Consider the following 55,875-nt stretch of genomic DNA (forward strand, 5'->3'; position numbering starts at 1 on the left):
GCCCATCAGCACCGCCACATGCTTTTTCCCCATCCGATTCCAAGCCCCAGCCGTTACAGGTTCTGTCTAGCGCTCGAACATGGCTTGAGCCTTGCGGGTGATAGCGCGGGCCAGTTCGGCCAGCACCTTTTGTCAGCCCTTGGGCGCAAATCATGCGTGCTGAGGAACTCAGGAATCAGAGGCAGGAAGAGGTGACAAGCGGCCAAACCCGCTGGAGCGGTTTTGCGCGGTCACTATGGTATTTTAGACTCAGGTGATGGGCCGATGCCGCAGTGGCACCGACCAAATAAAGGTCTAGAGCAACTGCCCCAGAAACTCCTGCACTTCACGACCCGGGCGGAAGTCACCCACGCGCTTGATTTCCCATTCAAGCCTGATGTCGGATGCGGCCAGCACCCGCGCGCGAACAGTTTCGCCAAGCAATTCAAGCTCGTACGACGAAGCGCTGCCAGTATTGATCATGAAGTTGCAATGCATGGGAGACATTTGAGCGCCGCCAATCATCAAGCCTCGGCAGCCCGCCTTGTCGATCTCCTTCCAGGCGGACGTTCCTTCCGGGTTCTTGAAGGTTGAGCCGCCGGTCTTCTCGCGGATGGGCTGGACGCTTTCGCGATGATCGCGCACGGCGTCCATGTTTGCGCGGATCGTGGCGCGATCGTCCGGAAAGCCTTCCAAAACGGCAGACGTGAAGATCAGATCCCTAGGCGCAGAAGAATGACGGTAGGCGTATCCCATGTCCTCGTTGGTGAGAACGAGGCGCTCCCCCTTCCGCGTCAGGGCGCGGACTTCCACCACGCGTTCGCGCGTTTCAAAGCCATTGGCGCCCGCATTCATCCGCAAAGCGCCGCCGATGCTGCCGGGAATCCCGTGGAAGAAGTGGAAGCCGCCGATCCCGGCGTCATACGCGACGCCTGAAACGTGCTTGTCCGGCGTGGCGGCACCGGCTTCGATCTGCGTTTCGGAAAGAGCGTTGGCGGTCCCGAAGCCCTTGGCCGACAAGCGGACCACGAAGCCACGAACCCCATTTTCGCGCACAAGAAGGTTGGAGCCAATGCCCACAACCATCACCGGGACTTCTTCGGGCACCGCCTTGAGGAAGTCTGCAAGATCCTCTTCATCCGCCGGCTGAAACAAGACGTCCGCGGGGCCACCGGCGCGGAACCAGGTGATTTTTTCCATCGCCGAGTCCGGCGTCAGCCGGCCGCGCAGGCCAGACAGTCTGTCACCGAGTTTCGCAAGCAGGTCGCTGCCGGCCGTCATGCAGCCACCGCACCACCGCTGAGGTCGCCGGGCAAGGCATAGGCCCATTGCGTGATGTTGCCGGCGCCGAGGAACACGACATAATCGCCAGGCTTGGCAACCGAGCGCACCACACCCGAAATCAGCTGCGGCCCTTCAATGAAGCGGGCGTCGCGATGGCCGGCGGCGCGCGCGGCAGAGGCTAGCGTTTCCGAGTTGATGCCGTCGATCGGGTCCTCGCCCGCCGCGTAGACCGGCGCGAGCAGCACCGTGTCGGCATCGTTGAAACAGGAAGCGAACTCGTCAAACAGGTCGCGCAGCCGGGTGAAGCGATGCGGTTGCGCAATGGCGATCACACGGCCACTGGTGGACTCGCGCGCAGCCTTGAGAACGGCGCGGATTTCCACGGGATGATGACCGTAATCGTCGAACACCTCGACGCCATTCCAGCTGCCGGTGTGCGTAAAGCGACGCTTGACGCCGCTGAACCCTTCCAATCCGCGGCGCAAGCCCGCTTCGCGGATGCCGAGCTCGTAAGCGACGGCAATGGCGGCGGTCGCGTTGGACACGTTGTGGCGACCCGGCATCGGTAGCCTGAGGTCCGTCATCTCGACTGTGGAGCCCGTTTTGCGATCCCGGATCACCACGTCGAAAACGGACTTCGCTCCTTCAAAGCGGTGATTGGCAAAACGCACATCCGCCTGCGGGTTTTCGCCGTAGGTGACGACACGGCGATCCTCGATGCGGCCAACCAGCGCCTGCACTTCCGGATGATCGATGCACATCACGCCGAAGCCATAAAACGGCACATTCTCGACGAACTGGCGAAACGCCGCGCGCACGCGGTCGAAGCTGCCATAGTGATCGAGATGTTCGGGGTCGATGTTGGTCACCACGGCGATCTCGGCCGGCAGCTTAAGGAACGTGCCGTCGCTTTCGTCGGCTTCCACCACCATCCAGTCGCCTTCGCCCATGCGCGCGTTGGTGCCGAGCGCGTTGATGATTCCGCCGTTGATGACGGTCGGATCAAGGCCGCCGGCCTCCAGAAGGGCCGCAACCATCGAGGTGGTGGTGGTCTTGCCGTGGGTGCCGCCGATGGCCACGGCCTGGCGGAAGCGCATCAGCTCCGCCAACATCTCGGCACGACGCACGATCGGCAGCGACTTTTCGCGCGCCGCCATGAGTTCCGGGTTGGTTTTCTTGATGGCGGTGGACACCACCACCACTTCGGCGTTGCCGAGATTTTCCGCCTTATGGCCAACGAAGCAGGTGATGCCCTTGTCGCGCAGACGCTGCAGGTTTGGGCCATCAGATTGATCCGAGCCCTGGACCTCATAGCCGAGATTCTTCAGCACTTCGGCAATGCCGCTCATGCCGATGCCGCCGATACCGATGAAATGGACGAGGCCGATCGTCTTGGACATCTTCATGGCCGTCCTCCCTGCTTGATGTGTTCAACCGTCTGGCCGGCTGCAATAGCTTCTGCCAAATCGGCAAGCAAGCCGGCGGCGTTTGGCTTGCCGGCCAGGCGCGCCGCAGCCGCCATCTTAGCGAGGCCTTCCGCGTCTTCCATGCGACTTGCAAGGAGATCGGCAATGCGCTGCGGCGTCAGCGTTGCCTGTGGGTGCACTTCCGCTCCGCCGGATGCAGCCAGGGCAGCCGCGTTCGCCGCCTGATCGTGGTCGAGCGCATAGGGATAAGGGACGAACATCGCCGGCCGGCCGATCACCGCGACCTCCGAAACCGTGGAAGCGCCGGAGCGGGAGATCACGAGATGCGCATCAGCGATGCGCTGCGCCATGTCGGTAAAGAAGGGCGAGACCTCGACCGCCAGACCAAGTTCAGCATAGCGGGCGCGGACCTCTGCTTCGTCTTCAGCTCGGGCCTGTTGAACGATGCGAAGCCGCTCCCGAAGTGGGGCAGGCAAAAGCGATACCGCGGCCGGAATGGCTTGCGAGAAGAATTGGGCGCCCTGGCTTCCGCCAAAAACCAGAAGGCGGAAAGGCTCGGCGGCCGATGGCGCGTTGAAAGGGCGTGCTGCGGCTTCGAGCACCGCCGGTCTGACGGGATTTCCTGTCGCAAAGACCTTGGCCGCATGCGGGCCGCCACCTTCGGGAAGAAAGCCGCCCGCGATCGCTGTCACGCGCGGAGCAAGCCCCTTGTTGGCGCGCCCCATCACCGCGTTTTGTTCGTGGATGAGGGTTGGCACGCCGCGGCGAGTGGCCGCGTAGAGCGGCGGAAGCGTGGGATAGCCGCCGAAGCCGATCACGATCTTCGGCTTCAAGCGATTAATCAGGATTGTGGATTCCCGAAAGCCGCGCCAGATCGTCCAAACGGCGCGGCTGAGTGCAAGCGGGTTGCGGGAACCGAAGGTGGACGCCGAAACCTGGTGCACGGCGGCGGCCGGAAAACTGCCGGAAAAACGATTGGCGCGATTGTCGGTCACGAGGTGCACGGTCCAGCCGCGCCCCGTCATCTCGTGCGCCAGCGCTTCCGCCGGGAACAGGTGTCCTCCCGTTCCACCGGCTGAAAGAAGAACGGTGCCCTTCGTGGCGCGTGCGTCCAGCATCGACTACTCCGCCGCCGCCAGCGTCCGCCCACCGGATCGGGAGTAACCGATCTGCGATCTTTTTTCCGGACGCTTGCGGGTGAGCGCCAGCACCATCCCCATCGAAATTGCGATCGCGATGGCCGACGATCCACCGTAGGAGATAAAGGGAAGCGTCATGCCCTTGGCGGGCAGCAGCTGGACGTTGACGCCCATGTTGATGAAGGACTGCAGGCCAAACAGCGTAACCAAGCCGGTCACCGCGTAGCGCGTGAAATCATCATGTTCCTTCAAGGCGGTCGATAAACCACGCAGAACGATAAAGGCGAAGATCGCCATGATAATCAGGCAAAGGATGATGCCGAACTCTTCGCCGGCAACCGCAAACACGAAGTCGGCGTGGCTGTCGGGGATGACGCGCTTCACCGTGCCTTCGCCCGGCCCCTGCCCGAACCATCCGCCATTCACCAGCGCATCGCGCCCCATGTCGACCTGGAAGGTGTCACCTTCACCCGTCAGGAAGCGGTCGATGCGGCCTGCCACGTGCGGAAAGATCGTGTAGGCGGCGAGCCCGCCCACCACGCCGGCGGCGCCAAGCGCGATGATCCAGAACCATGCCATCCCGGCAACAAAAAACATGACGCACCAGGTGGCGAGCGTCAGCATGGTTTGCCCGAGATCCGGCTGCGCCACGAGGAGCGCAATCACCAGACCGAGGAGGATCATGGCAAACAGGTTGCCGGGGATATCCGGCTGCCGTGCATGCTCGGCAAACAGCCAGGCGCAGATGATCACGAAAGCCGGCTTGAGGAATTCGGATGGCTGGACGGAAAGGCCGGCGAAGGAAATCCAGCGCCGGGCACCCTTCACTTCCACACCGACGTAAAGCACCATGACCATCAGGAGCAGCGTCATCATCAGCATGACGAGAGCGAGGCGACGGATCTGGCGGGCGTTCAGGAACGAAACCCCGATCATCACGATCGATGCCGGCACCATGAAGATGATCTGGCGCGTCGCGAAGTGGAAGCTGTCGAGACCGATACGCTCGGCGACGGCCGGGCTGGCAGCAAAGGACAGCACCACGCCCAGGATCATCAGCATCAGAAAGGCGGCGAGGAACCAGCGGTCGATGGTCCACCACCAGTTCGAGACGGGACTGCGATCCAATCTGCTGAGCATTAGCCACCTCTTCCGATCGGTTCGATTCCGGGCAGCGCCAGGACGGCATCCCGGAACGCGTCGCCGCGGACCTCGAAATTCTTGAACTGGTCGAAGCTCGCGCATGCGGGCGAAAGCAGGACCACGACCTCGCCGTCCCCTTCCGCATCGGCGGCGGCATGGTTAACGGCGGATGAAAGGGTCCCTGAAATTTCATAAGAAACCGTTTCACCAAGCGTGGCTGCAAACGCTGGTGCGGCTTCACCGATCAGGTAGGCTTTCACGATGCGCGGAAAGAAGGGCCGCAGCGCCTCGATACCGCCGCTCTTGGGCAAACCGCCGACGATCCAGCGGATGCGTGAGAAACTCGATAAGGCCGGTGCAGCGGCTTCCGCGTTGGTGGCTTTGGAGTCGTTCACGAACAGCACATCGCCGCGCTGGCCCACCTGCTCCATGCGATGAGCCAAACCGGGAAAGCTCTTCAATCCGCTCTGGATTTCCCCGTTCGTCAAACCAACCGCCCGGCAAGCCGCAACGGCAGCCAACGCGTTCTGTGCGTTGTGGCGCCCACGCAAGGAGCCGATGCCCGTAAGCGAGGCCAGTGGCTCCGCCGCGCAACCTGAAGACAGCAGGATCTGGTCATCATCAGCGAACAGACCGCCATCGGGGCGCGACCGAACGGAAATGCGTTGAACGGAACGGCCTTCGCCCTCCAGCCGAGCGGCGATGGCCATGCCGAAGCTGTCATCGACACCTATGATCGCGGTGTGGCTGCCAGCAACAAGGCGGGCCTTGATCTCCGCGTAGTTCTCGATCGTGCCATGCCGATCGAGGTGATCCGGCGTGACGTTGAGCAGGATCCCGGCCGTGGGATCAAGCGACGGCGCAAGATCGATCTGGTAGGAAGAACATTCCACCACATAGAAGCGGTCCGGCTGCGGCGGGTCGAGCGTCAGGATGGCGCGGCCGATGTTGCCGCCCATATGGGTGTCGCGGCCTGCGCTGCGGAGGATGTGGGCGATCAGCGCGGTTGTGGTGGATTTCCCATTGGTGCCGGTGATGGCAATCAGCGGTGCGTCGGGTGCAAGCCGCCGCCGCTCGCGAACGAAGATCTCGATATCGCCGATGATCTCGACATTGGCGGCACGGGCAAGATCCACGGTCCAATGCGGCTTGGGATGTGTCAGGGGCACGCCGGGCGACAAAACAAAGAACGCAACAGCGCTCCAGTCGATCCCGTGCAGATCGGCAACCGGCACGCCGGCTTCATGCGCCGTGGCAACGCTTTCCGGATTGTCGTCCCAGGCCAGCACCTTCGCGCCGCCTTCAATCAACGAAAGCGCGGTGGCGATCCCCGAACCGCCCAGCCCGAAGAGCGCAACATGCTGGCCCGAAAATGTTATGGCCGGGATCATCTGATCACCGCAGCTTGAGCGTTGAAAGGCCGATCAGCGCTAGGATGATGGCGATGATCCAGAAGCGGATCACGACCTGGCTTTCGGTCCAGCCGAGCTTCTCGAAGTGGTGGTGGATCGGCGCCATCAGGAAGACGCGACGCCCGGTCATCTTGAAGAAGCCGACCTGGATGATGACCGACAGCGCTTCCATGACGAAAAGGCCGCCGATAATGGCCAGAACGATCTCGTGCTTGGTGGCGACAGCGATGGTTCCGATCAGGCCACCCAGCGCGAGCGAGCCCGTGTCGCCCATGAAAATGGCGGCAGGCGGCGCGTTGAACCAAAGAAAACCGAGTCCTGCTCCCATCACGGCGCCGAGCAGAACGCAGAGCTCGCCGGTGCCGGGCGTGAAGTGGATCTGCAGGTAATCGGCGAAAACGCCGTTGCCGGACAGGTAGGCGATGATGCCGAAAGAGGCTGCAGCAATCATCACTGGACCGATCGCAAGCCCGTCCAGCCCGTCCGTCAGGTTCACCGCATTGCCCGCGCCCACAATTACAAAGCAGGCCACGGGAACAAAGAACCAGCCGAGGTAAAGCAGCACGTCCTTGAAAAACGGAAAGGTCAGCGAGGAGGAAAAGGGGTGCTGCCCGGCATACATGATGATCACCGCGGCAACGGCGGCAATCACGAACTCGACGAGCAGCCGAATTCGGCCTGAAACGCCGAGATGGCTCTGCTTTGTGACCTTCATGTAGTCGTCGTAGAAGCCGATCGCGCCGAAGCCGGTGGCAACAAACAGAACCGCCCACACATAGGCGCTCGAAAGGTTCGCCCAAAGCAAGGACGAGCCGAGAATGCCCGACATGATCATCAGCCCGCCCATCGTGGGGGTGCCGGCCTTCTTGAAATGGGTTTGCGGCCCATCCGCGCGAATCGGCTGTCCGCGGCCCTGCCGGAGGCGCAGCGAATCGATGATCGCTGGACCGAACATGAAGACGATCAGGGCAGACGTGATCAGCGCACCACCGGTGCGAAAGGTGATGTAGCGGAAGACGTTAAAGATCGAGAGGTCGTCAGCGAACTGAACGAGCAGAACGAACATGGGAATGTGACCTCTCTGGCGGCGCTCGACTAGGCCGCCGTTTCGTCAGCTTTGGCCGACGAAAATTGCGCCAGCATTGCGTCCACGATCTTGGCGAAGCCAATGCCCTTTGAAGACTTCACCATCACGATGTCGCCCGGTCGAACCGCCTCCAGCACAAGCGGCTTCAAGTCTTCGGCCGTTTCGGCATGGGTTTTCGGAAGGTCTGCCGGCAAGGTGTCCAGGAGGCCCCGCATCTGCGCCCCACCCAAAAACACGGCGTCAACGCGGGCAGCGGCAACCGCTGGCGCGAGGCCCGCGTGAAGCTCCGGGGCGCGGTCGCCGAGTTCCAGCATATCTCCCAAAACAGCGATGCGCCTTCCGCCAGCCGGAACCTGCGTGGCGCCAAGAAGCGCCAAGGCTGCTTCCATAGAAGCGGGGTTGGCGTTGAAGCTTTCGTCGATCAGAAGCGCCGGACCGTCCGGCAGTGCCAGGCGGTGCCGCCTGCCCCGCCCTTGCTCGGCCTGGAGCGACGCCAAGGCCTGTGCACCCTTTTCCAGATCGGCACCGACGGCATCCACTGCCCCGAGCACCGCCAGCACGTTCTGCACGATGTGACGCCCCGGAGCGCCAACGGTCGCGAGGACGTCGCGACCGTTCACGGATACGGCAATCTCGGAACGGTCGCCAAACAGTTCTGCGTCGCGGATCCGGATATCGGCCTCCGCTCCTTCTCCGAAGCTCTTGATGTTGCCGTGCCCCTTAGAGCGCGCAAGGTTCGCAAGAAGGGGAAAGCGGGCATCATCCCCGTTGATAAGCGCCACACCCTCGACTTCTAGACCCTCGAAGATCTCGGCCTTTGCTTCTGCAATTTCGTCGAGGTCACGGAAGAAGCCAAGATGGGCGGCACCGATCATGGTGATGATGGCAACATGGGGCCGCACCATCTTCACCAGCGGCCGGATCTCGCCCGGATGGTTCATGCCGATCTCGAAAACGCCGAAATCGACATCGGCAGGCATGCGCGCCAGCGTGAGCGGCACCCCCCAATGATTGTTGAAGCTCTTGTCGGCGGCATGCACCTGGCCAGACGGCGCAAGCACGTGGCGCAGGGCTTCCTTCGTCGAGGTCTTGCCGTTGGATCCGGTCACCGCGATGATCTTGGCGCGGGTTCGGGCACGCGCGGCAATACCGAGCTTGCCCAACGCTTCAAGCACATCGGGCACAACGATCTTCGGCGTCGAGGTCAGGCGGCCGAGCGACGGCAGCTTGCCTTCCGCCACGACCAGTACCGCGGCGCCGGCCTTCACGGCGGCGGTTGCGAAATCATGGCCGTCGAATTGGTCACCGGCGATGGCAAAGAAGGCATCGCCGGGCTGCAATGTGCGGCTGTCGATGGAGATGCCGGAGACTTCTTCCGGCAAGGCGCCGAACGGCCGGCCGTTCATGGCTTCCGCCAGTTCGCTTCCCGTCCAAAGCGGCCTCATGCGGCGCGCTCGGTAAGGGCGGCGCGAACTTCGGCATGATCCGAAAACGGCAGCGTTTCCGTTCCGATCGTTTGTCCTTCCTCGTGCCCCTTGCCCGCGATGATGAGGGTGTCTCCGGCCCCCAGCATCGCCACGGCTTCGTGAATCGCCTGGCGACGGTCGCCGATCTCGATTGCACCGGGAGCAGCTTCAAGAATGGCCCTGCGGATCTCCGCTGGAACTTCAGAGCGCGGGTTGTCGTCCGTGACAATCACCACATCGGCGAGGCGCGTGGCGATCTCGCCCATGATCGGCCGCTTGCCCCGATCCCGATCGCCGCCGCAGCCGAACACCACCACGACCTTGCCGGTCGTGAACGGCCGGACCGAAGTGAGCACATTCTCCAGCGCGTCGGGCTTGTGGGCGTAGTCGACGTAAACTGGCGCTCCGAGCGGCGTGGCGCCAACAAGGTCGAGCCGCCCAGGTGCGCCCTTGAGCCTCTCCAGGGCAGCCAGCGTCAGCTCGATCGGCATGCCCGTGGCAATCGCAAGTCCTGCGGACACAAGTGCGTTGGCGATCTGGAAATCGCCCGCCAGCGGCAAGACAACCTCGAAGATGCGGCCTTCCGCTTCGATTTCGGCCCGCTGGCGGTACCGCTCATGCTCGACCCTTTTCAGGTTGAGCAGCGCCCCACGCCGGCCGACGGTGAGGGTGCGGAGGCCCGCCTGCTGAGTTGCCGCAATGGCTTTGTCGGACCAAGGGTCATCGGCAAAGATCACAGCCGGCGCTTCCTTGGGAAGCAGTTCGCGAAACAAGCGTAGCTTGGCGTCGAGGTAATCTTCCACCGTGGGGTGGTAGTCCATGTGGTCGCGGCCAAGATTGGTGAAGGCGCCCGCGCTCAGCCTCACCCCGTCCAGCCGGCGCTGGTCGAGGCCATGGCTGGACGCTTCCATCGCAGCGTTGGTGACGCCGGCCTTCGCAAGGTCGGCCAGAAGATGATGGAGTGCCACCGGATCAGGCGTCGTCAGCGTGCCATAGTCGGACCGTCCGGGCGCAACAACGCCCGTGGTGCCGATGCTGGCAGCTTGATACCCCCCGAAGTCCCAAATCTGGCGCGTAAAGGACGCAACGGATGTCTTGCCGCTCGTTCCCGTCACGGCAACCATGGTGTCAGGCTGGCGTCCGAAGAAGCGAGCTGCAGCCAGCGCCAGGGCACGGCGTGCGTCTTGAACGCTGATCACGGGAACGCCCAAATCGCACAAGGCGGCGTCGTCCACAGCCACAATCGCTGCTGCACCCTTGGCAACCGCGTCGCGCGCAAAGCTCCTTCCGTCAGCCTTGGTCCCAGGCAGGGCGAAAAACAGCATTCCGGGCGTGACTTGCCGCGAATCCGCGGAAAGCCCGGTGATGTCTGTTGCTGGTCCCGCCGCTCCGTCCAGCGGCAGAATGTCTGCAAAGTCCGAGAGCTTCATCGCTCCCCCATTTCTCGATTTGCAACAGTGATCCGGCCAAATGGCCGGAGAATCACTGTGACGATACCAGCAATGGCTCTTCTTCGAGGCGGAAATCCGGCTGCACGCCCAGAAGAGGTGCGGCGCGACGGATGATGTTGTGAACAACCGGCGCTGCGTTCAAGCCCGACGTTGCAGCCATACCGGGCTTCTCTGGCTTTGGCTCGTCGACGATCGACAACACCACGTATTGCGGGTCATCCATCGGGAAGGCGGCCAAAAAGGCATTAAAGCGGACATCGGACGAATAGCGGCCGTTCACCACCTTTTCCGCCGTGCCGGTCTTGCCGCCGACGCGGTAGCCCGGAACAGCCGCGCGCGCGCCCGAACCGCCAGATCCCTTGGTGGCGTTCAGCTTGTACAGGTAGCGCATGCTTGCACTGGTTTGCGCATGCACGACACGCGTCGCATTCGCCATCGCCTCGGCTTCGGTGCGCGGCAGGAAGGTCGGGTTCATGAGAAACCCGCCATTCACCAGCGCCACGGCGCCCACAGCCGTTTGCAGCGGTGTGGTCGACATTCCGTGGCCGAAGGAAATGGTGATGGAGTGCACCTTCTTCCACGTCTTGGGCTCGGACGGGCGAGCCGTTTCCGGCAGTTCGGTCTTGACGCGATCAAGAAGGCCCATGCGGTGCAGGAATTCACGATGGCCGTCGATGCCGACCACGTCGGCTTCGCGGGCCGAACCGATGTTGGAGGAATAGATGAACACTTCCGGCAGCGTCAGAACACGACCCTTGCCGTGGAAATCGCGGATCGTTTGGCGCCCAATCGTGATCGGCCGCCGTGCGTCGAAGGTGGAGTTCATGTCCACCTTGCCGGAATCCAGCGCCATTGCCGTGGTGAAGCTCTTGATGGTCGAGCCCATCTCGTAGGTACCGGCAGCAATCCGGTTCAGCCTGTCCTTTTCATGTGCATTGAACGGGTTGTTGGGATCGAAATCCGGCACGGAAGCCATGGCGATCACCTCGCCCGTCTTGGCATTGAGGATCACGGCACCGGCGGCGATCGCATGGTAGCGTTCCAGCGCACGCGTGATCTCGTCATGCACGATATGCTGGACGCGCAGGTCGATCGACAAGGCGACCGGCTTGAGATCCCTGGGAATCGCTAGGCCGCTCGCCTGCAGATCGGCAAGCCCCTGATCATCGATGTATTTCTCCATGCCGGAGATGCCCTGGTTGTCTACATTCACCAGGCCGACGATGTGGGCAGCCGTGGAGCCACCGGGATAGAAGCGGCGCTTTTCCGTGCGGAAGCCGAAGCCCGGAATGCCGAGATTCATGATCTCGGCCTGCTGCGCGGGCGTCAGCTGACGACGAAGCCACACAAAGCCCGCCCCGCTTTTCAGCTTGTTGTAGGTTTGCTCGTAGTTGATGTCGGGCAGAACGGTCGCGAGCTTCTCGATCGCTTCGTCGGCGTCGACGATGCGGCGCGGCTCTGCGAAAAGCGACGCGGTCTTGATGTCAGTGGCAAGGACTTCGCCATTGCGGTCGACAAGGTCCGGCCGGGAAGCGGTCACGCGCGACTGCGGCCCCGCCCCTTCCTCCGGCTCCAGAACCGCCAGATGAACCAGTCGGCTCGTCAAGGCAGCATAAAGCCCGAAGAATACGGTCATCGTCATCAACAAGCGGGTCCGGCTGCGGCCGCCCGTTGTTTTGCGCTGTCCATCCACCACGATGCCGCTCGACAGCGCCGTGCTTTGGCTACGTTTGCGCCAGTTGCCGATCATCGCGTGATGCCTCCCGTGACCGTCTTGTCGGTTTTCTCGATCATCTTGGCGATGGCGTCTTCGAGGGGGTCCGGCTCGCCCACGGGCTTGAGCGGCACGGCATCCACCGTGACGATCTGCTGTGGCTCCACCGTCACCAGCTTCAGCTCGGCGTCGTAGTTTTCCACCAGCCGCTGCAATCGGCCGGGCTGGGTCAGGAGGCTCCAGTCTGCCTTGAGGATGGAGATCGTGTCTTCCTCGTAGCGAATCTCGCTTTCCACCTTGCGCAGCTGGTCGAACTGATTTTCGGCATCATGCTTCGTTTTGTAGGTGAAAGCGGCGGCCCCCACCATCAAGCCAATCATCACCACGTCCGTTGCTCGGAACATCATTGGGAGCGGTCCTTCTCGACCTGGATTTCGGGTAGCCGCGGGAGGCCGAACAAGGAAGCATCCGCTGAGCGTGCCGGGGCAAGGGTGCGTCGGGCGCTGCGCAAACGGGCCGAACGCGCGCGTGGATTGATTTCCGCCTCTGCTTCGCTGGGCGAAACGGCCGGCGCGGGCTTGGCAAATGTCGGCGACTGGACCTGTATCATCGGCAGGTGCCGGGACCCTCCGGCCGGACCGGAGCGGTCCGCAAGGAAGCGCTTCACGATGCGATCTTCCAGCGAATGAAAGCTGACCACCGCCAGGACGCCGCCCGGCTTCAACACGCGTTCGGCCGCAAACAGCGCCTTCGCCAGTTCGCCGAGTTCGTCGTTCACGAAGATGCGCAGCCCCTGGAAAACACGCGTCGCGGGGTGGATCTTCACGGCAGGATTGCGACCAACCAGCGTTTCGATGGCATCAGCAAGATCACGCGTCCGCTCAAACGGACGTTGAGCCCGCCGCTTGTCGATCATGCGGGCAATGCGGCTCGCCTGCTTTTCTTCGCCGAGCAATCCGAAGATCCGGATCAGGTCGTTGACCTTGAACGTGTTGACGACATCGGCCGCCGTTGCGCCTTGCTGCGCCATCCGCATGTCGAGAGGACCGTCGCCGCGAAACGAAAAGCCGCGCTCCGCCTGGTCCAGTTGCATGGAGGATACGCCGACGTCGAGCACAACGCCGTCCACCAGCGCCGGCGCATGGGCGTCGAGGTGGGAAAAGTTATCCTGAACGAGCTGCAGCCGCCCTGCAGACCGGCAAACAAGCGCTGTTCCGACCGCAATCGCATCCGGATCGCGATCGATCGCGGTCACCGTTGCTCCGGCGTCCAGCAGCGCCGACGTATAGCCTCCGGCGCCGAAGGTTCCGTCGATGAAGTGCCTGCCGGGTTCCGGCTGAAGCGCTTCCAGCACTTCCGCGAGCAGGACCGGAATGTGGCGAGCCGGTCCGCCACCGTCTCGGTCGCCCGAGCCGTGGCCCGCCATCATTCCGATTCCTTTCGCTGACCGTCCGCAGCCTGCTGCCTGCGCTGAAGCAAACGGTTGCGAACCGCTGCCGCATGCGTCGCGAGTTGCGCCGGTTCCCAGATCTGAAACCACTTGCCGCGCCCCACAAACGCAACGTCCGTGGTGATGCCCGTGTGCTGGCGCATGAAATCGGTCACCGAAATGCGGCCCTCGCTGTCGAAGCGCAGGAAGGCGCCATCTCCGTGGTAAAAGAAGGAAAGGTCGTCCGCAGCTTGGAGAAGCGGGTCTTCCTGCGCAATTCGCGCCTCGAACTGGTCGAGAAGATCCGGCCCACCGACATCCAGCGCGGGAGTATCGAGCGAGCGCAGGGCGTAAAGCTCCGCATATCCCCTCGCCTGAATGATCGAACGGAAATGTGCCGGCACCGAAACACGCCCTTTCGCATCGATCTTGTTGATCGCGCTGGAAAGAAAACGCTGCATGCCGCGCCGAAACCATCCTCTTGAAGCCGCCCTTCGAAGGTGCTTGCGGCACCCGACTGCAGCCTTCGTCCGGCCTCATTTCAGCCGCGCAGCATCCGTCCAGCGACCGCGAGGGCAACCGGATGGTTCTGATTGACTGAAGGGACTGGGACAACGAACGAAACTGCATTTTTGGGATACCATGGGCCCCTATGGGCGTCAATGGGAACAGGTGGTTTTAGCTGGTCTGTGGCTGGGATCGCGCGGTGCCTCAGGATCATCTGCTGATCCCCGATTATTCCGCTTTATGGCTAACAAACCGTTGCCAAATCCTTGAAAGGGGTCGCGCGGAAGCCGCCGCCTTTGCTGAAGCAACGCGGGACAAGCATCATCGTCAAAGGGGAAAAAGTGCCAGCCGGCCTATAAGCCGGGTTCTGTATGGCCCCTGCCCGCAGGCAGAAACGTGGCGGCCATTCTTCTTGGGCGGGCATTGCTGCACGCCTCACGCAACCTACCCGGATGACAAGGCTGGAAACTGCCCCGAAGGTTGCCCTTCGCGCCATCCCTATTCGGTTTTGCTCCCGGCGGGGTTTGCCGTGCCGACCCTGTTACCAGGCTCGCGGTGGGCTCTTACCCCACCCTTTCACCCTTGCCCCGCCAGCCAAGCGGCCGATGGTGCGGTCGCTTGGCAGGCGGGGCGGTTTGCTTTCTGTGGCACTTTCCCTGGGGTTGCCCCCGCCGGCCGTTAGCCGGCGCCGTGTTTCCTGGAGCCCGGACTTTCCTCAATCGCGGCCTTTCGGCACCTGCGACTGCGGCCGCCCAGCCAGCTGGCCGGGCCATAAAGGCCGAGGCCACGGCAAAAGCAAGGGCCGTTTTGTATCAGGCGCCGCTGAGAATGCGCTTCACCTTGGCGCAGTATGCGGCGGAGATCGGGTTCATGCGCTTGGCGCCATGGCCGGCATTGTATTTCAGGATCGTGCCGCAGGTGCTGCCACCACCAAGATCATGAGCCTTGGCGAGATACTTCATGCCCCACTTGATATTGGTATCGGGGTCATAAAGGCCCTTGGCGCTGCCGGTGTAGCCCAGCATGCGAGCTGTGGCCGGCTTGATCTGCATCAGGCCGATTTCCCCAGCGCTGCCACGCGCGTCGGCGCGGTAGTTGCTTTCAACGCTGATCACCGCATGGGCAAGGCTGACGGGCACGCCGTAGCTCGCTGCATAACGCGACACGATGGTGGTATACTTCGCACCACCAGCCACCTTTGCGGTCTTTGTGGGAGCGCTGGCACCTTCGATCTTCACCGGCTTGACGCCTGGCAAGGCGGTGAACTTCTTCTCGCTGGAGCGCTCAATGGCGGTCAACGCAGGCCTGTGCGCAGCCGGCTTTGCTCGTGCCACCACGAGTTCTGGGCGCTGGGCTTCCTTGCCGATCGAGCCGGTTTCGACTGTGTCCACCTTCGCTTCTTTTTTGGCCTGTGCAGCCTTTTCGAAGAAATCCGCGCCTTCAGCCGCAGCTGGGTTGAGCGAGGCAAAAGTTGTCACCCCGGCGGCCACGGCCACCGCTAAAACGGTCCTGATTGTCATCGAAGCCTATTCTGTCTTTGATGCCGATCCCAAGCGGGATTGACCTACACTGCACTGGCCGGCGGGGTCACAGCTCAAGCCGCCGACGTCGAACGAGGCGTGCAATGCCGGGGAAAGTTGCACCAAAAATGGTCGCGCCAATCACGTTGGCGCATCTTTTGTAACATTGCGTGATTTCAGGAGACTTGTGTCGGCGGGCGGCTGCCCAGCAAGTTCTGAATGACGGCAAGAACAGCAGGGTCGACCCGGCCATCAATGCGCGCTGGCATGAAATGGCGCTGGAACGCTTCCACCACGACGCGTGTCTGCTCGTCTTCCACTCCGGTGGGTTCGATCCCGTAGCCCCAGAAAGCCAGCGCCTGCTGCGTTTGAAGCACCAGATCAGGCCCGCACGGTTTCGCTTCCGATAAAGGACCAGAGGGGGCCGCAAGGCCGACCCCGGCCGCCTCCAAACGCGACCACGGAAATTTCTCGCCCGGGTCAATCTTGCGCCCGGGAGCCACATCGGAATGGGCCAGAATCCGCACCGGAGCGACCCCGTGACGTGTCGCAATGTCGCGGCACAAGCGGATCACAGCCTCGATCTGCGGTTCCGGGAAATCGCAGTAGCCGAGCGCGTGACCGGGATTAACGATCTCGATTCCAACGGAATGGGAATTGATGTCGTTGATCCCTGCCCAGAAGCTCTTACCGGCATGCCATGCGCGATCCGCTTCGCGCACCATCTGCACCACGGCGCCATCCTCGTACACAAGGTAGTGTGACGACACCTGGCTTTCGGGTGCGCAGAGCCGGTCTTCGGCCGCCTCCCCGGTGGCCATCCCGGTGTAATGGAGGATGATCATGTCCGGCGCGGTGCAGCCGAGCCGTTCGCCATGATTGGGCGACGGGCGCACGCGAGCAGCGCGAAAGTCCGGCTCAAACATGGTCAGGCCAGGACCCGGCTGCGCTCGATCGCTTCATAGGCCGCATTAATGGCGGCGAGCCGGCTCGTGGCGATGGCGATCAGATCAGCCGGCATGCCGCGTGCAATGAGGCGGTCGGGATGGTTTTCCGCCACAAGCGACCGGTACCGCTTCCGGACCTGCTCGAACGCGGCGTCCGGGGCGAGATCAAGAACAGCATAGGGATCCCAATCGGAAGCTTGCGCATGGCGCGCCAGAACCCGCTTGAAATGCACCTCGTCGATCCGGAAGATCTCGGCGATGCGCTGGAGATACGCGATTTCACGTTCATGCACATGGCCGTCCGCCTCGGCGATGAAGAACAGGCCATCAAGGATATCCTCGAGAAGCAGGCAGTTTTCGTCGCCGCTGCCGCACAACCCGGCGAGCTGGGTAGCATAGGCTTCAAAGCCGGCGGTGTCCTGCTGCGCAAGCTGGTAAAGACGTTGCACGTTGCGCATTTCGCCATCCGGCACCTCGAAGATGTCATGGAAAGCGCGCACCTCATCCTGCGTCACCACGCCGTCCGCCCGCGCCATCTTGGCGGACAGAGCGATCATGGCCACGGAAAAGCCGACGCGCTTGCGCAGTTCTGGATCACCCCGAAAGGTGGTGCGGATCGCCTCGATCACCGCTGAAAAGCCGGACAAGCTTCGCGAAGGCAGGGAAGAAAGCATCGCGCCGATGCGCGACCAAATTGAATCCATGTTGAACCCTGCAGTTTCTGGCCTTGCTTCACCTAGTCACGTCAACAGGTCTAGGCAACCTGCGTGCGCCGGGACAGTCAACGCTATCCTACTCCACCGCATCAAGGGCTGCCCGCACAAGCCGCTGGGTGGCATAGCGAGCGGACCAGGGTGTCAGCCCGAGCCGCAAAACGATCGCGCGCTCAGAAGGGATCACGGCCATCGACTGTCCATCATGGCCGAGCAGCCAGAACGTGTCGTCCGGCAGTCCCGCAGCGCGATCACGATCGGCCCCGTCGCGGCCACCGTCCGGCCCTTCCAGCCAGAGCTGTCCCCGACCGTAGGTTCCACCACTCGCCGGCGCTTCTTCCCGCATCCAGGCGGCGAAGCCAGCAGGTAGGATCTGACGGCCGCGCCATTCTCCATCCTGCAGCAGCAACTGGCCGAAGCGCGCCCAATCGCGGGCTGTTGCATAAAGATAAGATGAGCCGACAAAGGTCCCGCTCCGATCCACTTCCAGAACGGCACTGGTCATGCCAAGTGGGCCGAACAAGGCTTGTTGCGGCAGAAACATCGCACGATCCGCGGCCGCGTCTTGCCACAGGCGAGACAGCAAGACGGCCGTGCCACTCGAGTACCGGAAGGTGCTGCCGGCCGGGCTTTCAAGCGGCGAAGTGACCGCGAAGCCCGCCATGTCGGGCTCCAGGAACAGCATGCGGGTGACGTCCGTCACGCTGCCATAATCTTCGTTGAAGGCAAGCCCGCTCGACATGCCCATGAGGTCCACGAGGCGGATCTCGCGCCGATCGTCGCCGCGCCAGGCATCAAACAGGTTCTGCTGATCGAGCGACAAAAGCCCCTGACCTGCCGCAATCCCGATCAAGGCCGCGTTGACCGTCTTTGTCATCGACCAGCCGAGCAAGGGTGTTTCGGCGCCGAACCCATCGCCGTAGCGCTCCCCAACGATGCGCCCGCCTTTCACAACAACAACGGCGCGCATGCCCGGGCCGGTCAGGGCGGCATCGTCGAGCACCGCTTCAAGCCTCGCATTCTTAGCTGCCACGGGTTCGTTCCCTTCAGGCCAGGGAGCCGCAGGAGCAGTGGCAGCTTGAACCGGGTAGGGAGAGCGCGGAAAGCTTGCGAAGTCTCCTGACGGCACGGAGGTGCAGCCGAGGCCCGGTCGGTGGAGCGCATAGCCGCGCCCGAACAGCCCGAACAGGCCGGCCGAAACGGTGCCGGCTTCGCGGTCGACATGGAGGCGCATCAGGCGCAGCAGCGGGTGTCCAGGCGCCTGAACGTCGAGCCGCAGGATCTCTTGCGGGTCACGCCCGGCAATAAAGACGTTGGAACAAACGATCTTGGCTGCGTAGTTGCCGCCGACGCGAATGAGATCCGGCGGCGCGATCGCGAGCCACGCAGCCAAACCGATCACAGCAGCCACAAGCACGGCTGCAACGCCGGCAACAATCTTCCAAACCATCCGCATCGGTTTCACTGCACCCCCACGAGTCGGCACCTTGCTACAAGATGCGCATGACACCCTGTTTGTCGTTGGAAAAAAGTTGCGGCTTGCTCGTGGCACGAGAACGAGGCAAACCGGAAACGCAGCATCGCAATCTTTTGGTTACCATCTTCACGCATTGATCAACGGGACTGGATGGAGAACTGCGCCTTGGCTTCCAAGCGAACGATCCTGCGGGGGGTTGCCGCCGCCCTGACCCTCGGCCTTCTCGCCGGCTGCACCAGCGTCAGCTACGACTTTGCAGACGTGAAGCCCACCTCGTCCACCACAACCACCACGCGCTACCAAAGCGGCGCCGCTTACCCGCGCTTCGATGATCGCAAGCCGCACCCGTGGGAAAAGGCGCTGAGCCCTGTGTCCTATGCCGTCCACGGCACTGACGTATCGAAGTACCAGACTAAGGTTGACTGGCACAGCGCGCGCGACAACGGGATCTCGTTCGCCTTCATCAAGGCAACGGAAGGCGGCGACCGCGTCGATCCAATGTTTGCCGAACATTGGCGCGCCGCCCGCCAAGCGGGGATCCCCCACTCCGCCTACCATTTCTATTACTTCTGCCGCTCGGCCGAAGACCAGGCTGACTGGTTCATCCGCAACGTTCCGCGGGAGGCCAATGCGCTGCCGCCGGTGCTGGACATGGAATGGAACCACATGTCGCCCTCCTGCAAGAAGCGTCCGCCAGCCAACGTGGTGCAGGCCGAAATGCGCATCTTCCTCGAAAAGCTGACGCGCCATTACGGCAAGAGGCCGATCATCTACACGTCCATCGACTTCTACAGGGACAATCGCCTGCAGAATTTCGAGGGCTATGACTGGTGGCTGCGCTCCGTGTCAGCCCATCCACATGTGCGATACGGCACGAAGGACTTTCTGTTCTGGCAGTATACCGGCACCGGCAAGGTTCCGGGAATCCGCGGCGATGCCGACATCAACGTGTTCAACGGCACGCAGAAGGAATGGCGTGCCTGGCTGGCCAAGCATACGGGCTGAGCCTAGTCAGCCATCGTTTCCAAACTGGCAAAGCCCTGCGGTGTGTCACCCTCGTCGAAGGGTGTCGTCACCTCAACGAAGGTATCGGGATAGAAGCCATTGAAGCGGGTGCGAAGCGACAGCGAATAAGCGCCGATATGGCCGATCTCGATCCAGTCGCCGGTGTCCACGGTTTCAGGCAGCCAGAACGGGCGCGACAGGATGTCGACGGAGTCGCAGGTCGCGCCACAGACCTTGAACGGCACGATCTTGTTTTCGTCGCCGTTGCGCTGGCGGATGGCCGGATCAGGAATGAAGCGCGCGGGTAGCGTGATCTTGCCGGTCCAGGAATCCGACAACGAGGCCCAGATCCCGTCGTTGATGTAAAGCCGCTTGCCCTTGCGCAAGAGCACCCGCACGATCAGCGAAAAGGCCCTGGCAACGATCACCCGCCCCGGTTCGGCGACCAAAGGCAGATCGGAAAAGCCCCATTCGTCGATATCGCCGCGCAAGCGCGACATGATCTGGCCGAGCGAAGGAAGGTCCGGCGTTTTCCGGTTGGGGTCGTGGCCGTATTCCGCCGGAAAGCCGCCACCGACATCCAGCCCAACCAGCGGCACGGCCGCTCGATTGCGCACCCAGTCGGCCGAAGCAAGCGCACGCTCGTAGGTTTCCGGGTCTTCGATCTGGCTGCCAACATGGAAACAGATGCCGACTTTGTAGCCGGTGCGATGAAGGCGCTGCAGCAGTTCCACCGCATGAGCGGCACCGGCGCCAAACTTCTTCGACAATTCGTAAGCCGCATGTCCCTTTGTCTGGATGCGGACGAACACGGTCATCGCGCCCGGATCAATGTCGAGCGCCCGGACGATCTTGTTGATCTTGTTGATTTCGTCCTCGTGGTCCACCACGGTGACGCGAATGCCGTAGGTTTCCAGCGCAAGGCGAATGTCGGACTGCGCCTTGATCGGATGCATGTAAAGCATCTCGGCGTTTGGCGCGACGTTGCGCACCGCCTTGAACTCGGCGGGCGAAGCCACGTCGAAAACCTCAATCCCGGCTTCCGCAAGGGCCCTCAGAACGAGTTCCTCGCCGTTGGTCTTCACCGCATAGGCCGTGCGCCCCGGAAACATTTCCATGAACTGGCGCGCGTCGGCCTTGAGCACGCTCGGGTGGAAGCAATAGACCGGGTCATCCGGCCGCAAGCTCAGCGCGGCTTCGCGTGCGGTGTTGAAACGCTGCATGAGCATCCTTTCCAGGCGGGTTGCCGCCTTAGCTAGGGCGCCAAGTCGGAAAAAGGAGCCTTTTGAGGCCTACGCCGCTGCGGGCGTTCTGGTCTTGCCCTCGTGTTCAAGCGGGCGAATGCCGATCATGTGGCAGATCGCGAACACGAGGTCCGCGCGGTTCATCGTATAGAAATGGAACTCCTCGATGCCGCGCTCGATCAGGTCCTGCACCTGCTCGGCGGCAACAGCCGCCGAAACAAGGGCGTGAGTTTGAGGATCATGCTCCAGCCCGTCGAACCGGCGGGCGAGCCAGCCGGGGATCGTGGCGCCGGTTCGCCCGGCGAAGTTCGCTACCTGGCTGAAGTTGTGGATCGGCAAGATGCCGGGCACGATCGGCACATAGATGCCGGCGCGACGAACCCGCTCGACGTATCGCTCATAAGCGTCGTTTTCGAAGAAGAACTGCGTCAGTGCTCGCACGGCGCCGTTGTCGACCTTGCGCTTCAGCATGTCGATATCGGTGGCAAAGTCGGCACTTTCAGGATGCTTTTCCGGGTATGCGGAAACGGACACGTCGAAGTTGCCCTGCCGAGACAGGGCGGCCGTCAGATCAGCGCCGTTGGTGTAGCCCTCAGGATGCGGAGCATAGGCGGCACCGACACCTTGCGCAGGATCGCCCCGGAGCGCAACGAAGCGCGTGACCCCCGCCGCGGCGAAGCTCGCGATCACCGCGTCGGTTTCTTCCCGCGAAGCACCAACGCAGGTGAGATGGGCTGCCGGGGGAAGCGATGTTTCGCGCGCGATCCGCGAAACGGTTCGAAGCGTGCGGTCGCGTGTCGAGCCACCCGCACCGTAGGTCACCGAAACGAAATGCGGGTTCAGCGGCTCAAGGCGCAGAACCGTATCCCAGAGACGACGCTCCATCTCGTCGGTTTTCGGCGGAAAGAACTCGAAGGACACGCGCAAGCGTGTGCCGAGATCGGGACGGCGCGAAAGGCGGTGCACGGTCATCAGGCGGTCTCTCTTGCTGGAGTGACGTTCGTGTCGGCAATGAGCAGGCGGCGATCGCGGCCGAGCCACAGCTTGACCGTAAGCCCCTCCCCCTCGCTTTCTGGCGCGAAGCTCAGGGTTTCCTCGAGGTCGAGTGACGCCTCGCGCAGCCAGTCCTCGATCAGCCGATCTGCAAAGCCGAGGCGGACATGCGCATGGTCTTCCCGCAGGAATTCGAGGTCGTGCTGGGCAAAGTCCACGATCACCAGTCGCCCGGCTGGCCGCAGCAGCTTGGCTGCTTCGCCGATCGCCGATGCGGGATCATCCAGGTAGTGCAGCACCTGGTGCATGGTGACGAGATCAAAGGCTTCCCGGTCGACAGGCGGCGCATACACGTCACCCTGCCGGACCTGCGCGTTGGTGACCCCGGCCTTTTCCAGATTGGCACGGGCAACGGAAAGCATTTCCCGCGACATGTCGATGCCGACGCCACGCCGATAGATCGGCGCAAAGAGCTCCAGCAGCCGCCCGGTACCGGTGCCAAGATCCGCCATCGCCTGGATCGGACGATCGCCGATTAGCGTCTTGAGCGCCGCTTCCACGGCTTTGTCCGGCACATGCAGGGAGCGGATCTGATCCCAACTGGACGCGTTGGCGCGGAAATAATTGGCGGCTTTTGCCTGCCGTTTTTGCCGAACGGCGAACAGCCGTTCGGTATCCCGTTCAACCAGCGGATCATCGTCCGCAATGCGTGCAAGGAGACCGAGTATCAACTCGCGAGCACCCTCGCCTTCCGCCAAGCGGAAGTAAGCCCACGAGCCTTCCTGATAGCGATCCACCAAGCCGGCTTCCTGCAGCAGCTTGAGGTGACGCGACACGCGCGGCTGGGACTGGTTGAGGATGGCCGTCAGGTCGCTCACGGTCAGGTCGCCCGACGCAAGCAAAAACAGGATCCTCAGGCGGCTGGATTCGGCGGCCGCCTTCAAGGTATCCACCAGGGACAGGAGTTCTGTTTTGCCGGTCATCGCCCTGCCGCCAAGCCACACATAAAGATATGTTTATGTGATATTCACGAGCGGCGCAACGGGCTTGATGAACAAATGCGACGACCGAGCTTCAACGGCTGGAAGGGATGCAAGGAATGGCGCGGGCAACAGGCCGGCAGAAGGCAATCGCCAAGGCGCTGACGCTCCTGCTTCCGGGGGCTCCTTACGCTGACATGGAAGCCATCCGCGCTGAGGCTTCCGAGCGCAGGATGGCTGACCTTCCGCCTTCTATTGCAGTCTGGCTGACGACCGTGGCTCATGTCCGCCACCAGCATACGGACTACCACCAGCTGCTGGACGAAGGATACGACCGCGACGCGGCCCGCTTCTTCGTGATCGATCAAACGAACGAAGTGCTGACGACCTGGCGCGCCACTAGGCTTCTTGATCCGGATGACAGCGACGCCTGATCAGTAGATCCACTGCTCCGGCAGGCGCAGCGACACCGTTTCGCCGTTTCCAATCACGCCGGGCTTTTCAACCCAAGCAACAAGGCCGCGCAGGCGCTTGGCGACCTTCGGGAATAGCAGCGACGCGGTGACGGCGTTGCTTGTGCCGGAATGATGGGCAATGGAGCGGCCCGCTTCCATGCAAGGCCCGTTCTGCGAATCCACCTTGAGCGTCACGCCGCCCTCGAAGAACATCAGCGTGCCCGCCGGCAGCATGGATAAGTGGGGCACGTCGGCGATGGCGAGATTGGCGCCGATCCATTCGGCGCGCACCTCCGGCAATTCCATCTGACGCGCGATCTCCGTCAGTTCATCCGGCGCGACGATCGACAGCTGGCGTTCGTTGCGGATCTCCGTGCCGCGCTTGTACCAGGGCTCGCGGCCGCCCGACTGACGCGTCAGGCCCTCATGATAATCGCCTTCGATGCCCGGAAAGCCAAGATGGAGCGCCTCAACCGGCTCCGTGACGAAGTCTCGTCCCTTGGCAGCAAAGGTGCCGCTAACCCGTCCCTGCAGCTTGCGAGCCGGAGCAATGCGGAAATCATAGAGGGTGCGGGGAAAGAGATCATCCATGCTGTGAACCGCTTACATCATCCTCAAGAGCGCGCCGCCGATCGAGTAGCCGGCCCCGAAGGCACAGATCAGACCATAGTCGCCCGCCTTGAGATCGCCGTGGTTCATTTCGAATGCCACCATGACGCCGGCAGAGGCCGTGTTGCCAAGCTCGTCCAGGATAATCGGCGCGCGGTCATGATCGACATCATGGCCAAAGGTCATGCGCAGGATCATGCCGTTCATGCGTGCGTTGGCCTGGTGCAGCCAGAAGCGGCGGATGTGTTCGGGTGTTTGGCCGTTGTCCCGCAGGAAGTCGAGAATGAACTCATGCCCGGCATGCGTCACTTCCTTGAACACCTTGTTGCCGAGCTGCGTGATCATCAGCCCTTCCATGTCGACCACCCGCGGATTCGCCTGGTGAAGCCGCGCGAGGTATCCGAAATTCGAACGGATGTTGCTGGAAAACTGGGTCCAAAGGCGGGTGTCTAGCACCTCGAAGCGGCCGGCGCGTTGCTCATCGTCTTCCATCGCCTCAACGAGCAGCGAAACGGACGCATCGCCGAAGATGAAATGCGTTTGCCGATCCCGGTAGTTCAGGTGCCCGGTGATGAGTTCCGGCGTGCAAACCAGCACGCGTTTCTGCGCACCTGTGCGCACGAGGTTGAAGGCCGTGTGCAGCCCGGCGGATGCCGACGAGCAGCCAAGGCTGATGTCGAGGGCGGACCCGCTTGTGCCCAGCGCCTGCTGAATCTCGATGCCCATGGCCGGATACATGCGCTGAAGGTGTGACGTGGCACAAATCACCATGTCCACATCGCCGGCAGCGACGCCGGCGTCATCCAGCGCCTTTCGCGCCGACTGCGCCCCGAACTCTGCCTGCACGGAAATCTCGTGATCTTCCCGGTATGGCACGATGGGCGCCATGCGCTCCACATCCAGAACTCCATCCGGATAGCGCACCCGGCGCGCCCGGATACCGGACGCGTGTTCTATGAACGCGCTGCTGGAGCCCTGCAGTGGCTCCTGCCCTTCTGCCAGGCGACGCGGGTTTTCGCGGGCAATCCATTCATTGAAGGTGGCAACAAGTTCATCATTGCTGATGGACGTATCCGGAAGTTGCACCCCGAGCCCACTGATCACCACACGCTTCATAACTGTCCTGCGTTCTCTTCGGAGGGTCGGCCAAGCACGCCGGGTCCGCCTCGAAACATTTCACGTAGCACTAATAAAACGACGGATGAACCACAGCTTCACCACGCGCAGATTTTTGTTTCCGTCTCGTTGTTGCGCCAGCAGGCGGCGTCATCGCTCTGGCGGAGATACAAGCCTGGCAAGGCCACATCTCGGTCGCCGAAATTGGCGGAACCCGACGCTACGCCGGGACTGTCGATCCAAAGCGAGAAGGTCGGTTTTCCTTCCGCCGAGATCTGAAAACTGCCTTTCGCATCGAGGGTCTCGAACGCGCAGGAATATGTCCCGTCGTCGGTGGTGAAGCAGCGCGCCGGCTTGGCTTCAGCGATCGAAGCGGAGCCGAGGGCCAAAAGAAGGCCCAGTGCAACTCCGCCTGGATAAAGAAGCTTTGGCACCATCTTCAAGAACTCCGGGGACGGGAACAGGTGCACGTCGACTCGGGCGACGAACGAGACCTTCTAGCCTTTTCGCGCAACCAAAAACAGGCGCGGAAAATGTAGGAGCCGGGAGCCGTCGGCCAAGGGCGGATAAGCTTCGGCGACCGCAGCCTCGTACGCCTCGAGAAAGCGTTGTTGCTCCCCTTCATCGAGCGGTGCAAGAAAGGGCCGCAAGCCGGTGCTCTTCACCCACTCAACGATTGCTGCCGCGTCTTTCATGGGGTGGTTGTAGATCGTATGCCACGCGTCCACCGCAGCGCCCGCAGCCGACAAGGCGTCGACATAGGTCGTAACCGGCGGCAGCGGCTCGCGCGCAGCGCCAGCCAGCTTGTCCGCGAAGGGCATGGCGGCTGCCGTTTGGGACATCAGGCGGTGCGTGGGTTCAGCCAGATTGTCCGGCATCTGCACAGCAAGCACCGCACCTGTTTTCACGGTCCTGACGTACTGGGCCAAAACCTCGATATGGTCCGGCAGCCATTGGAAGACGGCATTGGCGAACAGGAGATCCGTGTCCGGCTCCGGCGTCCATTCACCAGCATCGGCCTGAAAGAAGCGGACCTGCGGCAGGCGCTTGCGTGCTTCCGCCAGCATGGCGGGCGACGTGTCGAACCCGCTCACCTCTGCGTTTGGCCAGCGTGCAACAAGCAGTTCCGTGGAGTTGCCAGGCCCGCAGCCGATGTCCACAACCTTGCGAACATCAGTCAAGGGTAGCTGGGCCAGAAGATCGCGCGCTGGCCGCGTCCGCTCATCCGCGTAAAGCAGATACTGTGACGCGGACCAGTCGCTGGTCATTCTAGCGGGTCAGCCGCTTGTAGGTGACGCGGCTCGGATTGACCGCTTCCGGTCCAAGCCGGCGTACCTTGTCCTTCTCATATTCCTCGAAGTTGCCTTCGAACCACTCGACATGGCTGTCGCCTTCGAAGGCGAGCATGTGGGTCGCCATGCGATCCAGGAACATGCGATCGTGGCTGATGATCACCGCGCAACCGGCATAGGCTTCCAGCGCATCCTCGAGCGCACCCAGCGTTTCGGTATCGAGATCGTTCGTGGGTTCGTCGAGCAGCAGGACGTTGCCGCCGTTCTTCAGCATCTTCGCCAAGTGGACGCGGTTACGCTGACCACCCGAAAGGTTGCCGACCTTTTGCTGCTGGTCGCCGCCGCGGAAGTTGAAGGACGAACAGTAGGCGCGCGAGTTTACTTCGTGCTTGCCGAGCTTGATGACCTCGGCTCCGCCTGAGATTTCCTCCCAAACGGTCTTGTTCGGATCAAGCGCGTCGCGGCTCTGGTCGACATAGCCGAGCTTCACGGTTTCGCCGACTCGGATGGTGCCGTCATCCGGCGTTTCCTGACCCGTGATCATCTTGAACAGCGTGGTCTTGCCAGCACCGTTGGGTCCGATCACGCCAACAATGCCGCCAGGCGGCAGGCGGAACGACAGATCTTCGATCAGCATGCGGTCGCCAAAACTCTTGTCGACGTCGTTGACCTCGATCACCACCTGACCGAGACGCTCGCCGGCCGGGATGACGATCTGCGTATCCGTTGGCTTGCGGCTGTCGGCCTGTTCCACCAGATCCTCGTAGGCCTTGATGCGGGCCTTGGACTTGGCCTGGCGGGCTTTCGGCGAAGACCCGATCCACTCGCGCTCGCGCCAGATCGCCTTCTTACGGGCATCGTCTTCACGACCTTCCTGGATCAGGCGCTTGGCCTTGGCGTCGAGATACTTGGTGTAGTTGCCCTCATAAGGGATGCCGCGACCACGATCGAGCTCGAGGATCCAGCCGGTGACATTGTCGAGGAAGTAGCGATCGTGGGTGATGATCATAACGGCGCCGGCATAAGCGCGCAGGTGCTTTTCGAGCCAGGCGGTGGTTTCCGCGTCCAGATGGTTGGTAGGCTCGTCGAGCAGCAAAAGGTCAGGCTGCTGGAGAAGAAGGCGGCACAAGGCAACGCGACGGCGCTCGCCACCCGATAGGTTGGTGACATCGGCATCCGACGGCGGGCAGCGCAGGGCTTCCATCGCCATTTCGACCTGCTGCTCGAGATCCCAAAGGTTCTGCGCGTCGATGATGTCCTGCAACTTGGCCGCTTCGTCGGCGGTTTCGTCCGAGTAGTTCAACATCAGTTCGTTGTAGCGGTCGATGATCGCCGTCTTCTTGGCAACGCCTTCCATGACGTTGCCCTTGACATTGAGCTGAGGGTCGAGCTCGGGCTCCTGCGCGAGGTACCCGACGGTCGCGCCTTCAGCGAGCCATGCTTCGCCGGTCCAATCCTTGTCGAGACCGGCCATGATCTTGAGCACGGTCGACTTGCCCGCGCCGTTCGGCCCGAGAATGCCGATCTTGGCATCCGGGTAGAAGGAAAGGTGGAGGTTCTCGAGCACCTTCTTGGTGCCATAAGCCTTGGTGAGGCCGGACATGTGGTAAATGAACTGGCGAGCCATCGCGCGCGTTTTCCAATCCAGTGAGTGCGGTGAGTTGGGCGTTCTTTAAGCGAAACCAGCCAAGGGAGCAATGCGGCTGGCGTGCATCGAATGTCCGCGGCGGATATTCGAACCAGTAACGCAGATCGCGATCTGCTAAGCTCGTCCCAAACCCCAAGGTGATGCATTTGTCGTTCGATCCCATGACCCTGCACAGCGCCACCGGCGCCGATCTTCGCCTTTACGTTAGCGAGGCTCGGGATGCCCGGGGCGTGGTGCAGATCAATCATGGTCTTGCGGAGCATGCGGCCCGCTACGAGCGCTTTGCCGCGTTCCTCGGCGGGCGGGGCTACCATGTTCTCGCGCACGACCACCGGGGGCACGGGTTCACCAAAGCCGCAGACGCACCGCGAGGCCGTTTCGCAGCAACCGAGGGTGCCGCGAAGGTGATCGAGGATGCCGCCTCCGTTCTTGACCTTGCAACGGAGCGCTGGCCGGAGGTGCCGCAGATCGTGTTCGGCCACTCCATGGGCGCCCTGGTCGCGATTGCCTTGTTGCAAAGCCGTGGCGCAGCGCTTGCGGGTGCCGCGATCTGGAACGGCCCCACTTCGGCAGGGGTCAGCTTGTATTTGGCGCGAACGCTGCTTGCCTGGGAACGGTTCAGAATGGGTTCCGATGTGCCATCGATTGTGATGCCCCGCGCCACGTTCTACGCCTGGGCCAACCAGATCCCGAACCGGCGAACGGATTTCGACTGGCTGTCCCACGACGAGGCTGAGGTTGACGCCTATGCCGCCGATCCGCTTTGCGGCTGGAACGGGTCCGTTTCCTTGTGGCTCGACCTTCTCGCGCTCACCGAAAGCGCCGCCGATCGCCAACGCTGGTTGAACGTGCCGCGCTCGATGCCGATCCAGCTCGTGAGCGGCGCAGAAGATCCTGTCACCAAAGGTGGAGCCGTGGTGGAGGCGCTGGGCAAGCGGTTGAAGCAAATGCGGTTTTCGAATCTCGAAACAACACGTTACGGGGGGACGCGCCACGAGGGCCTCAACGAGCTCAACCGCAACATCATCATGGCGGATTTCGCGAACTGGGCCGATCGGGCGCTTGGAGCCTGAGATCCCGGCGCTTGGCTTACACGCCGGCGGCCGAAAACCGGTGCACAGGGCAAGACCCGATCACGCGATGCGTGACCTTGCCGGCCAAGCGGTGCTAGAAGGCGCGACTTTTTGCCGGAACCTGCCGTTTTATGCCCGCTAGCAAAGACCTGATGCTGTCCGTGGTCATCCCCTGTCGCAATGAAGCAGAGAACCTGCCGATCCTGCTTGCCGAGATCAACGCGGCCCTGGCTGGACGCGTTTACGAAACCATCGTGGTGGACGACGGATCAACCGATCGCACTCCCCAGGTTCTTGCGCAGTTGCGCAAGGAAGCCACGACCCTGCGCCAGATCCGCCATGATCAGTCAGCCGGGCAGAGCGCCGCCGTACGATCGGGCGTGTTTGCAGCGCATGGCCAGATCATCCTCACCATCGATGGCGACGGCCAGAACGACCCGGCCTATCTCCCCGCGCTCGCAGATGCGCTGGTGAGCGGCGGCCCCGGAACCGGGATTGCCGCCGGTCAGCGGGTTCGGCGCAAGGATTCTCCCGCCAAGCAGATGGCGTCGCGCTTCGCCAACAGCCTACGGCAAACCATCCTCAAGGACCACACCACGGACACCGGGTGTGGTTTGAAGGCGCTCCATGCGGACCTCTTCAAGCAGTTACCTTTTTTCGACGGCTGGCACCGCTACCTCCCCGCCCTCGTGATCCGCGAAGGCTTCAACGTCGTGCACATCGAGGTGGTCGACAGACCGCGCCGACACGGCGTTTCCAACTACGGCATCTTCGACCGCGGCCTGCGCGGGGTGCTCGACCTGTTTGGCGTTTGGTGGCTACTGCGTCGACGCAAAAGGGTCCCGAAGGTCGCGGAAGTAAAATCATGATCGAAGCCCTGTCGCATCTCTCCACCTGGCTGCACGACACCTTCGTTGTGCAATTCGACGGCTGGATCCTGCTGGGGTTCGTCGCGCAGTTTATGTTCACCATGCGCTTCGTGGTGCAGTGGCTGGCTTCCGAGCGCGCCAAACGATCTGTGGTGCCGGTGGCCTTCTGGTCCTTTTCGCTCTTCGGTGGGGCGCTCCTCCTCGTTTACGCCATCCAGCGCCAGGATCCGGTGTTCATCGCCGGCCAGGGAATGGGGCTTTTCATCTACATCCGCAATCTGTGGCTGATCGCTGCGGAGCGGAAAACATCCATGGCCGACACCCGATAGCGCTCATCAGCAGCAAAGCTGCTGCTGCACCCTTTGCATCCCCGGCCCTCACGCTAATTTGGCCAAAACAACAGGATAAGTCTTTCCATGGAAATCTTCACAGCAGCTGGGTTCTGGGCGCTGCTTCAGGTCATGGCGATCGATCTCGTTCTGGCGGGTGACAACGCCATCGTTATCGGGTTGGCCGCGGCAGGACTGCCAGCAGATCAGCGCAAGCGCGCCATCCTTGTCGGCATCATCGCTGCCACGGTTCTACGCATCTGCTTTGCCCTGATCACCACGTGGCTTCTGGCCATTGGTCCCATTTTGCTGATCGCAGGCGGCCTGCTGCTGCTTTGGGTCTGCTGGAAGATGTATCGCGAGCTCAGCGTCAGCCACGAGCAGGAAGAAGAAGCCACCGAAGCGTTGATGAACGCCGAGGGGAAGACCACCGGCGCCGTTCCGCGCAAGACCTTCGCGCAGGCCGCGTGGCAGATCGTGATTGCCGACGTGTCGATGTCCCTCGACAACGTGCTGGCCGTTGCCGGCGCCGCGATGGAGCACCCGACGGTGCTCATCATCGGCCTCGTTCTCTCAATCGCCCTCATGGGTCTGGCAGCTACGTTCGTCGCGCGCCTGCTGCACAAGTACCGGTGGATCGCCTGGATCGGCCTGCTGGTGATCTTGTATGTCGCGCTGAAGATGCTGCTCGAAGGCGCCATCGGCGAATTTCCGGAACAGCTCGGCTTCCTAGAAACCTATCTCGGCTGGGTGGGCATACACGGCCCTTCCGCCGCGACAGGTCATTGATCGGACACGCATCGAGCGTCAGACCGGAGCGTGGACTGCGACGTTCACGCTCGCGGCAAACCCCCAGAGCCATGGCAACTTTTGGGGTTTGCCTTTGCTGCAGAGGATGGCAGCGGACCAAAGCTGAATTTCACGCGGCCCGATGGCGCAGTCGGCCCTGCCTCATCTTCAAGCCGTCCCGCATGTTGAGCCCGAGCAGCGTGATGTTCACCGCGCCGGCCAGAAGTTCGAGCACCTGCACTGCATAAAAGCTCGTGTCGAACGCGGCGGCGCCAGCCTTGGAGGCGAGGAACAGGGCTGACGGGATCAGCACCAGAATGCCGTTGGCAGCGATCACCGGCATGCGCTTGGCCTTAGCTCCGACCAATCCTCGCCGTCGCCCCTGAGCCAGGGCGAACCCCGAACCTCCGACTGCGATCAGTGCCGGGACAAGCAAAAGGAAGCCCCATGGGATCGTGGTTTTGACGGCGACGACTGCAGCCTGCGAACCGAGCAGCTCCGACAGCACTGTCGAGAGCCAGAAAGTCGCAATCAGGCCAAGCGCGACCGTGCCTGTTATCCGATGGATGATCCGGATCATGGTGCTTGCGCCTCGCCTTGTCATCATGCTTAAAGTACGTCAGCATAGTTACGCATCGACATCATAATGTCAAGTTGTAAAGGAGGAGCCGTATGAACCAGGTCCGGCGAACCCCGGGCGGAGCCGCCTTGACTGATTTGATCCTCACGATGTTCCGGGCAAACAACCGGACCCTGACCTGGGGCGATCGCCTCGTCGCACCGCAGGGGCTCACCAGCGCACGCTGGCAGGTTCTTGGTGCGATCGTTTATGCCGAGCGTCCGCAGCCGGTGGCGTGGCTCGCCCGTGACCTTGGTGCGAACCGTCAGAATGTTCAGCGCATCATCAATGACCTGCACAAGGACGGGCTGGTCGCCTTCGCGCCCAACCCACACCACAAACGGGCGCAGCTTGTTGCTCTAACGGAGAAAGGTCAGCAGACCTATGAGGCCGCGATCCGCTCCTACGACCCTGCCGCCAACGCGCTTGCTGACGGGCTGGACGTCGAGGACATCCAGACAGCGCACCGAGTCCTTCTGGCGCTGCGCAAGAGGCTCGAGGGAGACGATGATGCCGAAGAGCAGGACTGATGCTGATGACGCTGTTTGCATTCAATGGCCGCTCGAATTCCGGTGAAACCGAGCCGGACCGAGGTGAGCAACGGACCACGTCCGCTACTCCAATCATAAGAAGGGGCGGTTCAACACCGCCCCTTCTTCTTATCGGGTCGATGACGACGCTTACTGCTGCGCCGCTTCAACGATTTCGTTGGTGTAGGCACCTTCCGGAGCCTTGGACACGATCTTCTGGTCCACCACCATCTTGGCCGTTTGCTCGTAGGCCTGCTGGTCAAGCTTGCCGGTACCATCGCCGAGCAGCTTCGCCACCTCACCCATCATGCGCTTCTGGTGGTTCTCGTCCTGACCCCCGTTGTCGACCACGATTTCCGCGGCTTCTTCCGGGTTTTCCTTGGCATATTCCCAGCCCTTCAGCGAAGCGCGTACGAAGCGGGCCATCTTGTCCTTGAAGGCAGGATCCTGGAGCTTGTCTTCCATGACATAGAGACCGTCTTCCAGCATCGCGTTGCCGAGTTCGGTGTAGTTGAAGACAACGAGATCTTCCGGCTTGAAGCCGGCATCGATCGCCTGCCAATACTCGTTGTAGGTCATCACGGAGATGCAGTCGGCCTGCTTTTGCACCAGCGGCTGCACGTCGAAGCTCTGCTTCAGAACCGTCACGCCCTCCGGCCCGCCTTCCGTTGAAAGCCCAAGCTTGTTCATCCAGGCATAGAACGGATACTCGTTGCCGAAGAACCAGACACCGAGTGTCTTACCCTTGAAGTCTGCCTCGGTCTGCACCGGTCCATCCTTCGGACACACCATCTGAAGGCCGGACTTGGCGAAGGGCTGGGCGATGTTGACGAGCGGCACGCCCTTGTCGCGAGCCGACAGGGCGGCGGCCATCCAGGTCACCACCACATCCGCACCCCCGCCCGCGATTACCTGTTCCGGAGCGATATCCGGCCCGCCTGGCTTGATCGTGACGTCGAGGTTCTCCTCGTCGTAGAAGCCTTTTTCTTCGGCAACATAGTAACCGGCGAACTGGGCTTGCGTGACCCACTTCAACTGCAATGTGACCGGGTCTGCAGCCCAGGCCTGCCCGGCTGCGAGCGCCATTGCGCCACCCAGCAAAAGTCCCATCATTTTCTTCATTGTTTTTTCCCTCTGAAGTTACGCCCTTCCGGAGCGAAAGGACGGATGCCAGAACGTCACCGAGCGCTCCGCAAGCGCAATGACGCCGTAGAAGAGTGAGCCGATCACCGCCGCAACGGCAATCTCCGCCCAAACCATATCCACATTCATGCGGCCCACTTCGGTCGAGATGCGAAACCCCATCCCCACCACCGGTGTGCCGAAGAATTCGGCAACGATAGCGCCGATCAGCGCAAGTGTGGAATTGATTTTGAGGGCGTTGAAGATGAAGGGCGCGGCGGCCGGGAGCCGCAGTTTGACAAGGCTTTGCCAATAGCCCGCGGCGTAGGTCCGCATGAGGTCGCGCTCGATGCTGGAGGTCACGGAAAGACCGGCAACGGTGTTCACCAGCATTGGGAAAAAGGTCATGATGACGACCACCGCCGCCTTGGAATGCCAGTCGAAGCCGAACCACATCACCATGATGGGCGCCACGCCGATAATGGGCAGCGCGGACACCATGTTGCCGATGGGCAGCAGGCCCCGGCGCATGAAGGGAATGCGGTCGGCAAGGATCGCAACAAGGAAGCCCGCGCCGCAGCCGAGGAGATAGCCCACCAGCACCGACTTGAAGATGGTCTGGTTCACGTCGGCGGCGATCACCGGCAGCGATGTCACGAGCCGCGCAAAGATCGCGCTTGGTGGCGGCAAGAGGATGAAAGGGATGCCGAGACCGCGCGTGAACGCTTCCCAGAAGAGCAGGATCCAGGCCCCGAAAAGCATCGGGATGATGAGCGCCAAGGACGCTTGAACGTCGCGCCGCCTGCAGCGAACCGCAGAAAGGAGGGCAACCAGTTGCCAGGCGAGCAGCCAAGCCGCTGCAAGCGCCAGGAAGAAGGAGTCATCGGCGCTGCCGGGTCGCTCAAGAAGCGACCGGATCAGCAGCCAGGCCGTGGCGTGGGGCGCAACCGCAAGAACAATCAAGCGGAGCCAGTTCGGCACCGGCATGGCGCCGGCCGCGGCACCGAGAAGCAGCAGGATGAATACGGTGGCTTCCAGCCCGGGCGACGGGTCAGCGCTATGGAAGGGCAAACCGAGCCAGGCCATGCCAAGAAGCAGGAGAACCACCCAGGGCTGCCACAACTGGAGCGACTTCATGCCGTGCGGGCTCCCATCCGCCGCTGAACCACACGACTGGCAAGATCCACGGCGGTCACCAGCAGAAGCGCAACAACGCTGCCGGCAATCAACGCGGCGAACATATCGATCGTCTGGCTGTAATAGGATCCCGCCAGCAGCTTCGCGCCGATCCCGGCCACCGCTCCCGTCGGGAGTTCGCCCACGATGGCGCCAACGAGGCTGGCGGCAATGGCTACCTTCATGGATGCGAAAAGAAACGGCACCGAGGCCGGCAGCCTGAGCTTCCAGAAGGTCTGGGCCCCGGATGCATGGTAGGTCCGCATCAGGTCGAGGTTGATCAGGTCCGGCGAGCGCAGCCCCTTCACCATGCCGACGGCCACCGGAAAGAAGGACAGATACGTCGAGATCAGCGCCTTCGGCAGAAGCCCGGTGAGGTTCACCGCAGCCAGCACCACGATGATCATGGGCGCCAAGGCGAGGATCGGGATGGTTTGCGAAGCAATCAGCCACGGCATCAAGCTGCGGTCGAGCGATACGAAATGCACGATGCCCACCGCAATCAGGATGCCGAGCGCGGTGCCGATGGCAAAGCCGAGCAGGGTCGAGGCCAGCGTCACGCCGGCATGGTAGACCAGACTGCGATTACTGGTGATTTTCCGCAGAAAGGTGTTTTCAAATACATTCGTCGCCACCTGATGCGGTGCCGGTAGCGTTGGTTTCGGCTGTGTCATCGTGGCGATGAAGAAGTCGGTGCTGCTTCGCGTGACACCGCCGCGACGATCGAGATCGCGCTGGAATGGAGCGTTCATCGCGTAGGTGCCGACATACCAGATCGCCAGGATGGCGAGCAGAATGATCGCAACCGGCAAGACGCGACCATCACCCCGCGCGCGCATCAGGCCCCTCACTCATCATAGGAATGCCCCGCCCGCAGACCATCCCGCACGCGGGCGGCGATCGCCAGGAACGCCGGTGTTTCGCGTATGTCGAGCGGCCGGTCCCGCGGAAGATCGGACTCGATCACGTCCGTCACACGCCCGGGCCGCGGCGACATCACCACGATGCGCGTCGAAAGATAAACAGCTTCCGGAATGGAATGGGTGACGAAGCAGATCGTCTTGCTTGTTCGCTCCCAAAGCTCCAGCAACTGCTGGTTCAGGTGATCGCGAACGATCTCGTCCAGCGCGCCAAAAGGCTCGTCCATCAGGAGAAGGTCGGCATCGAAAGACAGAGCCCGGGCGATGGAAGCACGCTGCTGCATGCCGCCGGAAAGCTGCCAGGGAAACTTCTTTTTGAAGCCGGTGAGATTGACGAGATCCAAGGTGCGAGCGATGCGCGCCCGCTTGTCTGCGGCCGAAAAGCCCATGATCTCGAGCGGCAGCGCCACGTTGTTTTCAATGGTGCGCCAAGGGTAAAGGGCAGCCGCCTGGAAAACGTAGCCGTAGGCGCGGCGCTCCCGTGCCTGTTGGGGACTCATGCCGTTCACGGAGATCGCGCCCTGCGTGGGCTGCTCCAGATCGGCGATGACGCGCAGAAAGGTTGTCTTCCCGCATCCGGAAGGTCCGATAAAGGAAACGAACTCACCCTTGTTGATCGTCAGGTCCACATCGGCCAGCGCTTGAACGGGGCCGTCATTGGTTTCGAAGGTGAGGCCAAGGCCGCGCGCGGAAACGGCGGGCGGCACGGCTGGGCTGGCTGGTTGAAGCTGGCTGGCAGGGTTGTGCATGAAGAATGGCTTACACGCCCGAAGCCGGAATGCCGGTCCGTTCCACCTTTCGTGGCGCCGTGATCTCCTTCCAGGTCGACAAGGCGCGGTTCACTGCCGGGAAAGGAGCGCGTTCCACGAATTGCCCGCTGCCGGGCCGCGCATCGACCTTCTGTTCCTCCACCACGCATTCGCCGCGCGTGAACACGAAGCGCGGGAGACCTGTGACCTCAACGCCTTCAAAAACGTTGTAGTCGATCACCGATTGCTGCGCACCGGCCGAGATCGTCTTGGAGCGCTTCGGGTCCCACACAACGATGTCGGCATCAGAGCCTTCGAGGATGGCACCCTTCTTCGGGTACATGTTGAGGATCTTGGCGATGTTGGTGGAGGTCACCGCAACGAACTCGTTCATCGTCAACCGGCCGGTGGCGACGCCGCGGGTCCAAAGAACCGGCATGCGGTCCTCCAGGCCACCCGTGCCGTTCGGGATCTTGGTGAAGTCGCCAACCCCCGTGCGCTTCTGTTCGGTGGTGAACGCGCAATGGTCGGTGGCCACGACCTGAAGCGATCCGGATTGCAGGCCCGCCCAAAGCGAATCCTGATGCTGCTTGTTGCGGAAAGGCGGGCTCATCACGCGGCGGGCCGCATGGTCCCAATCCTTGTTCATGTACTCGCTTTCGTCGAGCACCAGATGCTGGACCAGCGGCTCGCCAAACACGCGCATGCCCTTTTGGCGCGCCCGGCGGATCGCCTCATGGCTTTGTTCGCAGGACACATGGACGACGTAGAGCGGCGCGTTGGCCATGTCGGCGATCATGATGGCACGGTTGGTCGCCTCACCTTCCACTTCTGGCGGGCGCGAATAGGCATGCGCTTCCGGACCGTTGTTGCCCGCGGCCAGAAGCTTCTGGCTGAGCGCTGCAACAACGTCGCCGTTTTCGGCATGGACGAGCGGCAGCGCACCAAGCGCGCTGCAGCGCTGGAACGAGGAAAACATCTCGTCGTCATCCACCATCAGCGCGCCCTTGTAGGCCATAAAGTGCTTGAAGGTGTTGATGCCGCGGTCCACGACCTCCGCCATCTCGTTGAACACCTGTTCGCCCCACCACGTCACGGCCATGTGGAACGTGTAGTCGGAGCACGCCTTGGCCGACTTGTTGTCCCACATCTTGATGGCGTCGAGCAGCGACTGGCCCGGAGACGGAAGGCAGAAATCCACCACCATCGTAGTGCCGCCGGACAAGGCCGCGCGGGTGCCGCTTTCGAAATCATCCGCCGAATAGGTGCCCATGAAGGGCATTTCGAGATGCGTATGCGGATCGACGCCGCCCGGCATCACATAACAACCGGTGGCATCGAAGCTTTCGTCGCCGGAAAGGTTCTGACCGATCTTCGTGATCACCCCGCCTTCGATCAGCACATCCGCCTTGTAGGTCAGGTCTGCGGTGACGATGGTGCCGTTCTTGATGACTTTGGACATCGAGTTCCCCAACTCTTGTTTGTTCTTTGTCCGGGCGGACCGGCAGGTGCAGCCACCCGCTACCGTCGGCGATGCTCCCTATGCGACGATCTCTGCCGTCTCTACCACGGCGTGAAACAGGACGTCGCAACCCGCAGCCGCCCATTCCCGCGTAATCTCCTCAGCTTCATTGTGGCTGAGGCCATCGACGCAAGGGCAGAAGATCATCGCCGTGGGAGCCACGCGATTGATCCAGCAGGCGTCATGCCCGGCCCCCGAAACGATGTCGCGGTGGCTATAGCCGAGCCGCTCTGCAGCACCGCGGACGGCTGCAACGCAGCCCTCGTCAAAGGTCACCGGATCGAAATGGCCGACCTGCTCGATCTCATAGGCGATATCCAGGGCCTCGCAGATCGTGGCGACCCCGTCGCGGATGCGCTCATCCATTTCGTCCAGCGTTTCCTTGTCGGGAGACCGAATGTCGATCGTGAAGACCGTCTTGCCGGCGATGATGTTGCGGGAGTTCGGATAGGTTTCAATGTGGCCGATCGCGCCAACGGCGTCCGGCTGGTAGTCCATCGCAATCTCGTGGACGAGTTCGGTGACCCGCGCCATGCCGAGACCGGCGTTGCGACGCTTGGGCATGGGCGTCGAGCCGGTGTGGGCTTCGCGGCCGGTCAGCGTGACCTGAAGCCACTTCAAGCCTTGGCCATGGGTGACCACACCGATATCGATGTTTTCGTCTTCGAGGATCGGGCCCTGCTCGATGTGAAGCTCGAAGAAGGCTTTCATTTTGCGCGAGCCGACCGGCTCCTCGCCCTTCCAGCCGATGCGCTCAAGCTCGGCGCCAAAGGTCTTGCCCTTGGCGTCCGTGCGCGCATAGGCCCAGTCCTGCTCCAGCACACCCGCGAAAACGCCGGACGCCAGCATGGCGGGGGCGAACCGGGTGCCCTCCTCGTTTGTCCAGTTGGTGACAACGATCGGATGCTTTGTTCGAATGCCGAGATCATTCAGGGAGCGAATGACCTCAAGGCCGCCAAGCACGCCCAATACGCCGTCGAATTTTCCGCCGGTCGGCTGCGTATCCAGGTGGCTGCCGACATAAACCGGCAGCGCATCCGGGTCGGTGCCCTCGCGCTGGGCAAACATCGTGCCCATGCTATCCACGGCCACCGTCAGACCTGCCTGCTCGCACCAGGATTGGAAGAGATGGCGCCCCTCGCCGTCCTCGTCGGTCAACGTCTGCCTGTTGTTGCCGCCGGCAACACCTGGTCCGATCTTTGCCATATCCATGAGGCTGTCCCATAGCCGGTCCGGGTTGATCCGCAGGTTTTCGCCGGGCGCCGCCATCGCATCTCCTTGAACTTGAACGTTACGTCTTGGCTACGCGAGAGCCGCAGCTTGCCCGACAGCAGACCGCTGCCGGGCAGCCCGAACTGCATCAGTCGATCGCGCGCAGCACTTCGCGAACATGATCGATCAACTCGTCGATCTGGGTCTTGCTGATGATCAACGGCGGCGACAGCGCGATGATGTCGCCCGTGGTACGGATCAGGGCGCCGCGCTCGAACGCCTTCAGGAAGGCTGAAAACGCGCGCTTCGTCGGCTCGCCGGCGATCGGCTCAAGCTCGATCGCGCCAACAAGGCCGATGTTGCGGATGTCGATCACATGCGGTTCGCCCTTCAGGGAGTGCAGTGCATCCTCCCAATAGCCCGCGATCTCAGGTCCGCGCTCCAGCAGCCCTTCTTCCTTGTAGGTTTCCAGCGTCGCGAGACCGGCTGCGCAGGCGATCGGGTTGCCCGAATAGGTATAGCCATGGGCGAACTCGATCATGTGCTCGGGCCCGGTCATGAACGCATCATGGATCTCGCTCGTCACGAACACGGCGCCCATCGGGATCACGCCGTTGGTGACACCCTTGGCGGTGATCATGATGTCCGGCTTCACGCCGAAATAATCGGTGGCGAACGGGGTGCCGAGGCGCCCGAAGCCAGTGATGACCTCGTCAAAGATCAGAAGGATCCCATGCTTGTCGCAGATCTGGCGGAGCTTCTGCAGGTAGCCTTTCGGCGGGATCAGGACGCCGGTGGAGCCGGAAACAGGCTCAACAATCACGGCAGCGATGGTCGACGCGTCATGCAGCGTCACGATCCGCTCCAGTTCGTCGGCGAGTTCTGCGCCATGCTCCGGCTCGCCGCGGGTAAACTGATTCTTGGCGGGAAGATGGGTGTGCGGCAGGTGGTCAACGCCAGTCAGAAGCGTGCCGAACATCTTGCGATTGCCGACAATGCCGCCGACCGAGATACCGCCGAAGTTCACGCCGTGGTAGCCACGCTCGCGACCGATCAAGCGTGTACGTGCGCCCTGCCCCTTCACCCGCTGATAGGCGAGCGCGATCTTGAGCGCGGTTTCCACCGATTCCGAACCGGAATTGGTGAAGAATACGTGGTTCAAGCCAACGGGCGCCATGTCAACAAGGCGGTTGGCGAACTCAAAAGCGATGGGATGGCCCATCTGGAAGGCCGGAGCGTAGTCGAGTTCGGCGGCCTGATGCTGGATCGCTTCCACGATCTTCGGGCGGCAATGGCCCGCATTCACACACCAAAGGCCGGCTGTGCCGTCCATCACCTGGCGACCATCCGCCGTGGTGTAGTGCATGTCCTTGGCCGCAACCAACATGCGCGGCGTTTGCTTGAACTGCCGGTTGGACGTGAAGGGCATCCAGAAAGCAGAAAGGTCGTTGGGGGCATTCACCCGATTCAGCATGCTTCGATCTCCTTGTTCTGTTCCCCACGACAGAAAGAGCATCCAGAACAGACGCTTAGCTGCCGGCAATTTTTGACCGAGCGGACAAAGGTTAGCATTGCGGTTGGGGCGGTCAAGGCAATACTACTGAAGGCGGACGGCAACCGGACGTTCCACGCGGGGGAACGCTCTGGTCCAGTATATTGGTCCAGAACCCTGCTGTTTCGAAGCTTGGAGATCCGCAGTTCACGATGGACGCGCCAGTGCCGCAAACCCGCATCCAGGCTGCCAAGCGCGAGGCCATCCTCGAAGCAGCCCTGGATTGTTTCTCCCGCCTTGGCTTCCGCGGCGCCACGATCGATGCGATCGCCTCCGCAGCCGGCATGTCGAAGCCGAACCTGCTTTATTATTTTCGCCGCAAAGAGGACGTTTACGCCGCGCTGATGCAGCGCCTGTTGGACACGTGGCTGCAGCCATTGCGGGACCTCGACGATGTAGGCGATCCCCTGACAGAACTGCGCGGCTATATCCGACGCAAGCTCGAAATGTCGCGGGACCTTCCGCGGGAAAGCCGCTTGTTCGCCAACGAGATCCTGGAAGGCGCACCCCGGATTCTGCCAATGATCAGGGGCGACCTGAAAGCTCTGGTGGACGAAAAAGCGCTGCTGATCCGCCAATGGATGCAGGATGGAAAGATCCGCCGCACGGACCCTTACCACCTGATCTTCGCGGTCTGGGCGACGACACAGCACTACGCGGACTTTGACACTCAGGTTCGCACAGTGCTTGGACCTGACAAGGGCGCCGACGGGCGCTTCGAGGATGCCGCGCGGTTCCTGGAGCAACTCTTCATGGATGGCCTGAGGCCGTAGCCGCCATCAGCGGACGCCTCTACTCCGCCACGCCTACTCTGCTGGCTCAACCTCCTGTTCCGGTACCTGTACCGGTGTAGGCTTCTGCGCCATCGGGTTGTTGGGGTGCTGCGTCCAGTTGGCATAGGTCGGCTGTACGATCTTGCCGGTGCGACGGTCGAGTTCGCCGGCGTGGAGCGGCACCATGTCGATGCAACCCTCCACCGGACACACGTTCACGCACAGATTACATCCGACACACTCTTCCTCGATCACCTCGAAATGGCGGAGACCATCCACGATGTTGGTGATCGCCTGGTGAGAGGTGTCTTCACAGGCGATATGGCAGCGGCCGCATTTGATGCACAGATCCTGGTTGATGTGCGCCTTCGTGACGTAGTTGAGGTTGAGGTACTGCCAATCGGTCACGTTGGGCGTGGCGCGGCCGATCACGTCGTCCAGCGTGGCATGCCCTTTCTCGTCCATCCAGCTCTTGAGTCCCTCGATCATCTCCTGGACGATCTTGAAGCCGTAGGTCATCGCTGCCGTGCAGACCTGCACATTGCCAGCTCCCAGCGCCAGGAATTCAGCTGCATCGCGCCAGGTCGTGACACCGCCGATGCCGGAAATGGGTAGTCCGCGTGTTTCCGGGTCGCGCGCGATCTCCGCCACCATGTTGAGGGCGATCGGCTTCACTGCCGGACCACAATAGCCGCCATGGCTGCCGCGTCCGTCGATTGACGGTTCGGGCGAGAACGTGTCGAGGTTGACTGCGGTGATGGAGGAGATGGTGTTGATGAGCGACACCGCATCGGCCCCGCCGCGCTTTGCGGCACGTGCGGGGTAGCGGATGTCGGTGATGTTTGGCGTCAGCTTCACGATCACGGGCATGCGGGTGTACTGCTTGCACCAGCGCGCCACCATCTCGATGTACTCGGGCACCTGGCCCACAGCCGAGCCCATGCCGCGCTCGCTCATGCCGTGCGGACAGCCGAAGTTCAACTCGATGCCGTCGACCTCGGTATCCTCCACCAGCGGCAGGATCGCCTTCCACGCCTCTTCCTCGCAAGGAACCATGATGGACGCGACGATGGCTCGGTCGGGGAAGTCCTTTTTGACCTGCTTCATTTCCTGCAGGTTGACCTGCAGCTGCCGGTCGGTGATCAGCTCGATGTTGTTCAAGCCAAGCAGTCGGCGGTCGGCGCCCCAGATGGCGCCATAGCGGGGGCCGTTGACGTTGACGACAGGCGGCCCCTCCTCGCCGAGCGTCTTCCAGACCACCCCGCCCCAGCCAGCCTTGAAGGCGCGCACGACGTTGTAGGCCTTATCGGTAGGCGGCGCGGATGCCAGCCAGAACGGATTGGGTGACTTGATGCCGATGAAGTTGTTGCGAATGTCAGCCATGGGTGATCTTCCTCAGGCGAGTTCGAGGGCCGCCGGCGCTGCCGGGGCGCGCTGCGCGGTCAGGCTGCGGTGAATGCTTTCGGCGGCATCCCGCCCCTGTCGCGTGGCCCAGACCGTGAGGTCTTCACCGCCGGCGACACAGTCGCCACCCGCCCAAACATTCGGAATGGACGTGTGTCCTTCGGCATCCACCTTGATCTTCCCGTTCTGGAGAAAAGAACCGGCGTCGCTCCAAAGTGACGCATCCAAGGACTGGCCGATTGCCTTGAAGACCTGATCGGCTTCGAGCACGAGCGCTCTTCCCGTACCAGCCAGGCGATCATCGGCAAGGGCGGTGTATTCAAGCTCGATGCCGGAAACGCGTCCATCCGTTGCAAGCACGCGCTTGGGCTGCAACCAATGACGGATCACCACGCCATTCGCTTTCGCAAGCTCCTGCTCATAGTCGGACGCGTTCATCTGTTCCTGGCCGCGGCGGTAACAAACCGTCACTTCCTCGGCGCCGAGCAGCTTGGCTTGCACGGCCGCATCGATCGCGGTCATGCCGCCTCCGATCACGACCACGCGCCGCCCGATCGGCAAAACGCCCTTGTCTTCGGCCTGTCGCAAGGCGGCGATGAAGTCGACCGCGTTCTCCACGCCGCGCAGGTCTTCGCCGTCCGCCCTCAAGGCATTCACGCCAGCCAAACCCAGGCCGATGAAGACCGCATCGAACTCCCCTCGGAGATCGTCCAACGAAAAGTCACGGCCAAGAGCCATGTTCTCGCGGATCTCAATGCCTCCGATGGCGGTGACGTAGTCGACCTCCGCTTGGGCAAAGTTGTTGGTGCTCTTGTAGGCCGCTATTCCATATTCGTTGAGGCCACCCGCCTTCGGGCGCGCATCGAAGATGATCACCTCGTGGCCGTGCAGGGCCAGACGGTGGGCTGCTGACAATCCGGCTGGCCCGGCGCCAACAACGGCGATGCGCTTTCCGGTCGGGGCAGCACGCTGGTAGAACTGCTTGTTTTTGGCCATTGCCGCGTCAGTGGCATAGCGCTGAAGGTGACCGATCTTGACCGGCTTGCCTTCCGCGAGCTCTCGAACACAGGCTTCTTCGCACAAGGTTTCGGTCGGGCAAACGCGGGCGCACATGCCGCCCATGATGTTCTGGTCGAAGATCGTCTTGGCTGCACCAAGCGGATTTCCGGTCGAGATCTGCCGGATGAACAACGGGATGTCGATAGTGGTCGGACACGCCTGCATGCACGGGGCGTCGTAGCAGAAGTAACAGCGGTCGCTTTCCACAAGCGCTTCGTGCTGATCAAGCGGCGGATGAAGATCGGCGAAGTTTTCGGCATAGGTGGGCGGCGAGAGCCGATTGCCCACGATGCCATCCTGAAGGAGGCGCTCGTCCATCAATGTTCCCCTAGCTGGCTTAACGCTGGCTTTTGAGGAACGCTAACACGCTCTGGATTTTTATCAACTGGTCAAAAACAGGAGCTGCATTACCCGCTTTATGGCTCGTACGACGGGTCAGATCAGGCGCAGACCCCAGGCATCCACCAGGATCACGATCAACAGGATGACGGATGGTGGGAAGTGGCCCCAATCGCGATGACGCGCCAGGATCGCAAAGATCGCGAGGCAAATCAGTGCGCCCAGGAGCAGGCCGAGCGGGCGGGTTGGATACCAGAGCACCAGAAGCCCGGTCACGAGCTGAACCAGGCCGTTGAAGAGATGGAACCAGGAAGGCAGGTTCCATCGCTTGAACGAATTCTTGACCGGCTTGATGCCGACGAGATTAAGCACGCCGTCCACAACAAAGAAGGCGCCGAGCAGCCAAGCAAGCCACACCGCCCAAGAATAATTCAGGATCATCGAAACCGCCCCCGCAGCAACAACGTCAGTTTAGCATCAAACGAGAAGCGAATGAAGCCTGGAACGACTAGGGCTCGCCTGCGCCGATGGCCTCCCTTCGCTTGGCCACATAAGCATCCAGCGCTTCCCGGCGCGCCGGATCCAGCGCCGGTTCGACAAAGTCCTCGAGCGCTTTTTTCCAAAGCCTTGTGGCGCGTTGCGTCGCGTCGAGGCTGCCTGCTTCCTGCCAGCTTTCGAAGTTCTGCCAGTTCGAAAGCATCGGCTGGTAGAACGCCGTGGAATAGCGTTCCAGCGTATGCGCTTCCCCGAAGAAATGCCCTCCCGTCGGCACCCGTCCCAAAGCATCCAGCGCGAGCTCGGCGTCGTTGACTTCGATCGGACGCAGTGTTTCGATCATGTGCTGGATCATCTCCACATCGATGATGAACTTCTCGAAGGAAGCGGTGAGGCCGCCCTCCTGCCACCCGGCGGCGTGGTAGATGAGGTTGCAATGCCCGAGCACAGCACCCCACAGGCTCATCAGCGTTTCGTAAGCACCCTGCGCATCGGCCGCGTTGGAAGCCGAACCGTTGGTGGTGCGGTAAGGCAGGCGGTAGCGGCGGGCCAGCTGCCCAGACGCAATGTTTGCCTTGGTGTTTTCTGGCGTGCCGAAGGCGGGCGCGCCGGAGCGCATGTCGACATTGGAAGTGAAGGCGCCGTAGATCACCGGAGCGCCCGGCCGGACGAGTTGCGACAGCACCACGCCGAACAAGGCTTCCGCATTCTGTTGCGCCAGAGCGCCCGCCAAGGTGACCGGGCTCATGGCACCCATCAGGGTGAAGGGCGTGATGCACACCGCTTGCCCATGCTCGGACATCGTCATGAGCCCATCGGCCATGGCATCGTCGAAGCGGCGCGGCGAGTTGACGGAAATGATGGTGGTCAGCGCGGGGCTTTCGCGCATCTCTTCCAGCGACATGCCGCGCGCGATCGCCATCATTTCGATGCCGTCCAGCGCCCGGCCGCGGCCAATCGCCGACACATGAAAGCTCTTGTCGGTCAGCGTCAGGTTGGCATGGTAGGTATCAAGGTGTCTTGAGTTCGCTGGCAGCTCGACGGGGGCGCAGACCTGATTGCCGAGCATGGTGATGCAGTTGAAATGCTGCGCCAGCCGGATCAGGTCGCAATAATCCCTAAGGTTTCCTGGCCGGCGGCCCCGCTCCAGGTCGTGCACGTTAGGCGGACCGGCAACGAGCGTGAAGTTCAGCGCATCGCCCCCGAGCCGCACGACCCGCTCTGGATTGCGCGGGGTCAGCGTAAAGGACGACGGTGCCGTTTTCAGCGCCTCGTCCACCATCGCGCGGTCTACATGCACGGTTTGCGTGGCGTGGTTGACCTTGGCGCCAGCTTTCTCGAAAAGCGCCAGCGCCCGAGGGCTCATGACCTCGATGCCGAATTTCTCCAGAATGTGGACCGCGGCAGAATGGATCGCCTCCACCTGGTCAGCCGACAGGATCTCCATCGGCTTGTAGGGATTGCGCAGGGCTTGCAGCGGCAACTGCGGAATAGCGGTGCTGCCCTTGTTGGCACGGTCGGCGGATCGGCGACGTCTCGGTTCGTTTGTCATGAACCGAACGTCGCCCGCGCGAACAGCGGCCACTATCAGAAAAGCGGCGTTTTGCGCGCGGATTTGCACGGGAGCGGCAGATGGCCGATCCTATTTGCCGCTCCAGCTAAAAACGATGTCGCTTCAGCTCTCCAGTCCAGCCTTGCTTCGCAGCGCGTCGATCCGCTTGGATGCTTCGGCTTTGGAAAGATCTTCGTCATAGGCGTCGGGATCATGCGCCTTCTCGGACAAGGTCTTGAGATAGGACCGCTGTGCCCCGGTCATCGGCTCGTCACCGGTGACCCAGTCATCCGGATCCTTTTCTGCGTTGTCCGTGGGGTGGTTCTTGGGGTTCAGGTCTTCATCATCAGCCATGGGGCACCTCATTGTTGGCAAGAACAATGCGCGAACATCAGGGTCGTTCCGTTCAACCTCTCGCGAGGCCTCCGATTCCCGTTTGCTTTCCGCAACGGCAGGGAGGAGGCTTCCTGGGTTTAACCGAGGAGACTGACCATGCGTATTCTTGTTGTTGCATTGGCCCTGGCGGCTCAGGCGCTGCTTGTTCTGCCGGCTTCCGCAGATCCCGGCTCCTCGTCGGGCAAGCAAGGTTGCAGCCGCAACACCGTCACCACCTCCTGACGGACCGATCGACTGCATTGAGCCTGGCACGCCTGCCGGGCTCAATGTCTCAGGGGCGCTCGAGCCCGAGCAACCGTCGCGCTTCTGCCGGCGAAGATGCCGTCTTGACGGCACGGCGCTGCTTGCCTGCGGCATGCACGTCCGCTGCGTCTTCCTTCGCCGCTGATGCGAGGCCGGGCATGACTTCCGCACTGGCGGCCTGACGCCCATCCCCCGCTTCCGTTTGCAGCTTCTCAGGCGCTGACTCTCCCGGCACGGCCGAGACCGCACGCGAGCCATGCACCGGTGCAGAAGCACGCCGCTTGTCCGCCTCCGCGGGCGTAAGCGGCTCGTCGTCGGCAAGGTCCTGCTCAACAGGGATTCCGGCATGAACCGGCAGCGCATGGCTTTCGTCTGGAGCGGCGGAAGCCGGATCATCATGGTTGCCCGCGAAGCTGATCACCGGGTCCATCCGGGCGAGTTCCTCGTCCGGCAGCCAGCAAAGGCTTCGGTGGCCCTCCCCGAGATCCCGCAACGGCGGCACCTGGGTTTCGCAAAGGTTGTCCGGCACCAGCGGCTTGTAACGGCAGCGTGTCTGGAACGGACACCCTGACGGCGGGTTCATCGCGGACGGAATGTCACCTTCGAGAACGATGTGCTTCTTCACCACGCTCGTGTCTGCGATCGGGATCGCGGACAAAAGCGCTTCGGTATAAGGGTGATAGGGCGGCGAAAAGATCTGATCCGTGGTGCCCTGCTCCACGATATAGCCGAGATACATGACCACAACACGGTCGGCGATATAGCGCACAACCGAAAGGTCGTGGCTGATGAACAGCATGGTCGTTTTCGACTCACGCTGGATGTCCATCAAGAGTTCGGTCACTGCCGCCTGCACGGACACGTCCAGCGCCGAAACTGGCTCGTCCGCGACCACCACCTTGGCGCGCCCTGCAAACGCGCGCGCCACACCGATGCGCTGCTTCTGCCCACCGGACAACTGGCGCGGCTTGCGAACGGCAAAGGCCCGCGGCAGCTTCACGAGGTCCAGGAGCTCGAACATGCGCTGCCGCCGCTCGGCCACGGTTTTGCCAACGCCGAATTTCTCCAGCGTCCGGATGATCTGCGAGCCCACGCTGTGACTGGGGTTGAGGGTATCGAAGGGGTTCTGGAACACCATCTGGATCGACGAGATGGTGTCCACGTCGCGCGTCTCGATGGCCGTGGCCTGGATCGGCTTGTTGCCGAGCGTGACCTCGCCCGATGTCGCCGTTTCGAGCCCAAGCAGTACCTTGGCGAGCGTGGACTTGCCGCAGCCGGACTCCCCCACGATGGCGACGGTCTCGCTTTCGCGCGCTTCGAAGGAAATCGACTCGTTTGCCTTCACCGTGCGCGACTCTGCGCCGCCGAACATCGCGTTGGCTGCAACCTGATAATACTTCTTGAGGTCGTGCACCTTGAGTACCGGAGCCCCGGGCTCCACTCTCGGCTTGGCTGCCTTGGCGCCTTCCGGCACCGCGCTCCAGTCGATCTCGTCGAAGCGGATGCAGCGGCTGGCATGGGCAGGCTGGCCTGGCACGTCGATCATCGGGATTTCCGCCGCGTCGCAGAGCCCTGGCGTGAAGTGGTGGCAGCGCGGCCCGAAGTTGCAGCCTTGCGGCCGTTCATGCGGCAACGGCAACTGTCCCGGAATGGCGATCAGCGGCCGGCTGTTCTTGTCGGCGCCAGGCAGCGGGATCGAGCGGAACAGCCCTTGCGTATAAGGGTGCCGCATATGGTCGAAAACGTCCTTGATCGGTCCGGTTTCCACGGCTTCGCCGGAATACATCACCGTGATCCGGTCGCAAGTTTCCAGGATCAGCCCCAGATTGTGCGACACAAAGATCATGGACGTGCCGTAATCCTTGCCGAGCCCCTTCACGAGTTCCACGATGCCGGCTTCCACCGTCACATCGAGCGCCGTGGTGGGCTCGTCGAGCAGCAACAGCGCCGGCTTCGAGAGCAGTGCCATGGCGATCACGATGCGCTGCTGTTGTCCGCCGGACAGCTGGTGCGGGTAAGACCGCATCATGCGCTCGGGGTCGGGCAGTTTCACCGCCCGCACCATTTCCAGCGAACGCTGGTAGGCTTCTTCCTTTGAAACCTTGTCGTGGATGATCGGCACTTCCATGAGCTGCTGGCCAACCCGCATGGCCGGGTTCAGCGACGCCATGGGCTCCTGATAGATCATCGCGATCTTGTTGCCGCGAATGGCGCGCAGTTCCTCATCCGACATGTCCCCCATGTCGCGACCCTGGAACTTGATGCGGCCGCCCACGATCTTCCCGACATTGGACAGGTCGCGCATGATCCCGAGCGACACGGTGGACTTGCCGCAGCCGCTTTCCCCCACGATGCCCATGGCTTCGCCCGGCATGACGGAACAGGAAAAGTCCATCACCGCTGGGATTTCGCCCTTGCGGGTGAAAAACGAGATCGACAGGTTCTCGATCTCGAGGATCGGCCCTTCGGTCGCTGGCTGCAGATTGCTGACGTGCTGGTTCATCGCCGTCTCCTCAATCTTTCATGGATTGTTCGCGCAGCGCATCCGCCAGGAGGTTTAGGCCGAGCACAAAGGACATCAATGCAACAGCCGGCGGGATCGCTGGATGGACGTAGGAGCGCAGCAGCCGGCTTGCATCCTTGATGGCGGTGCCCCAGTCGGGGCTTTCCGGCGCCAGCCCCAAGCCGAAATAGCCGAGCGTGCCGAGGAGAATAGTGGTGTAGCCGACACGCAGGCAAGCATCCACGATCAGCGGACCGCGTGCGTTCGGCAGCACTTCCCACAGCATGATGTACCAGGGGCTTTCGCCGCGCGTTTGCGCCGCCGCCACGTAGTCGCGCGTTTTGATGTCCATGACGAGGCCGCGCACGATGCGAAACACGCCCGGGCTCGACGCAAACACCACGGCTGCAAAGATGTTGAGCTCGTTGGGGCTGAGCGAAAGGATGCCAAACGGATCGGCGTTGAACACCAGCGACATATAGGCCCAACCGCCGATGACGAGCGTCAGGCCGAGGTAAAGCCAGAGCCGGTCCGGGCGGTTCTTGAAGCGCGTCCAAAACAGCGTCAGGAAAAAGGCGATGGGGAACAGGAAGAACACGCCTGCCATCCAGCGCGGCAAGCCCATTTCCACGATGGCCGGCGTCACCAGCAGGTAAAAAAGCAGGATCACCGGAAAGGCAAGAACCAGATTGGCGAGGAACGACAGGATCGAGTCGATCTTGCCGCCATAATAGCCAGCTGGAAGCCCGAGCGTTGTCCCCACCATCAACGCGAAGGCAGTGGCGGCCGGCGCAATGATCAGAACGATCTGACTGCCGAAGATCATGCGCGAAAACACGTCGCGCGAAAGATTGTCACCGCCGAAGAAGTAGATGCCGCCGCCATAGCTTTCCGGCACGATCGCACCTGGCAGAGCGTTCTTCAGAACGGCGTTTTGGGCCAACGGATCGAAGGTAGCGATCTCCGGGGCGAAGATCGCCGTGAAAAGCCAGAAGAAGCAGATCGTAACGCCGGCTATTCCGACTCCGCTTGAGAACAACTGGCCGTAAAGCCCCAGGCGCTTTCGATAAAAGAAGCTCAGGCCCAACGTGATGACGAGCGCTAGCCAGACGGGCCAGAAGCGACCGAGAACACCAAGGAGGATCTGGACGGCGCCAACCGTTTCGATGTTCATCGTGTTGGCCTGCCGGGGATCGCGGGTGTCTGCCTGTCGCGCATGTTGAAGTCTGCCATCATTGTACCCGGATGCGCGGATTGAGGTAGGCGTAGCCGATATCCGACAGAAGCTGCGTGAACAGCACCACGAAAACGGAAACCAGCGAGCACCCGAGAAGCAGGTCGATGTCGTTGTTGCCGGCCGCTTCCACCAGCGCGTAGCCGAAGCCCTGGTAGCGGAACATCGTTTCCACGATGACGACGCCCGTCAGCAGCCAGGGAAACTGCAGCATGATTACGGTGAAGGGGGCGATCAGCGCGTTGCGCAAGGCATGCCGCACCACAACCGTGCGGAAGGACAGACCCTTTAAACGCGCGGTTCGGATGTATTGCTGCGTCATGACCTCCACCATGGAGGCTCGCGTCATGCGCGCGATGTAGCCGATGCCGTAGATGGCCATGGTCATCACGGGCAAGGTAAAGTTGTTGAAGGTGACCCCTTGCGTGGTGGCGCTTGCCGCCGAACCGTTCAGCCAACCAAGCCAGGACGCAAAGATCACCGCGAAAATGACGCCTGACACATATTCCGGCGTCGCGGTTGTTGCGATGGAGGCCACCGACAGGCTGCGATCCGTGCGCGAACCTTCCCGCATGCCGCCCAGGATGCCAACCAGAAGGGCAATGGGAACCATGGTTACCATCACCCAGAACATCAGGATGCCGGTGGCGCGCAGGGCCGGGAAGAGCTTTTCCTGGACCGGAACGCGGAACTTGGTGGAACAGCCGAAGTCGCCCTGCAGGATGCCGGAATAGGTTGGCACGGCAGCCTCGTCGCAGAAGCGGAAGCGCGACACGGCCTCGCCCGTTGCGGGGTCGATGTTGGGCTGCTTCTTCACCACGCCCAGCCATTGCCCGTAGCGCACGAAGAAGTTCTGCCTGTAGCCGTTACGCTCCAGCCAGGCATCTTGTTGTTCGATCGTCGCTCGGGACTCCGTCTGCGAGATCGCGAGCTTCTTCAAGTTGGGCTCGAGATTCACGAGGAGGAACACGACCAAGGTCAAGGCAACCATGGTTAGAGCCATGACGCCTAGTCTGCGCAGAACGAAAGACAGCATTGCAGCCCCTGCCGAAGATCCAGCATCGTCCAAAGAAGATGCCTGGGTTGGGGTCAGTCAATCCGACGAAGAACCGGATTCATGAAAGAGCCTGCCCCGCTGCCGAGGCAGGCGTGCCGGTGGATCGGAACCCACCGGCTGCTGTCAGGTCAAGCCTGCTCGAGCCAAACCTTGCCGAGGTTGAGCTGCTGCATCGGATGCTGGAAGTAGTTGTGCACGATCGGCTGGTGGTGGTTGTACACCTTGCGCCAGAACGGCTGGATGATGATGCCGGAATCCTGAAGGATCTGTTCGATGTCCTTCATGATGGTCTTGCGCTCTTCCGGATCAACGATCGACAGCGCCTGCGCCAGCTTCTGGTCGAACTCGGGATTGGACCAGCCGGTCTCATTCCAGGCCTCGCCGGTGCGATAAGCGAGCGCCAGCACCTGCACGCCAAGCGGACGCATGGTCCAGTTGGTGAGCGAGTACGGATACTTCGTCCAGTCGTTCCAGAAGGTCGAACCCGGGAGAACCGTGCGCTTGATCTTGATGCCGGCTTCGCGAAGCTGGGCAGCGATGGCATCGCCCGTGTTGCGGTGCCAGTCCTCATCCGACGAGATCAGCTCGTGCTCGAAATCGGCCGCGCCGGCTTCCGCCATGAGCGCCTTCGCCTTTTCGACGTCGCGGCCAACCGGCGGCAGCTCCACATATTCCGGGTGGATCGGCGCAACATGGTGGTTTTCTGCCGGGATGCCCGCGCCGGCCTGGCCGAGCTGGAGCACCACGGCATTGTCGACACCGAGCTGAAGCGCATTGCGGACACGCTGGTCATCATACGGCTTGTTGTTGACGTTTGTGCGCGCCACGATCGTGATCGACGTCACGGCTTCCGAACGCTCGAGGCCAAGGCCGTCGAGGATTTCGAGGAAGTCCGGCGTGGTTTCATAGTTCGCGTGAACTTCGCCCGACTCGAACGCGCTGACCGAAGCGGAAGGATCGGTGCCGTAGTCGATGAACTCAATGCCATCGAGCATGACCTCGCCGCCCCACCAGTCACCATTCTCACGGCGCTTGTAAACAACGCGCTGCCCCACATCGAAGGACACGAGGTCGAAAGGACCGGTGCCGATCTTGTTGCGGGTGAAGTCGGAGCCATCCTCATCGAAGGAGGGATGGACGATAAGGCAGGGGTAATCCGCGAGGTTCGGGATGAAGGAAATATCGGGCTCGGTCAGGGTGACCTTCACAGTGTGGTCGTCGACCTTCACCGCACCGCCTTCGCGCATCTTGCCGGTGTTCGGATCAACCAGCGTGCCCATGCGCGCGACCATGGAATTGCCTTCCACGGACTTGTCGGACCAGCGCTCGAGATTGAACAACAGGTGATCGGCCGTCAGCTTGTCGCCATTGTTCCAAACAGCGTTCGGGCGGACCTTCATCAGGTACTCGGTCGCGTCGTCGTTCACTTCCCAGCTTTCAAGCAGGTAAGGCTCGAAAGTGTATTCTGGGGTGTAATAAACCAGCGCCTCGAGCGACTGGCGCATCGTGTTGGCGATCTCGGTCCAATCGGCAAGGCGTGGATCCTTGGGTGCCTTGACGAACATGTTGACCTTCAGAACGCCGCCCTTCTGAGGAGTGGCTTCCTGCGCACGGGCTGGAACCGGCATACCGATCATCCCATAGGCCATCGCGGCGGACGCGCCGAACACGCTGGCCAGCGCCAGGAATTCGCGACGGTCCATGTTGCCAGCTTTCACATCTTCCGCAGCCGCGCGGATGTGATCCGGCACCTCGTTTCCGTTGTTCTTGAAGAAAGTCATGAAGGTGCTCCCGTTGGTGTTCCTTGGTTGGCGCGAACATTCCGCATCTGATCTGCGATGTCAAAATTTCGGCCACAATTGTTCCCAATTCCCAGATTGCAACGGCAAAAGGGCGGCAGGTGCGTGTGATTGCGACACGTTTGGGGGAAATTAGGCCAAGTGGGTTCGATTCGCTGGCGCAGCGAAATTGCCCCACGTGAGCTTCCCGACTGACGGCTCGTGAGCCGCTTGGGCCAACCTCCCACTGGCCCAATTGCCTCGGGAGGCGCGCGCAGCTAGGGGAAGCTGAAGACGCGCAACCGCCCTGCTCTGCGAAGCGGCAGCGCTCCAACCCCGCAGGTGAAAAGATGACCACCCTTGCGCTTGCCGCGCAAAGCCGCCAGGCGCTTTGGCGCGCTGAGATCCGCGCGATGCTGCTGCTTGCCTGGCCGATGGTTCTCACCAATCTCGGCCAAACCGCGATGACCACGACCGACGTGATCATGGTCGGCCGCCTTGGAGCAGAAGCGATTGCCGCGGCGACACTTGGCACCAGCCTTTACTTCCTGCCGACCATCTTCGGCATCGGCTTGGTGCTCGCGACCTCGCCGATGGTTGCGCGCGAACTCGGCCGCAACAGATTTGCCGTGCGCGAAACGCGGCGTACGGTGCGGCAGGGGCTATGGCTTGCGATCGCCTATGCTCTTCCAGCCTGGATCTTCTTGTGGAATGCCGAAAGCATTTTCCTGCTGATGGGCCTCGCACCCAAGCTCGCGGGAGACGCGGGCAGCTATGTGCGCGCCGTGATGTGGGCCACGCTGCCGTTCCACTGTTACCTCGTCCTACGCTCCTTCATTTCCGCACTTGAGCGGCCAGGTTGGGCGCTGATCGTGGTGGCCGGTGCGGTTGTGTTCAACGTCGGAGCAAACTGGGCCCTGATCTTTGGCCATTTCGGATTCCCGGCGCTCGGTCTGCCAGGGTCTGCCTGGGCGACCACGCTTTCCAGCACGCTGATGTTTGTTGGATTGGCGCTGGTCGTTGCCTTCCGCCGGCCTTTCCGCCGCTATTCCATCTTCGGGCGCTTCTGGCGATCAGACTGGCCGCGCTTCGTGGCGCTGCTGAAGCTCGGCCTGCCGATTGCGGCGATCCTGACCTTCGAAGTCTCGATCTTCAACGCCGCTGCCTTTCTGATGGGGTTGCTGGGTACAGCGCCGTTGGCGGCGCATGCCATCGCCATCCAGATCGCGTCGGTCACCTTCATGGTGCCGATGGGCCTTGGCCAGGCGGCCACCGTGCGCGTCGGGCTGGCGTTCGGAGCCGAAGACACGGACGGGGTCACGCGAGCCGGCTGGACAGCTTTTGTCTTGGGTGTCGGCTTCATGACGGTCGCTGCGCTGGTGATGATCCTGGCTCCGACCCTGCTGATCAGCGCCTTTCTTGATCTCGATGCACCGGAAAACCAGGTGGTGGTCGAGCTTGCGATCGTCTTCCTGGCAATCGCCGGCCTGTTCCAGATCATGGATGGCGCCCAGGCCGTCGGCAGCGGCATGCTTCGCGGCTTGCAAGATACAACCGTTCCGATGATCTTTGCGGCGATCGGCTATTGGGGCATCGGACTGCCGCTCGGAGTGCTGCTCGGCTTTAAGCTCGACATGGGCGGCACAGGAATCTGGATCGGCCTTTTGGCTGGCCTCGGCGTCGTGGCGGTTCTGCTTGTTTGGCGTTGGACGCGCCGCGACCGGTTCAAGCCGCCGCCGCTACCGGATGGCGGGGCGCCGATCAGCCTGCACTAGAACCAGATGCCGTCAGCGATCGCAGCGGCGACTTTCGCCTGGTTCTCCGTGCTTTCCGAAAAGCTCAGAAGAACCAGCGCGCGGTTCGCGCCGCCTGCGAGTTCCGCCTGCCAATACTCCGCGCCTGCACCCTCTGCGGGGCGGTCAAGCACGTTCTGGTAAAGGAGATCCACGAAGGCAGCATCCGAAACGCTGGGCGGGGTACCATAGGTCTGCTGGAACTCGGCGGACGCGATGAAGTTGGTTGCGACCCATGCGAGGTCCCCTCTTCCCTCGTCCAGTGCCCTGATCCAGAAGCCCAGACCGGCCTGTTCCGGCACGCGATCGAACGCCGCCTGATAAAGCCGGTAGGCTGCACCGGCGTTTGACCAGGCGCCGATATCAAAGGCGAGAGCGGCTCCGTCGGAAAACGCAACCCGCTCCACACCCGAAAGGGTCACCACGGCATCATTCGCGATGGTCAGAGTGTGCGCGGTGCCGAGCTTTGCGACGAGGACATCACCGTGCGGCACGGTCATGTTCACCACGTCCCGGCCGTTGCCCCCACTTACCTGGTCGCTCCCCGACAGGTAGTGGTAGATGTCGTCGCCGTCGGACAGATCCACAAGGTCGGTCCCGCCGCCGTCATAAACGTTGTCATCGGCTCCGGTGAGATAAAGCTTGTCGTCGAGGTAAAGCAGAGAGCCAGCCGCAACCGGCACGTTGATGTAGCTGAGCGACGCGATCTTTTCGAAGCCTTGGGTAAAGATCTCCACCGTGTCGAACATC

Annotated in this window: 52 protein-coding genes, 1 other RNA gene and 1 pseudogene (2 of these 54 cut by a window edge); 10 read left to right on the top strand and 44 right to left on the bottom strand. The window is 62.1% G+C overall.

Features of this window, described 5'->3' with window-relative positions; genetic code table 11:
• The 18 genes from J5Y06_RS11100 to J5Y06_RS11185 form a co-directional block, all read right to left on the bottom strand.
• Positions 1–33: the beginning of a D-alanine--D-alanine ligase gene (locus J5Y06_RS11100; RefSeq protein WP_209335233.1), read on the bottom strand. Its footprint begins 894 nt before the window's first position; 33 of the gene's 927 nt are visible here — the first part of the coding sequence; the start codon lies at positions 31–33; its stop codon lies off the left edge, out of view.
• Between the two features lie 261 nt (positions 34–294).
• A complete protein-coding gene (murB, locus tag J5Y06_RS11105; RefSeq protein WP_209335234.1) occupies positions 295–1,260 on the bottom strand; it encodes a UDP-N-acetylmuramate dehydrogenase in 966 nt (321 codons plus the stop codon).
• A complete protein-coding gene (murC, locus tag J5Y06_RS11110; RefSeq protein WP_209335235.1) occupies positions 1,257–2,669 on the bottom strand; it encodes a UDP-N-acetylmuramate--L-alanine ligase in 1,413 nt (470 codons plus the stop codon). Before murC ends, murB begins: the two co-directional genes overlap by 4 nt.
• A complete protein-coding gene (gene murG, locus J5Y06_RS11115; protein ID WP_209335236.1) occupies positions 2,666–3,808 on the bottom strand; it encodes an undecaprenyldiphospho-muramoylpentapeptide beta-N-acetylglucosaminyltransferase in 1,143 nt (380 codons plus the stop codon). Before murG ends, murC begins: the two co-directional genes overlap by 4 nt.
• Positions 3,809–3,811: 3 nt before the next feature.
• Positions 3,812–4,969 (bottom strand): putative lipid II flippase FtsW, encoded by a 1,158-nt coding sequence (ftsW, locus tag J5Y06_RS11120; RefSeq protein ID WP_209335237.1) that lies wholly within the window; start codon positions 4,967–4,969, stop codon positions 3,812–3,814.
• Positions 4,969–6,363, bottom strand: a complete 1,395-nt coding sequence (murD, locus tag J5Y06_RS11125; protein ID WP_209335238.1) for a UDP-N-acetylmuramoyl-L-alanine--D-glutamate ligase — start codon at positions 6,361–6,363, stop codon at positions 4,969–4,971. Before murD ends, ftsW begins: the two co-directional genes overlap by 1 nt.
• A 4-nt stretch (positions 6,364–6,367) precedes the next feature.
• A complete protein-coding gene (mraY, locus tag J5Y06_RS11130; protein WP_209335239.1) occupies positions 6,368–7,450 on the bottom strand; it encodes a phospho-N-acetylmuramoyl-pentapeptide-transferase in 1,083 nt (360 codons plus the stop codon).
• Positions 7,451–7,479: 29 nt separating this feature from the next.
• Positions 7,480–8,916, bottom strand: coding sequence for a UDP-N-acetylmuramoylalanyl-D-glutamyl-2,6-diaminopimelate--D-alanyl-D-alanine ligase (locus J5Y06_RS11135; protein WP_209335240.1), 1,437 nt, complete (start codon positions 8,914–8,916; stop codon positions 7,480–7,482).
• Entirely contained in the window at positions 8,913–10,367 is a 1,455-nt protein-coding gene (locus J5Y06_RS11140) for a UDP-N-acetylmuramoyl-L-alanyl-D-glutamate--2,6-diaminopimelate ligase (RefSeq protein WP_209335241.1), read from the bottom strand. Before J5Y06_RS11140 ends, J5Y06_RS11135 begins: the two co-directional genes overlap by 4 nt.
• Positions 10,368–10,419: 52 nt before the next feature.
• Positions 10,420–12,138, bottom strand: coding sequence for a peptidoglycan D,D-transpeptidase FtsI family protein (locus tag J5Y06_RS11145; protein WP_209335242.1), 1,719 nt, complete (start codon positions 12,136–12,138; stop codon positions 10,420–10,422).
• Positions 12,135–12,509 (bottom strand): cell division protein FtsL, encoded by a 375-nt coding sequence (gene ftsL / locus J5Y06_RS11150; RefSeq protein ID WP_245247781.1) that lies wholly within the window; start codon positions 12,507–12,509, stop codon positions 12,135–12,137. The genes J5Y06_RS11145 and ftsL overlap by 4 nt, the downstream gene beginning before the upstream one ends.
• Positions 12,506–13,531, bottom strand: coding sequence for a 16S rRNA (cytosine(1402)-N(4))-methyltransferase RsmH (gene rsmH, locus J5Y06_RS11155; RefSeq protein WP_209335243.1), 1,026 nt, complete (start codon positions 13,529–13,531; stop codon positions 12,506–12,508). Before rsmH ends, ftsL begins: the two co-directional genes overlap by 4 nt.
• Positions 13,528–13,992 carry a division/cell wall cluster transcriptional repressor MraZ gene (gene mraZ, locus J5Y06_RS11160; RefSeq protein WP_209335244.1) on the bottom strand — a complete coding sequence of 155 codons (465 nt, stop codon included), beginning with the start codon at positions 13,990–13,992 and terminating at the stop codon, positions 13,528–13,530. Before mraZ ends, rsmH begins: the two co-directional genes overlap by 4 nt.
• 386 nt (positions 13,993–14,378) lie before the next feature.
• Positions 14,379–14,802, bottom strand: an RNA gene (gene rnpB, locus J5Y06_RS11165) — RNase P RNA component class A.
• Positions 14,803–14,850: 48 nt separating this feature from the next.
• Positions 14,851–15,558: a lytic transglycosylase domain-containing protein gene (locus tag J5Y06_RS11170; protein ID WP_209335245.1), complete on the bottom strand. Its 708-nt coding sequence runs from the start codon at positions 15,556–15,558 to the stop codon at positions 14,851–14,853.
• A gap of 176 nt (positions 15,559–15,734) precedes the next feature.
• The gene (locus J5Y06_RS11175; RefSeq protein ID WP_209335542.1) at positions 15,735–16,490 is read right to left on the bottom strand and encodes an N-acetylmuramoyl-L-alanine amidase; all 756 of its coding nucleotides are present in this window, start codon (positions 16,488–16,490) and stop codon (positions 15,735–15,737) included.
• On the bottom strand, positions 16,487–17,209 hold the full coding sequence (locus J5Y06_RS11180; protein WP_209335246.1) for a J domain-containing protein: 723 nt from the start codon (positions 17,207–17,209) through the stop codon (positions 16,487–16,489). The genes J5Y06_RS11175 and J5Y06_RS11180 overlap by 4 nt, the downstream gene beginning before the upstream one ends.
• 88 nt (positions 17,210–17,297) lie before the next feature.
• A complete protein-coding gene (locus J5Y06_RS11185) occupies positions 17,298–18,674 on the bottom strand; it encodes a serine hydrolase domain-containing protein (RefSeq protein ID WP_209335247.1) in 1,377 nt (458 codons plus the stop codon).
• 207 nt (positions 18,675–18,881) lie between these two features.
• Here J5Y06_RS11185 and J5Y06_RS11190 point away from each other — a divergent pair, with 207 nt between their 5' ends.
• On the top strand, positions 18,882–19,700 hold the full coding sequence (locus J5Y06_RS11190) for a glycoside hydrolase family 25 protein (RefSeq protein WP_209335543.1): 819 nt from the start codon (positions 18,882–18,884) through the stop codon (positions 19,698–19,700).
• Positions 19,701–19,702: 2 nt separating this feature from the next.
• Here the strand turns inward: J5Y06_RS11190 and J5Y06_RS11195 are convergent, their stop codons facing one another.
• From J5Y06_RS11195 to J5Y06_RS11205, 3 genes are all read right to left on the bottom strand, one after another.
• Positions 19,703–20,923 carry an alanine racemase gene (locus J5Y06_RS11195; RefSeq protein ID WP_209335248.1) on the bottom strand — a complete coding sequence of 407 codons (1,221 nt, stop codon included), beginning with the start codon at positions 20,921–20,923 and terminating at the stop codon, positions 19,703–19,705.
• Positions 20,924–20,992: 69 nt separating this feature from the next.
• Positions 20,993–21,916 carry a methylenetetrahydrofolate reductase [NAD(P)H] gene (metF, locus tag J5Y06_RS11200; protein ID WP_209335249.1) on the bottom strand — a complete coding sequence of 308 codons (924 nt, stop codon included), beginning with the start codon at positions 21,914–21,916 and terminating at the stop codon, positions 20,993–20,995.
• Complete coding sequence (locus J5Y06_RS11205; RefSeq protein ID WP_209335250.1) at positions 21,916–22,920, bottom strand: ArsR/SmtB family transcription factor; 1,005 nt, start codon at positions 22,918–22,920, stop codon at positions 21,916–21,918. Before J5Y06_RS11205 ends, metF begins: the two co-directional genes overlap by 1 nt.
• Before the next feature lie 116 nt (positions 22,921–23,036).
• On the opposite strand from J5Y06_RS11205, the gene J5Y06_RS11210 reads away from it, so the two are divergent.
• Positions 23,037–23,351, top strand: a complete 315-nt coding sequence (locus J5Y06_RS11210; RefSeq protein WP_209335251.1) for a DUF2293 domain-containing protein — start codon at positions 23,037–23,039, stop codon at positions 23,349–23,351.
• Here J5Y06_RS11210 and J5Y06_RS11215 read toward each other — a convergent pair whose 3' ends face one another.
• The 5 genes from J5Y06_RS11215 to ettA form a co-directional block, all read right to left on the bottom strand.
• Positions 23,352–23,963: an MOSC domain-containing protein gene (locus tag J5Y06_RS11215; protein ID WP_209335252.1), complete on the bottom strand. Its 612-nt coding sequence runs from the start codon at positions 23,961–23,963 to the stop codon at positions 23,352–23,354.
• A 12-nt stretch (positions 23,964–23,975) separates the two neighbouring features.
• A complete protein-coding gene (locus J5Y06_RS11220) occupies positions 23,976–25,097 on the bottom strand; it encodes a beta-ketoacyl-ACP synthase III (protein WP_209335253.1) in 1,122 nt (373 codons plus the stop codon).
• Positions 25,098–25,195: 98 nt separating this feature from the next.
• Positions 25,196–25,534 carry a hypothetical protein gene (locus tag J5Y06_RS11225; RefSeq protein ID WP_209335254.1) on the bottom strand — a complete coding sequence of 113 codons (339 nt, stop codon included), beginning with the start codon at positions 25,532–25,534 and terminating at the stop codon, positions 25,196–25,198.
• Between the two features lie 60 nt (positions 25,535–25,594).
• Positions 25,595–26,365, bottom strand: coding sequence for a trans-aconitate 2-methyltransferase (gene tam / locus J5Y06_RS11230; protein WP_209335255.1), 771 nt, complete (start codon positions 26,363–26,365; stop codon positions 25,595–25,597).
• Position 26,366: 1 nt separating this feature from the next.
• Positions 26,367–28,016, bottom strand: a complete 1,650-nt coding sequence (gene ettA / locus J5Y06_RS11235) for an energy-dependent translational throttle protein EttA (protein WP_209335256.1) — start codon at positions 28,014–28,016, stop codon at positions 26,367–26,369.
• Between the two features lie 182 nt (positions 28,017–28,198).
• Here ettA and J5Y06_RS11240 point away from each other — a divergent pair, with 182 nt between their 5' ends.
• From J5Y06_RS11240 to J5Y06_RS11255, 4 genes are all read left to right on the top strand, one after another.
• The gene (locus J5Y06_RS11240) at positions 28,199–29,110 is read left to right on the top strand and encodes an alpha/beta fold hydrolase (RefSeq protein ID WP_209335257.1); all 912 of its coding nucleotides are present in this window, start codon (positions 28,199–28,201) and stop codon (positions 29,108–29,110) included.
• Between the two features lie 131 nt (positions 29,111–29,241).
• A complete protein-coding gene (locus tag J5Y06_RS11245) occupies positions 29,242–29,979 on the top strand; it encodes a glycosyltransferase family 2 protein (RefSeq protein WP_245247783.1) in 738 nt (245 codons plus the stop codon).
• Positions 29,976–30,308: a lipid-A-disaccharide synthase N-terminal domain-containing protein gene (locus J5Y06_RS11250; protein ID WP_209335258.1), complete on the top strand. Its 333-nt coding sequence runs from the start codon at positions 29,976–29,978 to the stop codon at positions 30,306–30,308. Before J5Y06_RS11245 ends, J5Y06_RS11250 begins: the two co-directional genes overlap by 4 nt.
• Positions 30,309–30,395: 87 nt before the next feature.
• Positions 30,396–31,097 carry a TerC family protein gene (locus tag J5Y06_RS11255; protein ID WP_209335259.1) on the top strand — a complete coding sequence of 234 codons (702 nt, stop codon included), beginning with the start codon at positions 30,396–30,398 and terminating at the stop codon, positions 31,095–31,097.
• 130 nt (positions 31,098–31,227) lie between these two features.
• Here the strand turns inward: J5Y06_RS11255 and J5Y06_RS11260 are convergent, their stop codons facing one another.
• Positions 31,228–31,677, bottom strand: a complete 450-nt coding sequence (locus J5Y06_RS11260) for a hypothetical protein (RefSeq protein WP_209335260.1) — start codon at positions 31,675–31,677, stop codon at positions 31,228–31,230.
• Between the two features lie 92 nt (positions 31,678–31,769).
• Between J5Y06_RS11260 and J5Y06_RS11265 the strand changes: the two genes are divergently transcribed.
• Positions 31,770–32,246 carry a MarR family winged helix-turn-helix transcriptional regulator gene (locus J5Y06_RS11265; protein WP_209335261.1) on the top strand — a complete coding sequence of 159 codons (477 nt, stop codon included), beginning with the start codon at positions 31,770–31,772 and terminating at the stop codon, positions 32,244–32,246.
• 150 nt (positions 32,247–32,396) lie between these two features.
• Here J5Y06_RS11265 and J5Y06_RS11270 read toward each other — a convergent pair whose 3' ends face one another.
• The 7 genes from J5Y06_RS11270 to aptA all read right to left on the bottom strand — a co-directional run bounded on the left by J5Y06_RS11270 (position 32,397) and on the right by aptA (position 40,421).
• Positions 32,397–33,368, bottom strand: a complete 972-nt coding sequence (locus J5Y06_RS11270) for an ABC transporter substrate-binding protein (protein ID WP_209335262.1) — start codon at positions 33,366–33,368, stop codon at positions 32,397–32,399.
• An 18-nt stretch (positions 33,369–33,386) separates the two neighbouring features.
• Positions 33,387–34,505 (bottom strand): ABC transporter permease, encoded by a 1,119-nt coding sequence (locus J5Y06_RS11275; protein WP_209335263.1) that lies wholly within the window; start codon positions 34,503–34,505, stop codon positions 33,387–33,389.
• Positions 34,502–35,383: an ABC transporter permease gene (locus tag J5Y06_RS11280; protein ID WP_209335264.1), complete on the bottom strand. Its 882-nt coding sequence runs from the start codon at positions 35,381–35,383 to the stop codon at positions 34,502–34,504. Before J5Y06_RS11280 ends, J5Y06_RS11275 begins: the two co-directional genes overlap by 4 nt.
• An 8-nt stretch (positions 35,384–35,391) precedes the next feature.
• Complete coding sequence (locus J5Y06_RS11285; RefSeq protein WP_209335265.1) at positions 35,392–36,213, bottom strand: ABC transporter ATP-binding protein; 822 nt, start codon at positions 36,211–36,213, stop codon at positions 35,392–35,394.
• Between the two features lie 10 nt (positions 36,214–36,223).
• Positions 36,224–37,675, bottom strand: a complete 1,452-nt coding sequence (hydA, locus tag J5Y06_RS11290; RefSeq protein WP_209335266.1) for a dihydropyrimidinase — start codon at positions 37,673–37,675, stop codon at positions 36,224–36,226.
• Between the two features lie 78 nt (positions 37,676–37,753).
• A complete protein-coding gene (locus J5Y06_RS11295) occupies positions 37,754–39,004 on the bottom strand; it encodes a Zn-dependent hydrolase (RefSeq protein WP_209335267.1) in 1,251 nt (416 codons plus the stop codon).
• 91 nt (positions 39,005–39,095) lie between these two features.
• Positions 39,096–40,421, bottom strand: a complete 1,326-nt coding sequence (aptA, locus tag J5Y06_RS11300; RefSeq protein WP_209335268.1) for an omega-aminotransferase AptA — start codon at positions 40,419–40,421, stop codon at positions 39,096–39,098.
• Positions 40,422–40,651: 230 nt separating this feature from the next.
• Between aptA and J5Y06_RS11305 the strand changes: the two genes are divergently transcribed.
• Positions 40,652–41,272 (top strand): TetR family transcriptional regulator C-terminal domain-containing protein, encoded by a 621-nt coding sequence (locus J5Y06_RS11305; RefSeq protein WP_209335269.1) that lies wholly within the window; start codon positions 40,652–40,654, stop codon positions 41,270–41,272.
• Positions 41,273–41,305: 33 nt separating this feature from the next.
• Here J5Y06_RS11305 and preA read toward each other — a convergent pair whose 3' ends face one another.
• The 5 genes and pseudogenes from preA to J5Y06_RS11330 all read right to left on the bottom strand — a co-directional run bounded on the left by preA (position 41,306) and on the right by J5Y06_RS11330 (position 46,475).
• Positions 41,306–42,655 (bottom strand): NAD-dependent dihydropyrimidine dehydrogenase subunit PreA, encoded by a 1,350-nt coding sequence (gene preA / locus J5Y06_RS11310; protein ID WP_209335270.1) that lies wholly within the window; start codon positions 42,653–42,655, stop codon positions 41,306–41,308.
• Between the two features lie 12 nt (positions 42,656–42,667).
• Positions 42,668–44,053, bottom strand: coding sequence for an NAD(P)-dependent oxidoreductase (locus J5Y06_RS11315; protein WP_209335271.1), 1,386 nt, complete (start codon positions 44,051–44,053; stop codon positions 42,668–42,670).
• 117 nt (positions 44,054–44,170) lie between these two features.
• Positions 44,171–44,524 (bottom strand): annotated as a pseudogene (locus tag J5Y06_RS11320) (DoxX family protein); the annotation flags it as partial.
• Between the two features lie 58 nt (positions 44,525–44,582).
• Positions 44,583–46,121 (bottom strand): trimethylamine methyltransferase family protein, encoded by a 1,539-nt coding sequence (locus J5Y06_RS11325; protein WP_209335273.1) that lies wholly within the window; start codon positions 46,119–46,121, stop codon positions 44,583–44,585.
• A 123-nt stretch (positions 46,122–46,244) separates the two neighbouring features.
• Positions 46,245–46,475 carry a DUF3072 domain-containing protein gene (locus J5Y06_RS11330; protein WP_209335274.1) on the bottom strand — a complete coding sequence of 77 codons (231 nt, stop codon included), beginning with the start codon at positions 46,473–46,475 and terminating at the stop codon, positions 46,245–46,247.
• 138 nt (positions 46,476–46,613) lie between these two features.
• On the opposite strand from J5Y06_RS11330, the gene J5Y06_RS23300 reads away from it, so the two are divergent.
• On the top strand, positions 46,614–46,739 hold the full coding sequence (locus tag J5Y06_RS23300) for a hypothetical protein (RefSeq protein ID WP_280819033.1): 126 nt from the start codon (positions 46,614–46,616) through the stop codon (positions 46,737–46,739).
• A gap of 49 nt (positions 46,740–46,788) precedes the next feature.
• Here J5Y06_RS23300 and J5Y06_RS11335 read toward each other — a convergent pair whose 3' ends face one another.
• The 4 genes from J5Y06_RS11335 to J5Y06_RS11350 all read right to left on the bottom strand — a co-directional run bounded on the left by J5Y06_RS11335 (position 46,789) and on the right by J5Y06_RS11350 (position 53,335).
• Positions 46,789–49,263: an ABC transporter ATP-binding protein gene (locus J5Y06_RS11335; RefSeq protein WP_245247784.1), complete on the bottom strand. Its 2,475-nt coding sequence runs from the start codon at positions 49,261–49,263 to the stop codon at positions 46,789–46,791.
• Positions 49,264–49,273: 10 nt separating this feature from the next.
• Positions 49,274–50,437 carry an ABC transporter permease gene (locus J5Y06_RS11340; protein WP_209335275.1) on the bottom strand — a complete coding sequence of 388 codons (1,164 nt, stop codon included), beginning with the start codon at positions 50,435–50,437 and terminating at the stop codon, positions 49,274–49,276.
• Positions 50,438–50,495: 58 nt separating this feature from the next.
• Positions 50,496–51,533 carry an ABC transporter permease gene (locus J5Y06_RS11345; RefSeq protein WP_209335276.1) on the bottom strand — a complete coding sequence of 346 codons (1,038 nt, stop codon included), beginning with the start codon at positions 51,531–51,533 and terminating at the stop codon, positions 50,496–50,498.
• 149 nt (positions 51,534–51,682) lie between these two features.
• Positions 51,683–53,335, bottom strand: coding sequence for an ABC transporter substrate-binding protein (locus J5Y06_RS11350; RefSeq protein ID WP_209335277.1), 1,653 nt, complete (start codon positions 53,333–53,335; stop codon positions 51,683–51,685).
• Positions 53,336–53,682: 347 nt separating this feature from the next.
• On the opposite strand from J5Y06_RS11350, the gene J5Y06_RS11355 reads away from it, so the two are divergent.
• Positions 53,683–55,107 (top strand): MATE family efflux transporter, encoded by a 1,425-nt coding sequence (locus J5Y06_RS11355; protein WP_245247785.1) that lies wholly within the window; start codon positions 53,683–53,685, stop codon positions 55,105–55,107.
• Here J5Y06_RS11355 and J5Y06_RS11360 read toward each other — a convergent pair.
• A protein-coding gene (locus J5Y06_RS11360) for a DUF4214 domain-containing protein (RefSeq protein WP_209335278.1) crosses the window boundary here: on the bottom strand, positions 55,104–55,875 show its 3' portion. 203 nt of this gene lie beyond the right edge of the window; the window shows 772 of its 975 coding nt (coding positions 204–975); its start codon lies off the right edge, out of view — the gene reads right to left on this strand; the stop codon is at positions 55,104–55,106. The two genes, J5Y06_RS11355 and J5Y06_RS11360, sit on opposite strands and share 4 nt — an antisense overlap.

The sequence above is a fragment of the Tianweitania sediminis genome (assembly GCF_017813335.1).
In the GTDB taxonomy this organism is placed as follows: Bacteria; Pseudomonadota; Alphaproteobacteria; order Rhizobiales; family Rhizobiaceae; genus Tianweitania; species Tianweitania sediminis.

Bases quoted from the DNA above. Each gene is read 5' to 3' on its own strand.
- J5Y06_RS11240 (WP_209335257.1), top strand. From the start codon at position 28,199: ATGACCCTGCACAGCGCCACCGGCGCCGATCTTCGCCTTTACGTTAGC.
- murD (WP_209335238.1), bottom strand. From the start codon at position 6,363: ATGATCCCGGCCATAACATTTTCGGGCCAGCATGTTGCGCTCTTCGGG.
- J5Y06_RS11225 (WP_209335254.1), bottom strand. From the start codon at position 25,534: ATGGTGCCAAAGCTTCTTTATCCAGGCGGAGTTGCACTGGGCCTTCTT.
- J5Y06_RS11350 (WP_209335277.1), bottom strand. From the start codon at position 53,335: ATGACTTTCTTCAAGAACAACGGAAACGAGGTGCCGGATCACATCCGC.
- metF (WP_209335249.1), bottom strand. From the start codon at position 21,916: ATGACCGTGCACCGCCTTTCGCGCCGTCCCGATCTCGGCACACGCTTG.
- J5Y06_RS11295 (WP_209335267.1), bottom strand. From the start codon at position 39,004: ATGGCGGCGCCCGGCGAAAACCTGCGGATCAACCCGGACCGGCTATGG.
- J5Y06_RS11215 (WP_209335252.1), bottom strand. From the start codon at position 23,963: ATGGATGATCTCTTTCCCCGCACCCTCTATGATTTCCGCATTGCTCCG.
- J5Y06_RS11145 (WP_209335242.1), bottom strand. From the start codon at position 12,138: ATGATCGGCAACTGGCGCAAACGTAGCCAAAGCACGGCGCTGTCGAGC.
- mraZ (WP_209335244.1), bottom strand. From the start codon at position 13,992: ATGCAGCGTTTTCTTTCCAGCGCGATCAACAAGATCGATGCGAAAGGG.
- J5Y06_RS11140 (WP_209335241.1), bottom strand. From the start codon at position 10,367: ATGAAGCTCTCGGACTTTGCAGACATTCTGCCGCTGGACGGAGCGGCG.
- J5Y06_RS11195 (WP_209335248.1), bottom strand. From the start codon at position 20,923: ATGCAGCGTTTCAACACCGCACGCGAAGCCGCGCTGAGCTTGCGGCCG.
- J5Y06_RS11210 (WP_209335251.1), top strand. From the start codon at position 23,037: ATGGCGCGGGCAACAGGCCGGCAGAAGGCAATCGCCAAGGCGCTGACG.
- J5Y06_RS11330 (WP_209335274.1), bottom strand. From the start codon at position 46,475: ATGGCTGATGATGAAGACCTGAACCCCAAGAACCACCCCACGGACAAC.
- J5Y06_RS23300 (WP_280819033.1), top strand. From the start codon at position 46,614: ATGCGTATTCTTGTTGTTGCATTGGCCCTGGCGGCTCAGGCGCTGCTT.
- tam (WP_209335255.1), bottom strand. From the start codon at position 26,365: ATGACCAGCGACTGGTCCGCGTCACAGTATCTGCTTTACGCGGATGAG.
- J5Y06_RS11280 (WP_209335264.1), bottom strand. From the start codon at position 35,383: ATGCGCGCGCGGGGTGATGGTCGCGTCTTGCCGGTTGCGATCATTCTG.
- J5Y06_RS11170 (WP_209335245.1), bottom strand. From the start codon at position 15,558: ATGACAATCAGGACCGTTTTAGCGGTGGCCGTGGCCGCCGGGGTGACA.
- J5Y06_RS11340 (WP_209335275.1), bottom strand. From the start codon at position 50,437: ATGAACATCGAAACGGTTGGCGCCGTCCAGATCCTCCTTGGTGTTCTC.
- J5Y06_RS11265 (WP_209335261.1), top strand. From the start codon at position 31,770: ATGAACCAGGTCCGGCGAACCCCGGGCGGAGCCGCCTTGACTGATTTG.
- J5Y06_RS11260 (WP_209335260.1), bottom strand. From the start codon at position 31,677: ATGATCCGGATCATCCATCGGATAACAGGCACGGTCGCGCTTGGCCTG.
- J5Y06_RS11255 (WP_209335259.1), top strand. From the start codon at position 30,396: ATGGAAATCTTCACAGCAGCTGGGTTCTGGGCGCTGCTTCAGGTCATG.
- J5Y06_RS11345 (WP_209335276.1), bottom strand. From the start codon at position 51,533: ATGCTGTCTTTCGTTCTGCGCAGACTAGGCGTCATGGCTCTAACCATG.
- murG (WP_209335236.1), bottom strand. From the start codon at position 3,808: ATGCTGGACGCACGCGCCACGAAGGGCACCGTTCTTCTTTCAGCCGGT.
- J5Y06_RS11185 (WP_209335247.1), bottom strand. From the start codon at position 18,674: ATGCGGATGGTTTGGAAGATTGTTGCCGGCGTTGCAGCCGTGCTTGTG.
- J5Y06_RS11270 (WP_209335262.1), bottom strand. From the start codon at position 33,368: ATGAAGAAAATGATGGGACTTTTGCTGGGTGGCGCAATGGCGCTCGCA.
- ettA (WP_209335256.1), bottom strand. From the start codon at position 28,016: ATGGCTCGCCAGTTCATTTACCACATGTCCGGCCTCACCAAGGCTTAT.
- ftsL (WP_245247781.1), bottom strand. From the start codon at position 12,509: ATGATGTTCCGAGCAACGGACGTGGTGATGATTGGCTTGATGGTGGGG.
- J5Y06_RS11315 (WP_209335271.1), bottom strand. From the start codon at position 44,053: ATGGACGAGCGCCTCCTTCAGGATGGCATCGTGGGCAATCGGCTCTCG.
- hydA (WP_209335266.1), bottom strand. From the start codon at position 37,675: ATGTCCAAAGTCATCAAGAACGGCACCATCGTCACCGCAGACCTGACC.
- J5Y06_RS11355 (WP_245247785.1), top strand. From the start codon at position 53,683: ATGACCACCCTTGCGCTTGCCGCGCAAAGCCGCCAGGCGCTTTGGCGC.
- preA (WP_209335270.1), bottom strand. From the start codon at position 42,655: ATGGCTGACATTCGCAACAACTTCATCGGCATCAAGTCACCCAATCCG.
- J5Y06_RS11135 (WP_209335240.1), bottom strand. From the start codon at position 8,916: ATGAGGCCGCTTTGGACGGGAAGCGAACTGGCGGAAGCCATGAACGGC.
- mraY (WP_209335239.1), bottom strand. From the start codon at position 7,450: ATGTTCGTTCTGCTCGTTCAGTTCGCTGACGACCTCTCGATCTTTAAC.
- J5Y06_RS11325 (WP_209335273.1), bottom strand. From the start codon at position 46,121: ATGACAAACGAACCGAGACGTCGCCGATCCGCCGACCGTGCCAACAAG.
- ftsW (WP_209335237.1), bottom strand. From the start codon at position 4,969: ATGCTCAGCAGATTGGATCGCAGTCCCGTCTCGAACTGGTGGTGGACC.
- J5Y06_RS11285 (WP_209335265.1), bottom strand. From the start codon at position 36,213: ATGCACAACCCTGCCAGCCAGCTTCAACCAGCCAGCCCAGCCGTGCCG.
- J5Y06_RS11275 (WP_209335263.1), bottom strand. From the start codon at position 34,505: ATGAAGTCGCTCCAGTTGTGGCAGCCCTGGGTGGTTCTCCTGCTTCTT.
- J5Y06_RS11205 (WP_209335250.1), bottom strand. From the start codon at position 22,920: ATGACCGGCAAAACAGAACTCCTGTCCCTGGTGGATACCTTGAAGGCG.
- murB (WP_209335234.1), bottom strand. From the start codon at position 1,260: ATGACGGCCGGCAGCGACCTGCTTGCGAAACTCGGTGACAGACTGTCT.
- J5Y06_RS11305 (WP_209335269.1), top strand. From the start codon at position 40,652: ATGGACGCGCCAGTGCCGCAAACCCGCATCCAGGCTGCCAAGCGCGAG.
- murC (WP_209335235.1), bottom strand. From the start codon at position 2,669: ATGAAGATGTCCAAGACGATCGGCCTCGTCCATTTCATCGGTATCGGC.
- J5Y06_RS11220 (WP_209335253.1), bottom strand. From the start codon at position 25,097: ATGAAGCGTGTGGTGATCAGTGGGCTCGGGGTGCAACTTCCGGATACG.
- J5Y06_RS11250 (WP_209335258.1), top strand. From the start codon at position 29,976: ATGATCGAAGCCCTGTCGCATCTCTCCACCTGGCTGCACGACACCTTC.
- J5Y06_RS11180 (WP_209335246.1), bottom strand. From the start codon at position 17,209: ATGGATTCAATTTGGTCGCGCATCGGCGCGATGCTTTCTTCCCTGCCT.
- rsmH (WP_209335243.1), bottom strand. From the start codon at position 13,531: ATGATGGCGGGCCACGGCTCGGGCGACCGAGACGGTGGCGGACCGGCT.
- aptA (WP_209335268.1), bottom strand. From the start codon at position 40,421: ATGCTGAATCGGGTGAATGCCCCCAACGACCTTTCTGCTTTCTGGATG.
- J5Y06_RS11335 (WP_245247784.1), bottom strand. From the start codon at position 49,263: ATGAACCAGCACGTCAGCAATCTGCAGCCAGCGACCGAAGGGCCGATC.
- J5Y06_RS11245 (WP_245247783.1), top strand. From the start codon at position 29,242: ATGCCCGCTAGCAAAGACCTGATGCTGTCCGTGGTCATCCCCTGTCGC.